The 56350-nt window shown below is 66.7% G+C and carries 50 protein-coding genes (1 of these 50 cut by a window edge); 30 read left to right on the plus strand and 20 right to left on the minus strand.

Annotated elements, in window-relative coordinates:
- Nucleotides 1-181: hypothetical protein (locus CYJ10_RS34470; protein ID WP_219621547.1), on the plus strand; the 181-nt coding region annotated here is incomplete at its 5' end.
- 189 nt (nucleotides 182-370) lie between these two features.
- On the opposite strand, the gene CYJ10_RS28585 is transcribed toward CYJ10_RS34470, so the two are convergent.
- Entirely contained in the window at nucleotides 371-2170 is a 1800-nt protein-coding gene (locus CYJ10_RS28585) for a methyl-accepting chemotaxis protein (RefSeq protein ID WP_101684813.1), read from the minus strand.
- Nucleotides 2171-2681: 511 nt separating this feature from the next.
- Between CYJ10_RS28585 and CYJ10_RS28590 the strand changes: the two genes are divergently transcribed.
- From CYJ10_RS28590 to CYJ10_RS28640, 11 genes are all read left to right on the plus strand, one after another.
- Nucleotides 2682-3500 (plus strand): helix-turn-helix transcriptional regulator, encoded by an 819-nt coding sequence (locus CYJ10_RS28590; RefSeq protein ID WP_101684814.1) that lies wholly within the window; start codon nucleotides 2682-2684, stop codon nucleotides 3498-3500.
- Nucleotides 3501-3770: 270 nt separating this feature from the next.
- Nucleotides 3771-4325: a DNA-binding response regulator gene (locus CYJ10_RS28595; RefSeq protein WP_257993581.1), complete on the plus strand. Its 555-nt coding sequence runs from the start codon at nucleotides 3771-3773 to the stop codon at nucleotides 4323-4325.
- A gap of 95 nt (nucleotides 4326-4420) precedes the next feature.
- The gene (locus tag CYJ10_RS28600) at nucleotides 4421-4684 is read left to right on the plus strand and encodes a hypothetical protein (protein ID WP_101684815.1); all 264 of its coding nucleotides are present in this window, start codon (nucleotides 4421-4423) and stop codon (nucleotides 4682-4684) included.
- 456 nt (nucleotides 4685-5140) lie between these two features.
- Nucleotides 5141-5800 (plus strand): phosphatase PAP2 family protein, encoded by a 660-nt coding sequence (locus CYJ10_RS28605; RefSeq protein WP_101684816.1) that lies wholly within the window; start codon nucleotides 5141-5143, stop codon nucleotides 5798-5800.
- A 105-nt stretch (nucleotides 5801-5905) separates the two neighbouring features.
- Nucleotides 5906-7309, plus strand: coding sequence for an undecaprenyl-phosphate glucose phosphotransferase (locus CYJ10_RS28610; protein ID WP_101684817.1), 1404 nt, complete (start codon nucleotides 5906-5908; stop codon nucleotides 7307-7309).
- 108 nt (nucleotides 7310-7417) lie between these two features.
- Complete coding sequence (locus CYJ10_RS28615; RefSeq protein ID WP_101684818.1) at nucleotides 7418-7669, plus strand: acyl carrier protein; 252 nt, start codon at nucleotides 7418-7420, stop codon at nucleotides 7667-7669.
- Nucleotides 7666-8865, plus strand: a complete 1200-nt coding sequence (locus CYJ10_RS28620) for an acyl-CoA dehydrogenase family protein (RefSeq protein ID WP_101684819.1) — start codon at nucleotides 7666-7668, stop codon at nucleotides 8863-8865. Before CYJ10_RS28615 ends, CYJ10_RS28620 begins: the two co-directional genes overlap by 4 nt.
- Nucleotides 8866-8875: 10 nt before the next feature.
- Nucleotides 8876-9847 carry an amino acid--[acyl-carrier-protein] ligase gene (locus CYJ10_RS28625; RefSeq protein ID WP_101684820.1) on the plus strand — a complete coding sequence of 324 codons (972 nt, stop codon included), beginning with the start codon at nucleotides 8876-8878 and terminating at the stop codon, nucleotides 9845-9847.
- Entirely contained in the window at nucleotides 9848-10834 is a 987-nt protein-coding gene (locus CYJ10_RS28630; protein WP_101684821.1) for a DUF1839 family protein, read from the plus strand. It begins immediately after the preceding gene.
- A complete protein-coding gene (locus CYJ10_RS28635) occupies nucleotides 10831-13395 on the plus strand; it encodes a glycoside hydrolase family 2 protein (protein ID WP_101684822.1) in 2565 nt (854 codons plus the stop codon). The genes CYJ10_RS28630 and CYJ10_RS28635 overlap by 4 nt, the downstream gene beginning before the upstream one ends.
- Nucleotides 13396-13788: 393 nt before the next feature.
- Complete coding sequence (locus tag CYJ10_RS28640; RefSeq protein ID WP_101684823.1) at nucleotides 13789-14517, plus strand: Crp/Fnr family transcriptional regulator; 729 nt, start codon at nucleotides 13789-13791, stop codon at nucleotides 14515-14517.
- Nucleotides 14518-14606: 89 nt separating this feature from the next.
- On the opposite strand, the gene CYJ10_RS28645 is transcribed toward CYJ10_RS28640, so the two are convergent.
- Entirely contained in the window at nucleotides 14607-15677 is a 1071-nt protein-coding gene (locus CYJ10_RS28645) for a DUF1839 family protein (protein WP_101684824.1), read from the minus strand.
- 371 nt (nucleotides 15678-16048) lie between these two features.
- Here CYJ10_RS28645 and CYJ10_RS28650 point away from each other — a divergent pair, with 371 nt between their 5' ends.
- The 4 genes from CYJ10_RS28650 to CYJ10_RS28665 all read left to right on the plus strand — a co-directional run bounded on the left by CYJ10_RS28650 (nucleotide 16049) and on the right by CYJ10_RS28665 (nucleotide 23243).
- Nucleotides 16049-17560 carry a mannose-1-phosphate guanylyltransferase/mannose-6-phosphate isomerase gene (locus CYJ10_RS28650; RefSeq protein ID WP_180863095.1) on the plus strand — a complete coding sequence of 504 codons (1512 nt, stop codon included), beginning with the start codon at nucleotides 16049-16051 and terminating at the stop codon, nucleotides 17558-17560.
- Between the two features lie 59 nt (nucleotides 17561-17619).
- Entirely contained in the window at nucleotides 17620-20001 is a 2382-nt protein-coding gene (locus CYJ10_RS28655; RefSeq protein ID WP_101684908.1) for a polysaccharide biosynthesis tyrosine autokinase, read from the plus strand.
- Between the two features lie 92 nt (nucleotides 20002-20093).
- A complete protein-coding gene (locus CYJ10_RS28660; protein ID WP_101684825.1) occupies nucleotides 20094-21920 on the plus strand; it encodes a serine aminopeptidase domain-containing protein in 1827 nt (608 codons plus the stop codon).
- A gap of 132 nt (nucleotides 21921-22052) precedes the next feature.
- Nucleotides 22053-23243, plus strand: a complete 1191-nt coding sequence (locus tag CYJ10_RS28665) for a glycosyltransferase (RefSeq protein ID WP_101684826.1) — start codon at nucleotides 22053-22055, stop codon at nucleotides 23241-23243.
- 117 nt (nucleotides 23244-23360) lie between these two features.
- Here CYJ10_RS28665 and CYJ10_RS28670 read toward each other — a convergent pair whose 3' ends face one another.
- From CYJ10_RS28670 to CYJ10_RS28680, 3 genes are read right to left on the minus strand one after another with little or no spacing between them, the layout of a single operon-like run.
- Nucleotides 23361-25595, minus strand: coding sequence for a polysaccharide biosynthesis tyrosine autokinase (locus CYJ10_RS28670; protein ID WP_101684827.1), 2235 nt, complete (start codon nucleotides 25593-25595; stop codon nucleotides 23361-23363).
- Nucleotides 25592-26059, minus strand: coding sequence for a low molecular weight protein-tyrosine-phosphatase (locus CYJ10_RS28675; RefSeq protein ID WP_101684828.1), 468 nt, complete (start codon nucleotides 26057-26059; stop codon nucleotides 25592-25594). Before CYJ10_RS28675 ends, CYJ10_RS28670 begins: the two co-directional genes overlap by 4 nt.
- A gap of 11 nt (nucleotides 26060-26070) precedes the next feature.
- Complete coding sequence (locus tag CYJ10_RS28680; RefSeq protein ID WP_257993588.1) at nucleotides 26071-27186, minus strand: polysaccharide biosynthesis/export family protein; 1116 nt, start codon at nucleotides 27184-27186, stop codon at nucleotides 26071-26073.
- A 328-nt stretch (nucleotides 27187-27514) separates the two neighbouring features.
- Here CYJ10_RS28680 and CYJ10_RS28685 point away from each other — a divergent pair, with 328 nt between their 5' ends.
- Nucleotides 27515-28426 carry a glycosyltransferase family 2 protein gene (locus CYJ10_RS28685; RefSeq protein WP_101684829.1) on the plus strand — a complete coding sequence of 304 codons (912 nt, stop codon included), beginning with the start codon at nucleotides 27515-27517 and terminating at the stop codon, nucleotides 28424-28426.
- A 61-nt stretch (nucleotides 28427-28487) separates the two neighbouring features.
- Here CYJ10_RS28685 and CYJ10_RS28690 read toward each other — a convergent pair whose 3' ends face one another.
- Nucleotides 28488-29042, minus strand: a complete 555-nt coding sequence (locus CYJ10_RS28690) for a putative colanic acid biosynthesis acetyltransferase (protein WP_101684830.1) — start codon at nucleotides 29040-29042, stop codon at nucleotides 28488-28490.
- 158 nt (nucleotides 29043-29200) lie between these two features.
- On the opposite strand from CYJ10_RS28690, the gene CYJ10_RS28695 reads away from it, so the two are divergent.
- On the plus strand, nucleotides 29201-30022 hold the full coding sequence (locus CYJ10_RS28695) for a class I SAM-dependent methyltransferase (RefSeq protein ID WP_101684831.1): 822 nt from the start codon (nucleotides 29201-29203) through the stop codon (nucleotides 30020-30022).
- A 49-nt stretch (nucleotides 30023-30071) separates the two neighbouring features.
- On the opposite strand, the gene CYJ10_RS28700 is transcribed toward CYJ10_RS28695, so the two are convergent.
- Nucleotides 30072-31721 carry a hypothetical protein gene (locus CYJ10_RS28700; RefSeq protein WP_101684832.1) on the minus strand — a complete coding sequence of 550 codons (1650 nt, stop codon included), beginning with the start codon at nucleotides 31719-31721 and terminating at the stop codon, nucleotides 30072-30074.
- Nucleotides 31722-31723: 2 nt separating this feature from the next.
- On the minus strand, nucleotides 31724-33100 hold the full coding sequence (locus CYJ10_RS28705) for a lipopolysaccharide biosynthesis protein (protein ID WP_101684833.1): 1377 nt from the start codon (nucleotides 33098-33100) through the stop codon (nucleotides 31724-31726).
- A 319-nt stretch (nucleotides 33101-33419) separates the two neighbouring features.
- Between CYJ10_RS28705 and CYJ10_RS28710 the strand changes: the two genes are divergently transcribed.
- Nucleotides 33420-34556, plus strand: a complete 1137-nt coding sequence (locus tag CYJ10_RS28710) for a glycosyltransferase (protein ID WP_257993589.1) — start codon at nucleotides 33420-33422, stop codon at nucleotides 34554-34556.
- A 60-nt stretch (nucleotides 34557-34616) separates the two neighbouring features.
- Here the strand turns inward: CYJ10_RS28710 and CYJ10_RS28715 are convergent, their stop codons facing one another.
- From CYJ10_RS28715 to CYJ10_RS34995, 6 genes are all read right to left on the minus strand, one after another.
- Nucleotides 34617-35882 carry a glycosyltransferase WbuB gene (locus CYJ10_RS28715; RefSeq protein WP_101684835.1) on the minus strand — a complete coding sequence of 422 codons (1266 nt, stop codon included), beginning with the start codon at nucleotides 35880-35882 and terminating at the stop codon, nucleotides 34617-34619.
- Complete coding sequence (locus CYJ10_RS28720; protein WP_101684836.1) at nucleotides 35879-36904, minus strand: GDP-L-fucose synthase family protein; 1026 nt, start codon at nucleotides 36902-36904, stop codon at nucleotides 35879-35881. Before CYJ10_RS28720 ends, CYJ10_RS28715 begins: the two co-directional genes overlap by 4 nt.
- On the minus strand, nucleotides 36897-38087 hold the full coding sequence (gene gmd, locus CYJ10_RS28725; protein WP_101684910.1) for a GDP-mannose 4,6-dehydratase: 1191 nt from the start codon (nucleotides 38085-38087) through the stop codon (nucleotides 36897-36899). Before gmd ends, CYJ10_RS28720 begins: the two co-directional genes overlap by 8 nt.
- 348 nt (nucleotides 38088-38435) lie before the next feature.
- Nucleotides 38436-39374, minus strand: a complete 939-nt coding sequence (locus CYJ10_RS28730) for a helix-turn-helix transcriptional regulator (protein ID WP_101684837.1) — start codon at nucleotides 39372-39374, stop codon at nucleotides 38436-38438.
- Between the two features lie 835 nt (nucleotides 39375-40209).
- Nucleotides 40210-40515, minus strand: a complete 306-nt coding sequence (locus tag CYJ10_RS28735; RefSeq protein ID WP_101684838.1) for a YXWGXW repeat-containing protein — start codon at nucleotides 40513-40515, stop codon at nucleotides 40210-40212.
- A gap of 71 nt (nucleotides 40516-40586) precedes the next feature.
- Entirely contained in the window at nucleotides 40587-40712 is a 126-nt protein-coding gene (locus CYJ10_RS34995; RefSeq protein ID WP_029050781.1) for a hypothetical protein, read from the minus strand.
- A gap of 568 nt (nucleotides 40713-41280) precedes the next feature.
- On the opposite strand from CYJ10_RS34995, the gene CYJ10_RS34305 reads away from it, so the two are divergent.
- Nucleotides 41281-41421, plus strand: coding sequence for a hypothetical protein (locus CYJ10_RS34305; protein WP_180863096.1), 141 nt, complete (start codon nucleotides 41281-41283; stop codon nucleotides 41419-41421).
- 61 nt (nucleotides 41422-41482) lie between these two features.
- Entirely contained in the window at nucleotides 41483-41926 is a 444-nt protein-coding gene (gene cynS, locus CYJ10_RS28740; RefSeq protein ID WP_066737728.1) for a cyanase, read from the plus strand.
- 92 nt (nucleotides 41927-42018) lie between these two features.
- On the opposite strand, the gene CYJ10_RS34310 is transcribed toward cynS, so the two are convergent.
- Entirely contained in the window at nucleotides 42019-42183 is a 165-nt protein-coding gene (locus tag CYJ10_RS34310) for a hypothetical protein (RefSeq protein WP_180863097.1), read from the minus strand.
- A gap of 355 nt (nucleotides 42184-42538) precedes the next feature.
- Here CYJ10_RS34310 and CYJ10_RS28745 point away from each other — a divergent pair, with 355 nt between their 5' ends.
- A complete protein-coding gene (locus tag CYJ10_RS28745; protein ID WP_101684839.1) occupies nucleotides 42539-43294 on the plus strand; it encodes a phosphoribosyltransferase in 756 nt (251 codons plus the stop codon).
- On the opposite strand, the gene CYJ10_RS28750 is transcribed toward CYJ10_RS28745, so the two are convergent.
- The 4 genes from CYJ10_RS28750 to CYJ10_RS28765 all read right to left on the minus strand — a co-directional run bounded on the left by CYJ10_RS28750 (nucleotide 43269) and on the right by CYJ10_RS28765 (nucleotide 47004).
- Complete coding sequence (locus CYJ10_RS28750) at nucleotides 43269-43793, minus strand: LeuD/DmdB family oxidoreductase small subunit (protein ID WP_101684840.1); 525 nt, start codon at nucleotides 43791-43793, stop codon at nucleotides 43269-43271. The genes CYJ10_RS28745 and CYJ10_RS28750 overlap by 26 nt on opposite strands.
- Nucleotides 43790-45109 carry a 3-isopropylmalate dehydratase large subunit gene (locus tag CYJ10_RS28755; RefSeq protein ID WP_101684841.1) on the minus strand — a complete coding sequence of 440 codons (1320 nt, stop codon included), beginning with the start codon at nucleotides 45107-45109 and terminating at the stop codon, nucleotides 43790-43792. Before CYJ10_RS28755 ends, CYJ10_RS28750 begins: the two co-directional genes overlap by 4 nt.
- Nucleotides 45106-46122, minus strand: a complete 1017-nt coding sequence (locus tag CYJ10_RS28760) for a tripartite tricarboxylate transporter substrate binding protein (protein WP_101684842.1) — start codon at nucleotides 46120-46122, stop codon at nucleotides 45106-45108. Before CYJ10_RS28760 ends, CYJ10_RS28755 begins: the two co-directional genes overlap by 4 nt.
- A 99-nt stretch (nucleotides 46123-46221) precedes the next feature.
- A complete protein-coding gene (locus CYJ10_RS28765; protein WP_101684843.1) occupies nucleotides 46222-47004 on the minus strand; it encodes a GntR family transcriptional regulator in 783 nt (260 codons plus the stop codon).
- Between the two features lie 674 nt (nucleotides 47005-47678).
- On the opposite strand from CYJ10_RS28765, the gene CYJ10_RS28770 reads away from it, so the two are divergent.
- From CYJ10_RS28770 to CYJ10_RS28805, 8 genes are all read left to right on the plus strand, one after another.
- A complete protein-coding gene (locus CYJ10_RS28770) occupies nucleotides 47679-49235 on the plus strand; it encodes a hypothetical protein (RefSeq protein WP_101684844.1) in 1557 nt (518 codons plus the stop codon).
- Nucleotides 49236-49410: 175 nt separating this feature from the next.
- The gene (locus CYJ10_RS28775) at nucleotides 49411-49872 is read left to right on the plus strand and encodes a hypothetical protein (RefSeq protein ID WP_101684845.1); all 462 of its coding nucleotides are present in this window, start codon (nucleotides 49411-49413) and stop codon (nucleotides 49870-49872) included.
- Complete coding sequence (locus tag CYJ10_RS28780; protein ID WP_101684846.1) at nucleotides 49869-50567, plus strand: C39 family peptidase; 699 nt, start codon at nucleotides 49869-49871, stop codon at nucleotides 50565-50567. The genes CYJ10_RS28775 and CYJ10_RS28780 overlap by 4 nt, the downstream gene beginning before the upstream one ends.
- A 13-nt stretch (nucleotides 50568-50580) precedes the next feature.
- On the plus strand, nucleotides 50581-51750 hold the full coding sequence (locus CYJ10_RS28785; protein WP_101684847.1) for a hypothetical protein: 1170 nt from the start codon (nucleotides 50581-50583) through the stop codon (nucleotides 51748-51750).
- 70 nt (nucleotides 51751-51820) lie between these two features.
- Nucleotides 51821-53257, plus strand: a complete 1437-nt coding sequence (locus tag CYJ10_RS28790) for an acetate kinase (RefSeq protein ID WP_101684848.1) — start codon at nucleotides 51821-51823, stop codon at nucleotides 53255-53257.
- Between the two features lie 165 nt (nucleotides 53258-53422).
- Complete coding sequence (locus CYJ10_RS28795; RefSeq protein WP_101684849.1) at nucleotides 53423-53935, plus strand: DUF1269 domain-containing protein; 513 nt, start codon at nucleotides 53423-53425, stop codon at nucleotides 53933-53935.
- A 319-nt stretch (nucleotides 53936-54254) separates the two neighbouring features.
- Nucleotides 54255-55397, plus strand: a complete 1143-nt coding sequence (locus CYJ10_RS28800) for an ABC transporter substrate-binding protein (protein ID WP_101684850.1) — start codon at nucleotides 54255-54257, stop codon at nucleotides 55395-55397.
- A gap of 61 nt (nucleotides 55398-55458) precedes the next feature.
- Nucleotides 55459-56238, plus strand: coding sequence for an SDR family oxidoreductase (locus CYJ10_RS28805; protein ID WP_101684851.1), 780 nt, complete (start codon nucleotides 55459-55461; stop codon nucleotides 56236-56238).
- A 40-nt stretch (nucleotides 56239-56278) separates the two neighbouring features.
- On the opposite strand, the gene CYJ10_RS28810 is transcribed toward CYJ10_RS28805, so the two are convergent.
- Nucleotides 56279-56350 carry the 3' portion of a LysR family transcriptional regulator gene (locus CYJ10_RS28810; RefSeq protein WP_101684911.1) on the minus strand. Its footprint extends 831 nt past the window's final position, so only the last 72 of its 903 coding nucleotides appear in the window; its start codon lies off the right edge, out of view — the gene reads right to left on this strand; the stop codon is at nucleotides 56279-56281.

Consider the following 56350-nt stretch of genomic DNA (forward strand, 5'->3'; position numbering starts at 1 on the left):
TTTGGCGTTCGACATGGTGTGCTCCGGAATGAAAGATGATTCAATAAGTTTGAGGTTTTATCGGGCGGCGCTGGCTTCGCTTCGTTCGTTTCGCTGCGTTGCTGCGCTGTCCATGTGCAGAACTATAGCGACCGCCACCTCGGAGAAAGTGGGCTATCGTCGTCATAGTTATTCAAAATAATTGAATCGAGAGGTTGGCGCCTGAACTGGCCTTTTTGCGGAAGGCAACGCGCACCCCGCCGCCCAGCATCGTGGACGGCTGCAAGTCCGAGCGTTCAATTTCAATAATGGAGGGGAAGTCCCTGGCGCGCGAGATGCCAGGGTGGCGCGGAGAGGCGCCCGGCCGTGAGCCGGGCTGCGGTGTCGGGTGTCAGTCGAGCCTGAACGTCCGCACGACTTCCGCCAGCGTGGCCGCCTGGCCCTGGAGTGCAGCCGCAGCGGCGGTGGATTGCTCTACCAGCGCGGCGTTCTGTTGCACCATCTGGTCAAGCTGGCCGACCGCCACGTTCACCTCCTGGATGCCGCGTGTCTGCTCCCGCGCCGCGCTGGTGATCTCGGAAATGATCTGCGTGACGCGGCTGACGTTGCCAACGATCTCGTGCATCGTCTCGCCGCTCAGGCGCACCTGGCCGGACCCGGCATTGACACTGCCCACCGTCGATTCGATCAGCGTCTTGATCTCCTTGGCGGCCTGCGAACTGCGCTGGGCCAGCGCGCGCACCTCTCCCGCCACCACGGCGAACCCGCGGCCCTGTTCGCCGGCACGCGCCGCTTCCACGGCAGCGTTCAGCGCCAGGATGTTGGTCTGGAAGGCAATGCCCTCGATCACGCCGATGATGTCCGAGACCTTCACGGCTGCGCGTTCGATGTCACCCATCGTGTCGATGGCCCCCGCGATGGCGCTGCCGCCGTGTGTGGCCACCTGCTGGGCCTGCGTGGCTGTATCGTCGGCCTGGCGCGCGGCGCTTTCCGACTGGCCCACCGTGGCCGTGATCTCCTCCATCGATGCGGCGGTCTGTTCCAGGCTGGCAGCGGCCGACTCGGTGCGGCGCGACAGATCCGCGTTGCCTTCCGCAATCTCGTTGGCGGCCACGTGTACCGATTCGCTTGCGTCGCGAATCTGGCGCATCACGTGTACGAGCTTGTCGGCAAAGGCGTTGAAGGCGCGGGCGATCTGCGCCACCTCGTCGGTGCCCTGCGCGGGCAGACGACGCGTGAGGTCGCCATCGCCGGAGCCGATCGCCACCATGGCGTCGCGAATGCCCGACAGCCGGCGGAACGAAACCGCCGTCACGCCGGCCACGATCAGCGCTGCCGCGCAGGCCACGATCACCAGCGAGATCATCGATGCAAGCAGCACCGATCGCATGCCGGCCGTGGCTTCGGCCTTGTCCAGCGCAATCACGGCAACCCAGTCGGTGCCGGCGATATCGCGGCCGCGCAGCAGCTTGCTGGTGCCGCTCACGCTGACGTCCAGCGGCGCGGTGGCCGATACCAGCGCGCCAAGCTTGTCGCCTTCCAGCGCGGGTATCAGATCGGCAATCGGCTTCAGCGTCAGCTTGTCGTCCTGATGGGCGACGATCTTGCCGTCGCGCGCCACCAGGATGCCGAAGCTGGCTGGGGTGGGATGGATCGACCGCACGTTGGCCACCACGGCGTCCATGGCCACGTCGCCGCCGATCACGGCCTTGACGCCGCCATCGCGGATCACCGGCACGGCAAACGTCACCACCAGCTTGCCGCTGCTGGCTGCTATATAAGGTGGCGTGACGATGGGCTTGCCCGCCGCCACGGCCTGCTTGTACCAGGGCCGGGCCGTGGGATCGTAGTCGGGCTTCAGTCCGGCTGCGTCAGAAAACCGGTGGCTCTTGTCCGGATAACCGACGTAAGTCTTGATAAAGCCGCCCGCGCGGGATACCAGCCGCAGCGCTGGGATGGGGTCGTCCTGGAGTGCGGCGTCCTGCAGTGAGGCGATCATCTGCGTGTGACTGGACACCCACTCCGCAATGGCGTCCACGTGGCCGGTTTGCACGGCGGCCAGGTTGTTGTCGATGGCCTCGTTGTTATAGGCACGGGCGACAAGCTGGTTGACGATGGCATTGGCTGCCAGCGCCACGATGACGATGGCCACGGATAGGGCCACGATTCGCGCGCGAAGCGAGGAAAGCATGTGTTGAACTCTTCTCTCAGGTTGGCCCAGGTCTGGGCGATTGAATTGCCATCGCATTGACGGCGCGCATCGGGCCGACTTTAGTGCGCCGCAGCATAGAGATTCTGGGGTCACTTTCCACGGCTGCGAACGATCGTTCGAGGTATGCGGGCTGCTTGCCATATCGATTGAGGTCAGTTGCCATACAACCAAGGGAATACCCGTTGCGCTGCAGCATCGGCTTGCAATCGCAAGGTGTGCTGCCTATGCTGAACACCAGAATTAGATTTAATTTGAATCTGAGTTCAGAAGCATCTAACGCGTTACATACGCACACGGGGCGGTCTGACATCCTCCGAGGGAGGGCCAGAAGCAGCAGGCAACAAGCCAGGGCGGGAAGCGCTGCGGAGGGTTCGGGAGGTGATGCAGATCGTATGGAAGTGCAGCCGCGTCACAAGCGGAGCGCCTCCAACAGCACGCCATGCGAATTTGCAAGGAATCGCAGCGGCGCGCCAAGAAGAAGTGAGCGGCCATGGCCACCATTCTGTTGCTCGAGCCACATCCATTGTTGCGTCTCGGATTGCGCCATCTGTTGGCTCAGGCGCATGTACCGGGCGATCTCGTCGATCTCGATCCCGCTGCCCTGCACGAACCCGATCCGTGGACACACCACGCCGATCTGCTCGTTTTTGGCCTGCCGGCCAACGCAGAGCAGGGCTGGCACACGCTGGCCGAACTGTGCAGTCGCCTGACGCCGCTGCGCGTGCTGGTGCTGGCCGACCAGCTGCCGGTGCCGCTGCCCGAGGCTGGCATGCCCGAAGCAGTGCGCGGCCTGCTGGCCAAGACCTGTTCGGCCGATGCGCTGGAAGCGGCTATCCGCCTGGTGCTAGCAGGCGGCGAGTGCTTTCCGTCCCAGCTGCCCACGACACGACACGCCGAGTCGGGCACGGCCGAAGCGCGCCACGACGCCGCGCCGATCGTGGTGCCGCTGCACAGCGTCCCGGCCCATCTGCCCGATGCCGTCGCGCACGGACAGGCAGCCCCGCTGGAAACGCCCGCGGCCGGCTCGCATCTGCTCCACATCACCGAGCGCCAGTACGAAGTGCTGGCCCTGCTGGCACGCGGCTATCCGATCAAGACCGTCAGCCGCCTGCTGAACATTTCGGTGGCCACCGCCAAGACTCACGCCTGCACGCTTTATCAGCGCCTGCACGTGCGCAACAAGGGCGAAGCGGTCTACGTGGCGCTGCAACGCGGCGCCACGCTCAACTGGCCGGGCCCCACGCCCGCCAGGCCCACGCACATCCCGATGTCGTCGTTGAACGCGCGGGAGACGTGTGAGGCCGCATAACCGAAGTCATCGGACGTTGCCCGACGGCGGCACGCGTCCGCCATCTGCCGGCCCGCCTCTCATCCAAAAGCATGAGGCGGCAGCCGGCCGTGGTTGCTAGCTTGTAAGTTCAGGTGCGGCGCCGGGGGGCTGCCGCGGAGATCAGCGGAATCTCCGGCACGGACTCCTCATCGCCATCATTTCCACAAGAATTCGATGCGCCCGACCGGGCGTGCCGCCGGGGCACCACACCCTGCGGACACACGCGCAAAAAGCGCGGATGGCATTCAGATGACGACCTATCTCATCGCCAGCAACGAAATGATGTGCAGGATCCTCGCTCGCCGGATGGAAGGGCAGGATATTCCGACGCCGGTGCACTGGCACGGACCCGAATGGCTGCTTGGCGGCGATCCCGTCTCGGTACGCATGCCGTCGATCGATAACCCCGATGCATCCGAACCCATACCGGAACATCCGGTGGACATGGCGCTGGTGGATTGCAGCGGCGTGCCGGGCGACCCGCGCAAGCTGCTCGACCGTGTGCGGGCGCGGCTGGCGCCACGGCGTTGGCTGGTGCTGTCCGATACCCTGGACGCCACGCTGATGGCCCATGCCGCGTTGCTCGGCGCCAACGGATGCCTGGCGGTGCCGGCGCCGGTGGAACTGGTGTGCGCGGCCGCCACGCTGGTGTGGGCGGGCGGGCAGTGCTTTCCACGCAGTGCGCTGTCATTGCTGAGATCGCTGCATCCGCACAGCGCATCGGTCGCGCCCTCGCCCTCGCCCGCATCGCACTTCATCCCTGCGGCGCGGGTAAGTCCGGATGGGACTACTGCCATCGGATGAAGGCATCCGCGCGTTGATACGACTATGCTGGGTTTGCCTACGGTAAGAAGCCGGCGCCTTGGAGAGGCCGGCCGCCGCGGGGAGCAGGGGGTCGTATGGAACACAGTCTGGATATTCTGATTGTCCACGGGTTCGCCGTGCGCGAAGGCCGGGGCAAGTGGGCATGCTGCTACGAGATACGGCTCGCCATCATTGGCGGGCCGTTGTTGTATCGGGGCGAACTGCATGGTCGGTGCTTTGCCACCGAAGACGCGGCCATCGTCGCCGCGCGCGAAATTGGCGAGCGCGAAGCAAACCGCCACCTGGATGCCGCCCGCGCGCTGTTCGTCGCGCTGACGCGCACGCCGCCGCCGACCTGACTCCCGTCCCACGCAGCGAAAAGCGATCCCGCCCGATTCGCCTCCGCTCGATCCGCCGGCCCAAAAAAAGAAGCCCGCCGACCGGGGGACCATGCGGGCTTTGAAATGGCCGCACACGTGGTGCGCGACCATTGCATTGAACATATCGAATCGCCGTGCGGGACAGTATCAACCAGAAGACGCATGCCACCCCGGCATCTCATCCTCGGGTTTGCGGGCCGCTCGAAGCGGCGGGCCCAGTGCTGGCGCGCCAGTGCGGACGGCGGCACCACGCGCCGGGTGCCGGCAACCGCGCGCAGCCCTCATGCTTCGGGATGGGCACCCGGGATGATCCATCGAATGATCTGGCGCGCGCAGCGGCCGCAGTGGTGCTACGCTGCCGCCACGTACCTTGCCGCTGCACCTTCGTCCGCAATCCTTGTCGTCCGCCATGACGCGGCTCCGCCGCAGACACCGATGAACCGCTGGGAACTGATCACCCAATTTGGCGAATCCGCCTTCCTGCTGCCCTGCGCGTGCTTTCTTTACGCGTGGATGCGCTGGCACGGCGCCACCGGCGTGGCGCGGCACTGGATGCTCGCGTTCACCGCCACCGCGCTCGTGGTGCTGGCGTCGAAGCTCGCCTTCATGGGCTGGGGCATCGGCAGTGCATCGCTCGATTTCACGGGGTTCTCCGGCCACGCGATGATGGCGGCGTCGATCCTGCCGGTGATCTGCTACATCGCCATGCCCGACTCGCGGCCCGGGCTGGGCCTGCTGGCCGCGCTGGGCGGCGTGCTGCTGGCGCTGGCGGTGGGCGTCTCGCGGCTGGCGCTGCATGCGCATTCGGTTTCCGAAGTGGTCAGCGGCCTGGCGCTTGGCTTTCTGGTCAGCCTGCCGATCGTCGTCCGCCACGGCGTGCCGCGCAGCCCCCGCACGATGCTGGCGATGTGCGTCTTGCTGGCCGCCCTGATGGCGTTGCCCACCGGCGGCCTGGCCGGCGCCAGCCACGTGATGGTGCAGGAGCTTGCCATGTTCCTTTCGGGGCGCGACCGCCCTTATCACCGGGGCGAATGGGCTGCGCTGCTGGGTACCCGCATGCACGCGGCAGGCGTGTTCCAGCATCCTCCCCGGTAGGCTTCCGGAGGCGCCCCGGACCTGTGTGCGCCGCCTAACAGACGCTGTCAACGCGCTGCGCAAACATGACCCGAAACAGCTTCCCGCAAGGGACATGGGGCGGTCATGGTGTCGAACTGGAATGTCGCTGCCGAGCGTAATTCGGCCCTCCACTATCTCTACAGACTCTGCGATGCGCTGCTGATTGCGGCAGCCGGCATCGGCATGGGCGCGATCTACTTTCCGGGCGGCATCCGGGAGGCGGCGCCCGTCAACGGCTTCCTGACCATGCTGTGCGCGCTGGGGGCCCTGGTCGTGTTTCCGGCGTTCGGCCTTTACGAATCGTGGCGTGGCCGCAGCCAGACCGTGCTGGCGCTGCGGGCCGGTGCCGCGTGGGCGACGGTGTTCCTGACGGGCCTGATGGGCGCCTTCCTGATCCACCAGATCGGCGCCGTCTCCCGTCTCTGGTCGATGGGCTGGTTCATCAGCACCATGGTGCTGCTGCTGCTGTCGCGCGCCATCATGTTCCGCATGCTTGCCAACGTGCGCGAGCAGGGCATCAACGCCAAGCGCGTGGTGATCTGCGGTTACGGGCCGCTCGGCCGCGAGATGTATCTGCGCGTGCAGGAGATTCGCGCGGCCGGCTACCGCGTAGTCGGCATCTACGATGAAACCAGCGAGACCATTCCCGCCGGCGTCGAGCCGCTGCGCACCATGGAAGAGGTCAGCGCGATGGTGCGCTGCCAGGGCGTGCGCGAGATCTGGCTCACGCTGCCGATGGCCGCCTGCCGCGACCTGTCCGACGTGGTTCGCCAGTTCCGCAACGAGCTGATCGATATCCGCTGGGTGCCGGATGTGGCGTCGGTGGAACTGCTGGGGCACCGGTTCAGCGATTTCATGGGCTTGCCGGTGATCGACCTCAACAGCCCGCCGGTGTCGGGCGTGACCGGACTCGTCAAGGCCAGCTTCGACCGCGCGTTCGCGCTGGCGGTGATCGTGGGCCTGAGCCCCTTGCTGCTGCTGATCGCGCTGATGGTCAAGCTGTCGTCGTCCGGGCCGGTGCTGTTTCACCAGCAGCGGCTCGGCATCGACGGGCGCCCGTTCAACGTCTACAAGTTCCGCACCATGCGCATGCACCAGGACCACGGCGTGACGCAGGCCACCCGAGACGACCCCCGCGTGACGCGGATCGGCGCCTTCCTGCGCCGCACCAGCCTGGACGAGCTGCCGCAGTTCTTCAACGTGCTGCGCGGCGAGATGTCGGTGGTGGGCCCGCGTCCGCACGCGATGGAGCACAACGAGATCTACAAGGAACTGATCGACCGCTACATGCTGCGCCATCGCGTGAAGCCCGGCATCACGGGCTGGGCCCAGATCAATGGCCTGCGCGGACAAACCGACACGATCGAGAAAATGCGCAAGCGCATCGAGTTCGACATCTATTACATCCAGCACTGGTCGTTCCAGCTCGACCTTCGGATCATCCTGCGTACGGCCCTGCACGGCTGGACAGGCGCGGCCGCCTATTGAGGGGGACGCCGCGCAACGGTGTCAGGTTGGTGCGACATCGCACCGAGCGAGACGCCCGAAACAACTGGAATGGAGCCCGTCAAGGCTTCCTTGAATCGGAGACACCGAATGAAAACAACTATCCGCAACATCCTGGGAGAAGTGGCTCGTCTGGACGTGCCGCTGGCCACGCTTGCCGACAACGATGACCTGTATGCAGCAGGCCTGTCGTCGCTGGCCACCGTACACGTGATGCTGGCGCTGGAAAATGCTTTCGACATCGAGATCCCGGATCAGATGCTGACGCGTCAGCTCTTCCGCAGCGTGGATTCTCTCGCTGCGGCGGTCGAAATCATTCGCCAGCAGCAGGAGGCAGCATGAGTACCGCCAAGGTAGCACTGGCCCATGCCAACCCGGTCGGCGGCAGCGCCATGGCCGGCGACGAGCTGATTGCGGCCGCCCGGGAGGCCGCCGCCGTGGCGCAGCGCTTTACCGATGCCGTAGACCAGGAGGCGCGCTTCCCGCACGAAGCCTTCGAGGTACTGCGCCAGAAGGGGCTGCTTGGCGCGATGGTGCCTGCCGTGCTGGGCGGCAGCGGGGCGCCGCTGGCCACCATTGCGGCCATTTGCCGGGTGCTGGGCGAAACGTGCGCGTCCACCGGCATGATCTACGCGATGCACCAGATCCAGGTGGCCTGCCTGCTCGAGCACGGCATGGGCAGCGCGTGGCACCAGCAGATGCTGGCGCGCGTGGCGGGCGAACAACTGCTGCTGGCATCGGCCACGTCCGAGGAAGCCATTGGCGGCGCATTGCGCAGCAGCGGCTGCGCGGTCAACGTGGAAGGCGACCGCTTTCATCTGCTGAAGATGGCGCCGACGATTTCCTATGGCGCGCACGCGGACGGCATCCTGATCACGGCCCGCCGCCACGCCGATGCATCGCCGTCGGACCAGGTACTGGTCTGCGCGCTGAAGGCCGATTACACGCTGCAGAGCCTGAATGCGTGGGACACCCTGGGAATGCGCGGCACCTGCAGCAACGGCTTCCGGCTGGAGGCCGCCGGCCAGGTGGATCAGGTGTTGCCCGTGCCGTTCGGCGAGATCGCGGACGCCACCATGACGCCGGTCTCGCACATTCTTTGGAGCGCGCTGTGGCTGGGTATCTCCAGCGATGCAGTGTCGCGTGCTAAGACGTTCTTCCAGGGCCAGGCGCGTGCGCGGCCGGGCCAGCTGCCGCCATCGGCGCCGCGTGTGGCCGAGGCCGTGAGCCTGCTGCAGATGATGGAAGCGCGCGTCGACATGGCACTGGAACGCCAGCGTGCCCGCCATGCCGGCGCTTCGGTCTCGGCCGCGTTTGCGCTGGCTGCGGACATGAACGGGCTGAAGACCGCCATGTCGACGATGGCGCTGGATGTCGTGCAGCAGTCGCTGCTGGTATGCGGCATGGCCGGCTACAAGCATGGCACGCCGTTCAGCCTGGGTCGCCATCTGCGCGACCTGTGGTCTGCGCCGTTGATGATCAACAACGATCGCATCCAGACCAATACGGCCAACCTGCTGCTGGCCGACCGTTCCTGAGGAGCCATCCATGGATGCACATGCACTGACCGACGCCGCCCCGGGAGGCGGCGCCGGAGAACTGACCCCTGCGCCGGCTGCGCCCACTTACCTCGAGCAGCTGCTGGCTGCCGGTCTGCTGATCGAAACCGGCGTCAAGGGGCTGTATGGCCGCAGCGTGCTGTTCGAGTCCATTGCCGACGGTCTGAACGTGGCCATCAGCCGGATTGGCGCCGACCAGCAGGCTGAAGTGCTGCGTTTTCCGCCCGCCATGGGGAAGCAGGATTTCGAGACCAGCGAATACCTGAAGAGTTTTCCGCAGCTGGCCGGCACGATCCACAGCTTCTGCGGCGACGACCGTGCGCATCGCCGGCTGCTGGCGCGCGTGGAGGACAAGGAAGACTGGAGCGACCAGCAGGCATTCACGGGCGTGGTGCTGACGCCGGCCGCCTGCTATCCGATCTATCCGGTTGTGGCCAAACGCGGCCCGCTGCCGCCGGACGGCAAGGTGGTGGACGTGCTGTCGTATTGCTACCGGCACGAGCCGTCCCTGGAGCCCACGCGCATGCAGTTGTTCCGGCAGCGTGAATACGTGTGCCTGGGATCGCCCGATCGCATCGTCGCGTTTCGCCAGCTGTGGATGGACCGCGGCCAGGCGCTGGCCAGGGCCCTGCAGCTGCCCGTGGAAGTGGACGTGGCGAACGACCCCTTCTTCGGCCGCGGCGGCAAGATCGTGGCCGACAGCCAGCGCGAACTGAAGCTGAAGTTCGAGTTGCTGATACCGGTGAACGACGGCGCGCCGCCTACCGCCTGCATGAGCTTCAACTACCACATGGACCATTTCGGGGCGCTCTGGCATATCGGCCTTGCCGATGGCGGTGTGGCCCACACGGGCTGCGTGGGTTTCGGCATCGAGCGGCTCACGCTGGCGCTGCTAAAGCATCACGGGCTGGACCCGGCAACGTGGCCGCAAGCGGTGCGCGAGACGCTGGGAGGCGTGTAAATGTTCGGCGACGGCAAGGCTGTACGCACGCGCGGTGGTGCGCATGCGCTGCACGGGGGCAATCCGGTGTGGTCGCATGCCAACCGCCATATCGACCTGTGGGTCGAACTGTTGCATGGATGGGATTTCGAGCCCATTGCCGCCTTGCCGTTCACCGTGACGCTTGATTTCGAGGGTGACCAGTTCACGTCGTCGAATATCCCGTCGATAGACCTGGAGCGCCTGTTCGGCATCGTCAAGGACGAGCTGTCGACCTATGGCCGGCTGGAATCGCATGTGGCCGCGCAGACCAACCGTGGCAACGCGGTGCTGCTGGAAGTGGACAGCTTCCAGCTGCCACAGGCGCCGGGCGTCTACCGGCGCCAGCACGCGCGCGCGTGCATCGCCATCGATGTGCTCGTGCCAGACGCCACCGCCGTGGGCTATTACCACCATGACGGCTATCACACCGCCAGCGGCGACGACTACCTGGCCATCTTTCGTATGCCTGCGCATGAAACGATGTGGGGTGTGGCCACGTTTCCGCAGGCTGAAGTCGTGCGGCGGCGCTTTCCGGGGCTGACCGACGACGTCCTGATGCGCGCATCGCTGGACCTGCTGCGCGGCCACCTGGCGCGCCGCCCGCGCGAGAATCCGATCCAGGCATTTCGTGCCGCGTTCCCGGCGCACCTGGAACAGCTGATGGCGCGTGGCGAGCCCAACTTCCAGATCTACGCCGCCAGCGTGTTGCGCCAGCTTGGGGCCAACTTCGAGCTGCTTGGCCGCTATGTGCGCTGGCTGGTCATGCAGGGTCAGACGTTGCCCGATTCGGTAGCGGAGGCGTGCTACACGATGGCGTCCGAGGCCATGGTGATGCAGTTCCGCCTGATGCGCGCGGTGATCAGCCGCAAGATTGATAGCTGCGAAGACTGCCTTGAGCAGCTTGAGCTGGCCTACCAGGGCACGGTGCCCGCGCTGGCGGCCCACTTCGGAGAGAAGGTGACATGACTGCACGCGATCCGGAACCGACACTCCTGCCCATCTTGCGGCCCGGTGTGGCCGTGGGCCGGGCGCGACTGGAAGGCGACTGGACCTTCCTCGAAACCTTTGCCAATGCGGCCGCGCATCCGGGCGAGCTGTCCGAGACCGGACACTGGCTGCCCGCGTCCGTGCCCGGTACGGTGGCCGGCGCGCTGCGCGCGGCGAAGCGCTGGGACGAAACATCGCCGCCGCCGCTGCATCAGCATGACTACTGGTACCGGCTGCAATTCTCGGGCAGCGGGCGCCGGCTGCTGCGCTTCAACGGCCTGGCGACGATTGCCGAGGTCTGGCTCAACGGCCAGCATGTGCTGACCACACGCCATATGTTCGCCGCGCACCAGGCGGAGGTGGAACTGGCCGGCGCCGACAACGTGCTCCATATCTGTTTTCGCGCGCTGCATCCGTGGCTGCGCACGCAGCGCGGACCGGTGCGCTGGAAGCCGCGCATGATCCAGCCGCCATCGCTGCGCACCGTGCGCACCACGCTGCTTGGGCACATGCCCGGCTGGTGCCCGCCGGTGCACGCGGTGGGGCCGTGGCGCGACATCGAACTGCTGGACCCGATCGGCACCGATCTCACGCATGGCGTACGCGCCGAACTGTCGAGCCGGATCGACGGCACCGACGGCGTCATCGACCTGCAATTGCACTTTCCGGGCGCCGCGCCCGCGCAAGGCGCGTTCTCGGCAATCGGACCCGACCAGGCCATCTGGCATGGCGATCTGCGTCGTACCGGCCCGCACACGCTGTCGGGCGCGCTGCGTATCCCCGATGCCCGGCGCTGGTGGCCGCATACCCACGGCGAACCCGCGCTGTATCGGGTGGACGCCAGCATGGGTGGCCAGGTCCTGGCCTGCGGCAACGTTGGATTCCGTACGATTACAGAAGACCGCGACGGCGATGCCGGCGCGTTTGGGCTGCGCGTCAACGGCGAGCGCGTGTTCTGCCGGGGCGCGTGCGTGTCCAGCCACGACCTGCCCGGCCTGGCCGATACCGACGAGGCCGTGGCGCGCTGGCTGCGGCTGGCGCGCGATGCCGGGGCCAACATGGTGCGCGTGAGCGGCGTCACCTGTTATCCGGGCGAAGCGTTCTATCGCCAGTGCGATGCGCTGGGGCTGCTGGTGTGGCAGGACTTCATGTTCGCCAACTTCGACTACGGCAACGACACCGGCGCCGCCTGGATGGATGACGCGCGGCGCGAAGTCTCGCAGTGGCTGGCGTCGTCCTGCGCCCACGCCAGCCTGGCCGTGCTGTGTGGCGGCAGCGAGGCCGAGCAGCAGGCCGCGATGATGGGCGTGCCGCGCGGCGCCTGGCGCCAGCCGCTGTTCGACACACTGATTCCCGCACTGGTGGCCGAGCATCGGCCCGATGTGATCTACGTGCGCAATTCGCCCAGCGAAGGGGCCTGGCCGTTCCAGCCCGATACCGGCGTATCGCACTACTACGGCGTGGGCGCCTACCAGCGGCCGCTCAGCGATGCGCGGCTGGCCAATGTCCGGTTCACGTCGGAATGCCTGGCGTTTGCCAACGTGCCGTGCGCGCGCACGCTGGCCGATGCCGGCCTGTCTCAGCCGTACCACGATCCGCGCTGGAAAGCGCGCGTGCCGCGGGATGCCGGTGCCGCCTGGGATTTCGAGGATATTCGCGACTTCTACCTGCGCGAGGTGTTCGACGTCGATCCGCCGCGCCTGCGCTATGAACGGCCGTCGCGCTACCTGGCGCTGTCGCGCGCCGTGGTGGCGGAAATCATGACCGAGGTATTCGGAGAGTGGCGCCGCACGGGTTCCACCTGCCAGGGTGGCCTGGTCTGGCAATTGCAGGACCTGTTGCCGGGCGCGGGATGGGGCATCGTCGATGCGTACGCGCGGCCCAAATCTGCGTGGCACGCACTGCGCCAGGTCTGGCAGCCGCTGCAGGTCATCCTGACGGATGAGGGGCTCAATGGGCTTCACATCCATGTGGTGAACGAGACGGCGGCGCCGCGCACGGTGCGGCTGACGCTGCGTTGCCTGCGCGACGGCGAGACCGTGGTCGTACAGGCCGACCAGACGCTGACGCTGGCGCCGCGTGAGTCGCGGCAGCTCGTGGCGGCGGCGTTGATCGATCACTTCTTCGACTTCACCTACGCCTATCGCTTCGGGCCGCCCGCGCACGACGTGGTGGTGGCCACGCTGCACGACGCGTCTCCGGAAGCGGGCGCGACCGAGGCAGGCAACGCGTTGCTCAGCCAGGCCGTGTACCTGCCCGACCGGCGGCCCGACGCGTTGCAGGACCCGGGCCTGCGCGCCAGCGTGGCGTGCGAGGACGGCGTCTGGTGGCTCACCGTAAGCACCCAGCGCTTTGCGCGGTGGGTCCATGTCGAGGATCACGCCTGGTTGCCGGAGACCGACTGGTTCCACCTCGGGCCCGGCGAATCGCGTCGCATCCGCCTGATGCACGATGCGGCCGCGCCGATGCATGCGGGGGCCATCCCTTCGGGTGAAGTGTCGGCGTTGAACGCGCCGCGTTCTGTCAGCTACGACGGCTGAACTCATCCTTCTCCACCTGCCCGCCAGGCCGCCTCTGGCGCGGCAGGACACATTTCCCTCCTTCTGCCGGCTGACTCACGGGTCTGCCGCGCCGCCGCCGCGACTCACCCGTTTTCCTACATCCAACCTACCAAAGCATGACGCCAGGACCTATCCGTCAGCCTACTGTCGGTTCTGTGCTTCATGGCACTTAATACAGTCAACAACGAAGAGAAAACCGAAGCAGCAGCGGCAACACGCTTCGGCAAGGATTCACGGGTGGCGGCCTCGGGGCCGCCGGGCATTCGCCAGCAAGCTAGCTGATAAAAGAGCGGAGCGGCGATGTCGGGTCACGCGTCTCGCAGGTACTGCGGCGTTCCGATGTCATTGCTCCTGGGTCATACGGAGGAAGAAATGATCACGCATCGGTCGGACCTGCATGTCAATCATCTGCTCAACGCACTGCCGCGTCATGAATGGGACGCGCTGTCGCGACACTTTGAACTCGTCCGCCTGCGTGCAGGGGAGCTGCTGACCGACTCCGGCCAGCGCATCGTCCACGTGTATTTCCCGACCACGTCCGTGGTGTCACTGCTGTCGCTGCTGGAAGACGGTGCCACGGTCGAGTTTGCCGCGGTCGGCAACGAGGGGTTGGTCGGTATCCCCGTGGTGACCGGCGGCGACACGATGCCGAGCCGCGTGGAAGTGCGCAGCCCCGGCTTTGCCTACCGCATTCCGGCCCGCGTGCTGCGTGGGGAACTGGCGCAGCTGCCGGCGCTGCAGCGCGTGACGCTGCTCTATGTGCAGGCCGTGCTGACGCAAATCGCGCAGACGGCAGCCTGCAACCGCCATCACTCGCTGAACAAGCAGCTTTGCCGCTGGCTGCTGCTGGCCATCGACCGCATGAACACCAACGAACTGGTGATCACGCAGCAGGTCATTGCCAACATGCTGGGCGTGCGGCGCGAAGGCGTGACGGAAGCAGCCGGCAAGCTGGAGGACCTGGGCCTGATCCACCACAGCCGCGGCCATATCACGGTGCTGGACCGCTGCGGCCTGGAGCATCATTCGTGCGAGTGCTACAAGCTCGTCAAGCGCGAATACGACCGCCTGCTGCCCGCCCTGACGCTGGCGCACGCCTGAGCGCATCCGCACCGATGCGGCACGCCCCGGACGCCATACGCCACCAGGCGGTGGCATCCGGGGCGATTGTCTTCATGGGTGGCCAGTTATCAGCCATGTGCCGGATCGATGCTCCCGAACGACGCCAGCAGGCCCGTGATGACGGTGCCGTAGGCCGATTCCAGGTTGTCCATGCACTCGGTGCAGGCATCGGCCCGGCGCCGTGCCATCGCCCGGGCCAGGCGGAACTGCAGCACCTTGCACTCCGCCGCGATGGCGCCAGCCGCTTCGCGGACGTCGGGCGACACCGTGTGGCCGTGCTCGCCCAGCCAGTTCAGGCCGTGCTGGAGCATCTCGAAGTTCGCCCCCAGCTGGCGCGGCAGATTGAAGCCGTAGTGATGGAAGTACGCATCGCCGCGCGCCAGGATGGTGTCCACCTGCGCAGGAAATTCGGTACGCCAGCGCGCGATGGGGCTCTCGTCCGGACGCCGGCCCAGATGCCGGCGCAGCAGCTGCGCCACGGCATTGGCCATGTCGCGCCCGCGCAGCGGGTCGCGTACGCGCTTGGCGCATTCGGCATACGGGAAGAGGATGTTGCCGTTGCCGCTCAGTTCGGGCGTGAGCCGCATCAGCCCACGATAGTCGTCGCCCTCGGCCCTGTAGCGGCCCGTGCTGTGATAGTAGGACAGCGTCTGCGCTGCGGTGTCGATCCCGTCGATCGCGATGGTGGTCTTCACGTGGTTCATCCGATAGGCCGTGGCGCGCGTATCGGGCAGATAGAAGCTGTCCATCTCCACCAGCATGGCGTGGCCGCGCCGCACCTGCTCGGCAATGTGCGCTTCCAGCGTGTCGTAGATGGCGCTTTCCTGCACCACCGTTCCATACAGCAGTTCGAGGTCGGCCTGCGGATACTTGAAGAAGGTGAAGTGATCGCCCTCGTAGTCCTGCGCCACGGTGAACGGCAGCGCGGCGCGCGGATCGAGGTGCCAGCCATACAGCAGTTCGATCCACAGATCCATGTAGCAGTTGGTCTCCTGCCAGACCGATGCCTCGCCATGCAGCAGACGCGGCGGGGCCACCACGGGGCGTGCCGCCTGTTGCGCGTTGGCGGCCGGCACATGGGGGGCCTCGGCCAGGGTATCTGCCGTGCAAGCCAGGGCGTTCGCAGTGCTTTGCTCCATCTCCCGTCCTCCGTGTTCGGATGGCAGCCGGCGTGGCGCCGGCCGGCCAGGCGCGTGCATGGCCAATGCCATTGGACCGGTTCCGGCGCGGCGTTTCGGTACGTTGTCCAACAAAGCCGGCGCTGCGCAGTGGCGCGCGCGGTGTGGCTAGCAGCGTGCCCAACAGCGTGTGCGGAATCGAACAGAGTCCTGCCAGCGCAGATTCCTACACTGAGCCCATCCTCTCTGGCCAGGGTACGTGTCCGTGCGTCTGCCACGCCTGCCAAGCACCGCCTGGGAGCCGGAGCCTCGCCGACACGCAGGAAACAGCAGGAGGCATGATGAGAATTCCGAACCGAGGGAAAGGCCTTCCCTCTGCCGCAGTCACGGACATGATCGATCACACGGGCCATGGCGCCGCTGCCGCGCAGACGCGGCAGGCGCTGATCCAGCCTGTGATTCTGGCGGGCGGATCGGGCACGCGCCTCTGGCCGCTGTCGCGCGAGCAGCATCCCAAGCAGTTGCTGAACCTGGTGGCCGAGAACACGCTGCTGGAAGCCACCGCACGCCGGCTCGAAGGGCTGGCCGTGCTGGCCGGCCGCAACGTCGGCATCGAGGCGCCGCAGATCGTGGTGTGCGGCGAAGAGCATCGCTTCATGATCGACGCGATGATGAAACGCTGCGGCAAGCCCGCGCAGATCCTGGCCGAGCCATGCGGACGCAACACGGCGCCCGCGCTGACGATGGCCGCGCTGCATGCGATGGCCAATGCGGGCGAATCCGGCGACGCGGTGCTGGTGGCCACGCCAGCTGATCATGCCGTGACAGATCCGGAAGCATTCCGCGCCGCGCTGGCCGTTGCCGTGCGGCAGGCCGACCGCGGCGCCATTGTCACGCTGGGCGTGCGGCCCAGCGCCCCGGAAACCGGGTTTGGCTATATCCGGACAGGGAGTATTTCGCAGGAAGGCGCGCTGCCGCTGGAACGCTTCGTCGAAAAGCCCCACCTGGAACTGGCGCAAGCCTACGTGGAATCGGGCGACTACTGGTGGAACAGCGGCGTCTATGTCGTGCGCGCGTCGGTCTGGATGCGTGCGCTGGGCCAGTTGCAGCCCGACATGGCGCGCCAGTGCCGTGCCGCCTACGAAGCCGCCGAGCGCGCGGCCAAGGGCAATGCGCTGTGCCTGTGCAAGGAAGCATTCGAGGCCTGCCCGTCCGACTCCATCGACTACGCGGTCATGGAGAAGATCGAGACGCTGGCCGACGTGCCGGCGATGCTGGTGCCGATGGATCCGGGCTGGTCCGATGTCGGTTCCTGGGCCGCCATCTGGGACATCGCCAAGAAGGACGCAGCCGGCAACGTGGCGCGCGGCCGCGTGCTGTTCGATGGCGCGACGTCGTGCCTGGCGCATTCCGAGGGCCGCCTGATTGCGTGCGTGGGCGTGCAGGACGTGGTCGTGGTGGAAACCGCCGACGCCGTGCTGGTGGTCGACAAGGCCCATGTGCAGGACGTAAAGAACGTGGTGCAGCGCCTGCGGGCCGAGCACGGCAGCGAGGTGGTGAACCACCGCAAGGTGCAGCGGCCCTGGGGTTGCTACGACTCGATCGACCATGGCGACCGCTTCCAGGTCAAGCGCATCGTGGTCGATCCCGGTGCCAGCCTGTCGCTGCAGATGCATTACCACCGCGCCGAGCATTGGGTCGTGGTACGCGGCACGGCGCGCGTGACCTGCGGCGAGACGGTCAGCATCCTTTCGGAAAACCAGTCGACGTATATCCCCATCGGAACGCAGCACCGGCTGGAAAATCCGGGCAAGACGCCGCTGGAGATCATCGAGGTGCAGTCGGGTTCTTATCTGGGCGAGGACGATATCGTCAGGTTCGATGACAACTACGGGCGCAAGTAGTCAGGCGCGCCCGCACGGGTGAAGTAGCAATCGAAGGCAAGGGGGACGTCGTGAGCAAGATGTCATTTGCGGGTGGAGTAGGGACGGCCGACGCGGCCATGCCTGCGGTGGGCAACGGCAGCGCGCGGCGGGCCATGGTCGATCACGCGGGCTGGATCCTGGGCGCGGGTCTGGTGGGCGCGGTCGTGGCATGGTTGTTCGCGGTGTCGCAGCCGCCGGTGTACAGCGCCAGCGCACTCGTTCAGGTCCTGCAGCCGCGCGAGCCCGCCGGCGCGGCGCGCAACACCCTGCCGGGCATGTCCGCCCCGGCGGTGCCGCTCGACGCCGGCATGCTGCGCAGCCGCACCGTGGTGGCACCCGTCGTCGAACGGCTGCACCTGGACATCACGGCGCAGCCAGTGCGTGCGCCGCTGATCGGTGGCATCGTCGCGTTCTTCGCCACGCCCGGCCGGGCCGTGGCACCGTGGCCGGCCAGCCTCGGCTACGCATGGAGCGGCGAGCAGATCACGGTGGACAAGCTCGCCGTGCCGGATCGCCTGCTCAACGTGCCGCTGACGCTCGAAGTGCTGCCCGACAACGGCTACCGCCTCTACGACCGCGACACCGAACTGCTGACCGGTACGGTGGGCCAGGTGGCGGATGGCAATGGCGTGGCCGTGCGGGTGGCCAGCCTGGACGCCCGCCCGGGCACGCGGTTCGTGCTGACGCGCCGTGACCTGGTGCAGACCATCGACGACGTGTCCAACGCGCTGCGCATCGACATGCATCCGGGTGACGCCAGCACCGTCAGCATCTCGTGGCGGACCACCGACCGCACGGCCGCCGCCGCGCTGGTCAACGGCATTACCGAATCGTTCATCGGCAATCAGGCGTCACAGCGGCGCGACGATACGGCCATGACGCTGGCCTTTCTGACCAGCGAGATCCCGCGCGTGAAAGCCGAGCTGGAACGGGCCGAGTCCGCGCTGACGCGCTACCGCTCGAAGTCCGGCACCATGGCGCCGACGCAGGACGCCCAGTCGTATCTGACGGGCAGCATCGACTACCAGCGGCAGATCGCGCAGCTCAAGCTGGAACGCACCAAGACGCTGCAGCGCTTTACCGAAGAGGCCAACGAGGTCAAGACGATCGACAACCAGATCCAGCAGCTGATACGCGAACGCAAGGACATGGAGTCGCGCTACCAGAACCTGTCGTCGACGGAACGCGAATCGGTGGGCCTGACGCGCGACGTGAAGGTAGCCGAAGACATGTACATGACGCTGCGCCAGAAGGCCGAACAGTTGTCGCTGGTGCAGCTGGATCGCAGCGGCCTGGTGCGTGTGCTCGACAGCGCGCTGGTGCCGGTACGGCCGGTGGGGCTGGGGCCCTGGCCGGCCACCACTGCCGGTGCGCTGATGGGGCTGTGCCTGGCAATGGCCTGCGTGACGGTGCGCCAGCGCATCCGTCCCACGCTCGAAAACGTCAACGACGCCGAAGAGCGGCTCGGGCTGCCGATGCTGGGCGATATCGTGTTCAGCCCGGAACAGGTGGAACTCGAAAGGCTCGTGGATGCCCGTTCGCGCTCGGCGTGGTCCCACGTGCAGGTTGCCGGGTTGCTGGAAAAACAGCCTGGCCAGGCACTGGCGACGACCGACGAGCTGGCGGAGCATGCGGACGACGACCTCGATGGCGCCGAACGGCTGCTGCGGCTGGGCCTGCACGACCAGTTCCTGCTGGCCCGCAACGCGCCGCATTCGATGGCTGTGGAGGGTCTGCGCAGTGTCCGAGCCGCGCTGCATTTCTCGTTGCGCGGCGCGCCCGACAAGGTGGTGGCGGTGACCAGCCCGGCTGCGGGCGCCGGCAAGACGTTTGCGTCGGTCAATCTGGCCGTGCTGTTTGCCGAAGCGGGGCAGCGCGTGTTGCTGATCGATGCCGATCTGCGGCGGGGCAAGGTGGCCAGCTGGTTCGACCTGCAGGCCGACATCGGTCTTGCCGAGGTACTGGCCGGCCGTCTGCCGCTGTCCGAAGCCGTGCAGCGCACCGTGGTCAACGGGCTGTCGGTGTTGCCGGCCGGCGCGCCGCCGAACAACCCGTCGGAACTGCTCATGCATCCGGCCATGACTACCTGTCTGCAGATGTGCCGCGATCGCTTCGACCTGATCATCGTCGACACGTCACCGGTGCTGGCGGTGGCCGACGCCACCTTCGTGGCCGATCTGGCGGGCTCCACGCTGCTGGTGTTGCGTGCCGACACGACGCTGCCCGACCAGGTTTCCGAAACCATGAAGCGGCTCGCACGGGCCGATACGCGGATGCTGGGAGGCATCCTCAATGGCGTGAAGCCGAAGCGCAGCAACCAGGGCGAATACAGCAACATGAATCCGTACCTGGGCATGCCTGTGCTGCTGCCCGCCCAGCGACAACGCGAGGAAGCGCGCGCGATCGAACATAACGCCTAGGACGCGGATTCGAGAACTAGAAAAAGTGCCGCCCATTCGCCAGGCGATTGGGCGGTCGGCCGAGAATCGTCCCGGCCGACAAGGGAGGGGCCATGAAAAGAATAGTCTTTGAAGGCTGCACAGGGTGGCTGCATGGGTCCGGCCGCCGTACGGGCGTGGTGCTCTGCGCGCCGCCGGGACATGAAGGGATGTGGTCGTACCGGGGCCTGCGGCATTTGGCCGACGACCTGGCCGCTGCGGACATCCCGACGCTGCGGTTCGACTACCACGGCACCGGCGACGCCATCGGCAACGGTGACGAGCCGGCGTGCCAGGCGCGCTGGATCGCCAATATCCTGGCTGCGGTGGCGGAACTGCGAACACGAACTGGCGTGAGCCAGGTGGCGTTGTGCGGGCTGCGGTTGGGCGCCAGCCTGGCAGCGCTGGCCGCCGAAGAGATGACGCGGCGTGGCGAGCCGCCGGCGGCACTGGTGTTGCTGGCGCCGGTGGTCAACGGCCGCGCTTTCCTGCGCGAGATGCGTGCGCTGCATGTGAACTGGCTCAACAGCGTCGTACCCGACCTGCGCCCGCGCCCCGCGCCGGAAGGGGCGCTGGACGTGCTGTCGGGCCGCTTCGGCGCCGATTTCGTGCAGGGCATCGAGACCCTGCGCCTGGACCGCCAGTCCGGCTGCCCCGCGTCGCACGTGCTGTTGTTCGACCAATGGCCCGGCACCGTGTCGGCGGTGCCAGGGCTGGCCGTGCACTACGAGGCCGCGGGCGCGCGCGTGGATACTCGGGAGTTCGAGGGCTATGCCGATATGATGCGGTCCGCCGAATATTCGACCGTGCCCGAATCGGCCTGGCGGCAGGTGACGGGGTGGCTTGCGGCGCTGCCGGTGACGGAGGGCGAGCGTCAGAACGACAAGGCGCGCCCGCGCGTGCAGGACGGCCACGGCAATGCGCAGCTGGACGTGGACGGCGCGCTGGAGCAACCCATCTGGCTCGACGGCGGTAGCCAGTTTGGCGTGCTGAGTCTGCCGGCCGACGGTGCCCGGGCACGCGTGGCCGTGATCTTTCCGAACACCGGCGGCAATCATCACATCGGCGATGGCCGGCTGTTCGTGGGGCTGTCGCGCAGGCTGGCACGGCAAGGCGTTGCCGCTCTGCGGCTGGACCTCCCGGCACTTGGTGACAGCCCGCGCGCCCACCGCACGATGAATATCCCCGAGATCTACTCGGTGGCATCGCGCGCGCAGATGCATGCCGCCGTGAACTGGATGGCGTCGCGTGGCTTCGAGCGGGTTGTGCTGGCCGGTGTCTGCTCGGGTGCGTTCCTGAGCCTGCACGCCGCGCTGGCCAATGACAAGGTCTGCGGCCTGGTGCTGGCCAATCTGGTGAAGTACCAATGGACCGATGCGGACGATGACACCCATGGCAAGACCGACCAGCCGCTGCGCCTGTTCTGGCACGCCGCGCTCAAGCCGGGCAACTGGCAACGCCTGGCGCGTGGCGATATACACCCCGGGCGGCTGCTGAAGACCGTGGCGCGCCGCATCGGTGCGCTGTCGATGTACCACGCCGGGCGTCTGGCCGCGCGGCTGCACGGCGGCACATCCGAAGCGGGCGAGCTGACGACCAGCGGGCGCAGTCCCGCCCGGCAGTTCATGGCGAAGCTGCATCAGCGCGGTGTGCGCACCGAACTGCTGTATGGCGTCACCGATGTCGGTCTGGAGGAAACGGCCCAGTGCCTGGGCCGCAATCTCGAAGGGCTGGCCGGCCTGTCGCAGGTGTCGGTCAAGACCATTGAGTGCTTCGACCATTCACTGTTCCTGCAGGAAAGCCGTGACAACTTCTGCGAACACGTGGTGCGGCACGTCGAAGCCCAGTACGCCGCCCTGGAGCGCGCCAGCCAGCCGGAGCCGGTACTGCAGGGCGCGTGACCGGCCACCGTGGCGCACCGCACGGACGATGGGCCGGGCGATGCGCACACTATGGGCAACCGTCCAGGCGGGCCGGCGGCATGCGGCCGCGCGTGGACGCCATGCCTTTCCACACCGAATGGATCGTCTCCCATGAAGCTGCTTCATGTCATCCCGTCGATGGACCCTGCGGGCGGAGGGCCCAGCGAGGGCGTCCGCCAGCTCAACGGCCCGCTGGCCGCGTTTGGCGTGCGAGCCGACGTATGCTGCTGCGACGTTCCCGATGCTCCGTTCCTGCGCAACACGCCATACCGTGTGTTTGCGCATGGCCCGTCGACGTTGCGATATGGCCTCAACCTGCGGATGCTGAGCTGGCTGCGGCAGCACGCCGAAGACTATGATGCTGTGATCGTCGAGGGGATCTGGCAGTTCCACAGCGTGGCCACCTGGCTGGCGCTGCGCGGCAAGCCCGTGCCCTATTTCGTGTACACGCACGGCATGCTCGACCCCTGGTTCAAACGGCGCTATCCGCTCAAGCACCTGAAGAAGATGGCCTACTGGCTGCTCGGCGATTACTGGGTGCTGCGCCATGCCCGCGCCGTGTTGTTCACCTGCGCCGAGGAGATGAGGCTGGCACGGCAATCGTTCCGGCTCTATCGCTGCCGCGAGGAAGTGTCGTCGTATGGCACGGCCACGCCGCCGGCGGCGCGCGACGAACTGGCGGAGCGCTTTCTTTCCCGCTTCCCGGCGCTGCGTGGCAAGCGGTTGCTGCTGTTCATCGGCCGCGTCCACGAGAAAAAAGGCTGCGACGTGCTGATGGAGGCCTTTGCCGAGGTCTGCGACCGCGATCCGTCCCTGCACCTGGTACTGGCCGGCCCTTGCGACGACGCCATGCGGGCATCGCTGGGCAAACTGGCTGCTGCCATCGGCATCGCGGATCGTGTGACGTGGACGGGCATGCTCGCCGGCGACGACAAATGGGGCAGCTTCCACGCCGCCGAAGCGTTCTGCCTGGCTTCGCACCAGGAGAACTTTGGCGTGGCGGTGGCCGAATCGCTGGGCTGCGGTGTGCCGGTGCTGATCTCCAACAAGGTGAATATCTGGCGCGAGATCGTCGAGGACGGCGCGGGCTTTGCCGGCGACGACACGCCGTCGGCCATGGCCGATGTGCTGGACCGCTGGCTGTCCCTGGACGACGCGTCGCGTGCGCAAATGCGCGTGGCGGCGCAGGCCTGCTTTGACAGGCGCTTCCAGAGCCGCGCCGTGGCGGAGCGGCTGGTCAGGCTGATCAGCGCGGAGACCGGTCTGCCGACCGTGGACGCGCCGCATCTGAGCACGCCCTGAGCACACCCTGAGCCGCGGATCCGCGTGCCCTGGCTCACCGGATCCCCAGGCCCCATCGACGCGACAGGATAGAAAAAAGGCCCCCGGGGGCCTTTCTCATGATGAACGGGATGCCAATCAGGCGCGCTTGGCCTTGGTGTTGGCGTTGCCGGTGCCGTACTGCGTCAGGTAGCGGTACTTGCCGTAGCGATAGTGCGGACGGTACCAGCGGCCCTCGACGTCCAGCCCGTTGAAGAGCACGCCCTTCACTTCGCCACCGGCCTGGGCGATCGTGCGCAGCGATGCCTGCAATTCGCCGGCAGTGGTGCTGTCGGCGCGCGCCACCAGGAATACTGCGCCGGCCTTGGCGGCCAGCACGCCGGCGTCGGCGGCGGCCAGCACCGGTGGGGTATCGATCAGCACCAGGTCATAGCGCGACTGGATGGATTCGAGCAGCGCGTCCATCGCCGGGGCCTGGAGCAGGTCGGCCGCCTGCGGCGCCTGGGCGCCGGTGGCGATGAAATCCAGCCCCGGCAGAACATCGCGCTGGATCGCCTCATGCATCGGTGTGCCGGTCAGCAGTTCGGTCATGCCCGGCGAGCGCGGCCGCTCGAAGACGCGGTTCAGGCCGCCGCGCCGCAGGTCGGCGTCGATCAGCAGTACCTTGCGGCCCGCCGTGGCCGCGATGGCCGCGAAGTTGGCGCTGAGGAAGGACTTGCCGACACCCGGTGCCGGGCCGGAAATCACCACGACGTGACTGCGACTGTTGGCCAGCGCGAACTGCAGCGCAGTACGGAAGCCGCGCATGGCTTCGATGGCGGGGTCATCCGGATGGCGCATGGCCAGCACGCCGTCGGCGGCCTTGACAGTGCTGAACGGGATGGTTGCGTAGACCGTCATGCCGGTATGGCGCTCGACGTCTTCGGCCTCGGCCAGGCCACCGTTCATCATGCGGCGCAGTACCACGGCCATGGCACCGGCCAGCATGCCCATGACCAGCGATACCACCGCGATCATCATGCGGTTCGGCCGCACGGGCTTGAGCGGTACGTCGGCCGGGTCCACCAGCCGTGCCGTGCCGACCTTGCTCGCGCGCACCAGGCGTAGCTGCTGGGCGTCGTTAAGCAGCGCCTGGTACATCTCGGTGCTGACCTTCACGTCGCGCATGAGCCGCAGCACGTTCTGTTCGACTTCGGGCAGCCGCTGGATCTTGCCGGTGACGCCGGCAAGCTGGTTCGTCAGGCCGGCAATCTGGCTGTCGAGGATTTCCACGCTCGGATGGTTGGGCGTGTAGCGCGTGGCCAGTTCCTGGCGCTTCTGGCGCAGTTCTTGCAGGCGCGTCTGGATCTGCACCGACTGGGACAGGTAGAGCTTCGATTCCTCGCTCAGGTCCACGGTGCCGCGCTGGTTGCGCATCGTGTTGTAGCGCGTTTCAGAGTCCTCGACCTGCTTCTTCAGTTGCGGCAGCTGCTTGTCCAGGAACGCCAGCGACTTCTCGGCTTCCGCCGCCTTGCGGCGCGTGTTCTGGTCCACGTACTCGGTGCCGATCTCGTTGAGGATGGCGGCGGCGCGCTCGGCGGACGTGTCTTCCAGCGCAATGCCGATCACGCCGCTTTGCTTGCCGCGTTCGCCGATGATGAGCTTTTCCTGCAGGTCCGTGATGGCGGCTGAGCGTGGCACATGGGTCACCACATACTGGGTGCCAGGGTGGCCATCGAGCTCGGTGACGTGAATATGTACCGGGCCGGAAGCGGTATTGACCGTCAGCGGCGTGCCTACCGTGCCGGTGCCCGTGGCGCCGTCGCTGGCAAAGGTCAGGCGGAAACGGCGGTCACCCAGTGCGGTCAGGATGATCTTGCGCCCGTCCAGCTTGGCAGGCACCTGCAGGTCGTCGACCTTGATCGATTCGCCGCCCCAGGCGAAGCCGCCCCAGCCGAACAGGCCCGGAGTGGACAGCTCGCCCCGGTAGCCGGCGATGGCGGCGCCAACCACCGGGAAGTAGCGCGGCGTGGCGATGATATCGAGCCGCAGGTTGTCCACGGCTTTGCCAACCACCATGCGCGAGCGCAGCAGTTCGATTTCGGCGGTGGCGGCCGGCTTGACGTCGAACACGGGCGAGATGGCCGCTGCGATCTTGGTGGCCGCGTTGCTGCTCTGGTTCGTTTCCTCGATCTGCACCAGCGTGTCGGACCGGTACACCGGCTTGCTCAGCAGCGCATACGTCACGCCCGTGAGGATCACCGCGGCGGACACCAGGATGAACGTCCAGCGGAAGCGCACCAGCACATCCAGGTAGGCACTGAAGTCGATCGAAGTGTCGGGCCCGTCCCAGGTATCGGCCGCATTGGCGTGCGATGACTTGTCGGTGTTCATATCGTTTCTCCGCGTGAATCGATGGCAACCGCGCGAACGTGCGTGGACCACGAATCCACGCCCAGCTTGATCAGCCCCAGAGCAATGACGAACATGCTCTGCGAGCCGCCGATGGGGTCGGGAACGTCGGTCTGCTCGTGCTCGCAGAGCCGGTATGTCTTGCCTAGTGCGCCAGGGAAGTGCGTTTCCAGCCAGGTGCGCTGCTCGCTATCCATGACCAGTACCAGGTCGGCGGCGGCAATCTGCTGGAAGTCGATGGCGCGCGCGCGATGGGCGGCAAGGTCGCAGCCTTCGGTCGACAACAGCCGTACGGCGCGTGGGTCGGCACCGGCGCCCACGGGGGGCGCCAGACCGGCCGATTCGACACGGCATTCAGGCAGCGCCTGGCGCAGGAGACCGGCCGCCATCGGGCTGCGGCAGATATTGCCGAGGCAAACTACCAGGATGTTGTGGATCGTGGTCATCTGTCCGGGGGTTATGGTTTGATGAAGCCGGCCGTGCCCGTGATCGGCTGGATCAGCAGGCTCATGACGCGGCTCCAGCGCACCACGTTGCGTGCGTCGACATAGATGACGTCCTTGGGTTCGAGCTCGAAGCCTTCCGCCACGGCCAGGGCCACGGGCGATGTGCCGTCGAGGTGGTACACCGTGGGCGTGCCCGATGCGGCGCGGCGGATGACATAGATCTGCTCGGCGTTGGCTGTGCCGGGGTTGACGCCGCCGGCATCGCCCAGCGCCTCGTTCAGCGACATGCGGCCGTTGCGCATCAGCAGCGACATTGGCTTTAGCACTTCGCCGGTGACAAAGACCTTGCTGTCCTCGCGCTGCTCGACGCGGATGATGTCGCCGGACGCCAGCAGGATATGCGCCGGGTCGACACCCTTGGCCAGCAGCGCCGGGATGTTCACGTACCAGCTGCGCTCGCCCCGCGTGACGCGGATGCGGCTGTTGTCGCCGGTCAGGTTCAGCACGCCACCCGCGCGGTTGAGCGCTTCGACCAGCGTCATCGGTGCGTCGTCGATGGCTTGCATGCCCGGGGTCTTGACCTCGCCGTCAACGTAGATCCGCTGGCTGCGGAAGCCCAGCACGCGCACGGTCATCTGCGGTTCGCGCACCACGCGGGACAGCGCGCGCGCCATTTCGTCGCGCACCTGGTTGGCGGTCTTGCCCGCTACCTTCATCACGCCGGCATACGGAAACTGGATGTCCCCGTGGGGGCTCACCACGTAACCGGGCATGTTGGAGCCGCCGGTCTGCGCCGGCATCTCGAAGCCCGCGGCAATGCTGTACGTCTGCGTAGGGAACACGAGTTCGGGGTGGTCCCAGACCACCACCGAGAGAATGTCACCCGGACCGATGCGGTAGGGTCCGGCCTTGCCGAACAGCTCTTCCACGCCCAGGTTGGTGGGCTGTGCCTTGTCGCGCAACTGGCGGACCAGTTCGGGCGTGATCGGCGTCACTTCGGGCGGCTTGGCGTTGGGGTCGGACGTGTCCAGCGGCTTGTCGGCGCTGAACGTCATGCCCGGCGATACGGCACATCCGGCGAGCACAGCCAGGCTGCATGCCAGACCAAGGCGCGCCACCTGCCGCATGGCGTAGGTCAAGGCAGATCTGGTCAATCCTTTCACGGCATTCTCCATGGCTGGGATGCGGTGGTCGCGCATTTTCACGACGCACGGCATCCCGGATGCGGCCATGTTGAAACGCCGAGCGCATGCGTTCGGTACGTTCTCACACATTGCCCGAATATTCGCTCAAGGCGACTTGCGATGCGCCGCGTGCGACAGGCCCAGAGACCGGGCAGTGTGGCCGAACGTACGGAGCCCCGGCTGGCGGGGCCGGTACGCTGCCCCCAGGTTCGTGTGCGCCGGGCATCCCTGCTCGCGCGCCGAAAATGCGGTCTTGCAACGCGAGGCGCCGATGGCATCCATATCCGTACTGATCCTTACCAAGAATGAAGCGCATGACATCGCTGGCTGCCTGGCATCGGTGGCGGCGTTGTCGACCGACGTGCACGTGCTGGACTCGGGCAGCACCGACGACACTTGTGCGATCGCCGCATCGCTTGGGGCCACCGTGACCGTGCGGGCCTTCGACAATTTTGCGGCGCAGCGCAATTTCGGCCTGCACGACCTGCCGTATCGCAATGACTGGGTGCTGATGCTCGACGCCGACGAGCGGATCGGCGCGGCGCTGATCGAGGAATTCCATGCGCTGGTGGCCGGTTGCGATGCCGACGTGGCTGCTGCGCGCATGGGGCGTCGGGACTTCTGGCTGGGCACGCACCTCAGGCACGCCACGATCTCGCCGTTCAACATCCGGCTCGTGCGCAGGTCCCGCGTGCATTTCGAGCGCGAGATCAACGAGGTGCTGGTGGTGGATGGTGCCGTGGCAGAACTGCGCCATCCGTTCGACCACTACCCGTTTTCCAAGGGGATGGTGCACTGGCTGAACAAGCACAACCTCTATTCGACGATGGAGGCGGAACTGATCGCCCAGCGCAAGGCCGGCAAGCCCGATATCGGCAAGGCGTTCTTCGCGCGCGATCCCAACGAACGGCGCATGCACCAGAAGCGCCTGTTCTACCGCGCGCCGGCGCGCCCGCTGATCAAGTTCCTGTACATGTTCATCTGGCGCCGGTCGTTCCTGGACGGTGTGGCGGGCTTGCACTACACGATGCTGCAGTGCATCTACGAGTACATGATCGTGCTCAAGACGCGCGAGCAGCTTGAGCGGATGTCGGAAGAGGCCGGTACGGGTGCCAGCGCCGCAAAGCCCAGCGTACCGCTGGCTGGCGCGGCCGTGAAGTCGAAGGCGCCGGGCCAGGCATAGCGGCGGCCATGGGACGGGCCACGGCCATGGTCGGCCGCGCCCGCAGCCTTGCATGGCGGGCTCAGGGTTGCGGGGTACGCTTGCCGATGGGTTTGGCGGGCGCGCCACCGTAGACGGTCCAGGCATCGCGCAGCGGACGGGTGACCACCGAACGCGGCGCCACCACGGCGCCGTCCGGCAGAGTGACGCCGGGAGACACGAACGCTTCCGCACAGATCCAGACATGGCGCCCCAGCGTAATCGGCGACGAGATCAGCTGGAAGGTGGGATTGTTGTAGTCGTGGGACCCGGTGCAGAGATGCGAGCCCTGCGACACGATGGAGAAGCTGTCGATCTCGATCGGGCTGATGTTGTACAGCGTCACGCCATCGGCCGCGGCGGTGTGGTCGGCCATCTTCAGGTTCCATGGCGCCCAGACCTTGACCGACGGATAGATGTGCACGTGGTGCCCGAGCTGCGCGCCGAACAGGCGCAGCAGGGTGGCGCGCCAGCGGTGCGCCGAGCGTGGGCTGGGCCGGAACAGCAGCAGCCACGTCCAGTTCCAGATCTGGCGGGTCACGCGGTTGCGCAGCGTGAAGGATGGGCCAGACAGGCGGTCGGTGCGATCCAGAATCATGGCTTTCGTCGAACGCCGGCGGGGCGCGGCGCGCTATGTGCTCGATGCGCTCATGGTGGGCGCGCGGCGGCCCGGCTTCAGTGCGACAACGCACGGATGCCCGAGTACGCGGGGTGCACGCTCCCTACACCGCGACAATACGCGGACTGGAGACACCCATGGTCGTCGAGACCCTACAAGATCACATCAACCGTAAGGCCTGGAACAGCTGGGGCGCTCGCCACTGGTTTGCAGAGGCGAGCGAGCCGACGGATCCGGGCGAGACGGCGGCGCTGGCGCGTATTGCCGACGAGGTGCGCGGCGCACCATTGCTGGATGTCGGTGTAGGCGGCGGGCGAACGGTGCCGATGCTGCGCGCGCTGAGCCAGGACTACGTGGCCATCGACTACACCCCGGACCTGGTGGATATCTGCCGGCGCAATCACCCGGGCGTGGCCGTGCACTGCATGGACGCGCGCGATCTGAGCGCGTTCGCGGACAACACCTTCGGCCTGGTGATGTTCAGCTTCAATGGTATCGATGCCGTCGACGCCGTGGGGCGCGCGGCCGTTCTGGCCGAATTTGCGCGCGTGCTGCGCCCGGGCGGGCTGCTGATGTTCTCCACGCACAATATTCACGGGCCCAGCTATCGGGAAAACCTGACGCGCTTCCTGCAGTTGCCCAAGTGGTCGCCCCACCCGCTGCGGCTGGCGTTCAACACGGCGCGCGTGGTCGTCAACCTGCCGCTGGCCACCATCAACTACCTGCGCAATTCACGCCTGAACCGCGAATACGATGGCTACGCCGTCAGGGTCTGCGCCGCGCACAAATTTGGCATCGTCATCGTCTATAGCGACATGGCGGCGCAGCGGCAAACGCTGGCCCAGGCCGGCTTGCAGACCGAAGCCGTGTTCGGCAATCTCGATGCCCACGTGCTGGACGAGCAGGAAGACGTCAGCCAGGTCTACTGGTTCCACTTCGTCGCCCGGAAGACCGCCTGAACAGGCCAGGCTGACGGGGCCACCGCCGGTGGCCTCCGCCGCCCGGCACCTAGCGGCGCATGCCGCGCCACGGCACGATGCGCACCACGGCGTACGAGAACCAGTACGCCATCGAATAGATCATCAGGGTTTCAAGCCAGCCGCGCATGATATAGCGCGACAGGCCGGCCATCGACTCCACGCCGGTGGCGGCGCTGGTCAGGAAGAACAGCCAGGCGAACAGCCGCACCGCGTTGAACGAGTTGAAGGCCGGAATCCAGGGCGGTGCAGATGGTCGCGTGTCGGGATTCGGCACGCGGGTGGTCTGCGTATCGGCAAGCGTGAAGATCGGGATGGCGGCCAGCGCCACCAGGAACGGATACAGCCAGCCGAACAGCGCGTAGCCACTGCCGAAGATCGATCCCGTACGGAAGCCGCGCAGCGCGTCGTAATCGCCCGTGGTGGTGAACAGCATCAGGTCGCCCCCGGACGACGTGCTGACCAGTTCCTTGTCCACCGGCAGGCCCAGTGTGTCGATCACAGGCCGGGGAAAGACGCTCAGCACGCTCTGCCATTCCAGGTTGCGCAGGTTCACCTTGGCGGATGCATCCTGGCGCAGGGCCAGGTCCAGGCTTTCGTCGGAGAACTTCAGGTTCGACAGCCGCGCCAGGAACAGGTTGTCGACGTAGTACTCGTCCCAGTCGTAGCTCTTGCTGTTGTCGAGCTGGCGGCGCTCCGCGATGGCACGGCTGTCCTGCATCGTGTTCATGGTGGCTTCCAGCAAGGCGGCGGCCGCAAGGTCGCGCCGCTCGTCGCGCACGATCACCATGCTGGTGGCCAGGTCGGCCACCGGGCCTTGCAGTATCAGCGCCACGCCGCCCAGCAGTATCAGGTTGCGCGCCCGTATCAGCCGGGTGGTGACGCTGCCGGTCACCACGCCGTACAGCCAGGCGATGCCGATCGAAGTGATGCCCAGCAGGAAGGCCGAGCGGCTGTTGCTGCCCATCGACACGAGCAGCAGGGCCGCGGTGTACGCGCCCAGCACCAGCTTCCACTGCAGCGACGTGCGTAACTGGCGTGCGCCGACCACCGGCCGTATCAGGATGCAGTAGGGCAGGTACACCAGGGGGAACATCGCCTGCATGAACTTGTTGTCGGCGCCCAGCAGTTCCTCGCGGGCCGAGCCGAGCACGAAGACCTGGTAGGCCATGGCCGCCAGCCCGATGCCGCCCAGGATCATGTACTGGGTGTTGCCGGGCACGCGGAAGTAGCCGAGCGGCGTCAGGACGCGCAGCGTCAGTGCCTTGCGAATGCTGGCCGTCAGGCGGCTATTGCGATAGATCACGTGCGCGCCAAGCACGAAGATCAGGCAGACCAGCGCGTGGATGTTGATCAGTTCCGCATGGTTCAGGTTGTGCGTGATGGGCTTCCATTCGAGCAGCGTGGCCACTGGTGGAAGCAGGAAGTACGACAGTGTGTAGCCGAGCACGATCAGGGTGGAGATCGGATAGTTGCGCAGCAGGTCGCGGCGCCCCATCGTCAACACGCCGAGATTGCCGCCGATCAGGATCAGCAGTGCGCAGACGATGTTCTGGGGCGAAAGAAAGCACAGCATCTGCACCACCACCAGCAGCGACCAGCCGGCCATCAGCCGCGTGCGGCGCCGCTGGAACGCGTGGGGCAGGCTGGCGCCTTGCAGGCGCCGGGCGGTGGACAGCATCGTCAGTCCTCCATGCACCGCGGCGTGGCCGTCGGCGCAATGACTGTCTGCGGGCTTTCCTGTCGCCGGTCGCGCAGGCCGGCGGCCAGCCAGAGCAGCACTACGGTTTCGGGAACGAGCAACAGCAGGGCGGCGCCGGTGGTGGGCGGTACCGCGTGCGGGAACAGCAGCCAGAGCGCCAGTGCCGCGCTGCTGGCGCAGGCGTAGACGACGGCGACGGCGACGTGGGTATTGGTCGCAATCAACAGCGCCGCCGGAATGAACCATGCGACGTTGAGCAGCGCATGCAGGCCGATCAGCGCCAGGTCGCCATGACTGACCTGCACCGCGCCGTGGCCCCAGAGGTCGACGAAGCGCGGGCCGGCCACGACCAGCAGGGCATAGACAAGCAGGCAGGCGGCCATGATCCAGATCGCGGCGGCGCGCGTGAAGGCACGTGCGCGCACCATGTCGTCCTGGCCGGCAAGCCGCGAGATCTCCGGCTTCAGCGCGTAGTTGGCCACCACGCCGCACTGGATGATCATGCGCATCAGCGTGCGCGCCATGGTGTAGGCCACCACGACCGACGGCCCCGCGAGTTGGTTCAGGACCTGGACGCCGCCCTGCAGCGTGATGGCCTGCGACAGCGGAAAGCTCGCATAGGCCAGCGAAGGCTTGAGCACGGCGCGGAACTCCGCCGCGGATGCGTGCCGGTAGCCAACCACCGGCAGCGGCGTGTAGCGGTTTGCGATCACGACCTGTACGACGGCCAGCACGCCCGCGCCCGCGCACATCGACGCGGCCAGCGTGACGGTGCCGCCTCCGCAAAGCAGCACGGCGATCGTGATCAGCACGTCGGCCAGGCGACGGTTGGCGATCAGGAACGCACCCAGCGGCGCGTGGTCCATCGCGCGGAACCAGCCATCGACGGGCCCCCCGATGAACTGGAAGCCCACGTACAGCGCCATGAACAGCGTGATCAGTCGCGCCTCGCCATTGCCGATGGTGTGCAGCTTGAGCAGGCTGACCCAGTCGATCCACGGCGTTACCGCAAGCGTGATCGCGAACACCGCCACGCCAAGGCCGAGGGCGAACAGGAAGGCGGTCTGCAGGATGACCCGCGCGGCCGACCAGTCGTGGGCGCCGGCACTGATCGTCGCGCGGTTGGCCGATGCCTGCGAGACGCCCAGGTCCAGCAGGATGAACAGCGACGGCACGCCGGTCAGCACCAGCCAGTCGCTGTACCCGGTCTTGCCCCAGCTTGCGACGAAGAACGGCACCAGCACCAGCTGGGCCAGGATCGTGATGAGCTGTGCGTAGCCATAGCTGAGCGCGTTCAGGCGAAAGCGCGAGAACAGTGACGGCTGCCGGGCGTTGGAAGATGAGGGCAGCGAAGACATGGTCTAAGGCGGCTCGCAGAATAGTGGGCGCGCGCCGGCCGGGAAGCCGATGCGCCGATACTGCAAGAGCCTATACGGCGGGTACCGGTGTGGATGTGGGCTAGCGCACCGTGCAACAACGGTGTGCGGCAACGCACGGAGATGACACGGGCACCGCGGCATCGTAGCAAGAACTTGCCCAAGGCGACGGCGCGCCAGGGATGTGCCCTGCGCGTCGCCAACCGGCACCCCGTATCGATGTGGAGACCCGACGATGAGGATTGCAGTGCTTGGCCATCCGCTTTATTTCGGCAGTCACAGCATGGACCGCTTTGCAGACATGGTGACACAAGGAATGGTGGCGCGAGGCCATGATGCAGTTCAGTGGCGCCCGGAACCGATGTTGCGCAGCCTGGCGATCGGATCGGGTTCCATGAAATGGCTCGGATATCTTGACCAGTACGTGCTGTTTCCGATGCTCGTGCGATGGCGCCTGCGCGGTAGCCGCGACGATACGCTCGTGGTGCTGGCCGACCAGTCCTTGTCGATGTGGTTGCCCTGGCTGCGCGGCTTTCCGCACGTCATCCACACGCACGATTTCACGGCGTTGAGGGCGCTGGAAGGCGAACTGCCCGCCATGCAGTTGTCCCGCGTGACACGCTTCTATCAGAAGATGATCCGGTCCGGGCTGGGGCTGGGCCGCAACTTCATCGCAGTGTCCCAGCAGACCGCCCGCGACCTGGCGCGCTTTCACGGGCCCGCGCCCTATCACTGCAGCGTGGTCTACAACGGCCTGAACTATCCCTATAGCCTGCTCGATGCGGACACCGCACTGCGACGCCTGCGCGCGGCGGGGCTCGACGCGCTGGCGCCCGGGGCGATCATGCATATCGGCAGCAACAGCTGGTACAAAAATCGCGAAGGCGTGCTGGCGCTGTACGGGGCGTACTGCCGGGCACTGCCGCCCGGCAGCACGCCGCGCCCGCTGTGGATGGTGGGGCAGGAGCCTACCGACGCGTTGCGTGATCAGGGCCGGCTGGCCGAAGCAACCGGCGGGCGCGTGCTCTGGCTGGCGGGGCTGGACACCGCGTGCGTGCATGCCGCGTATGCGCTGGCCGACGTGCTCGTGTTCCCGAGTCATGCGGAAGGGTTTGGCTGGCCCATCATCGAAGCCATGGCTTGCGGCACGCCGGTACTCACGGTGGACCGCGATCCGATGCGCGAAGTGGCGGGCGGTGCGGCGCAGCTGATTCCTCCGACAGACGAGGCGAATCTCGAAGCATGGGCCGAGCAGTGCGCGCCGGCGCTGCACGCGATGCTTGCCTGGTCACCCGAGACACGGGCCGAAGTCGTGCAGCGGGGCCTGCGGCATGCCGCACTGTTCTCGGCGGATCAGGTGATCGACCAGTACGAGCGCATCTACCGGATCGCACTGCACGGAGAGACCGCGCCGGGGCACGCGTCGCTGGGCGCCTGAGCGGGTGCCCAGGGTGGCTGGTCACCAAGGTGGCCAGCGTGGTGCGCCGGACCTGCGGACTCAACTGCCGACCGAAGCTTCCACGCCTTTGTCGGCGGCCGGGGCACGACCGCGCACAAGCGCGAGCATGGCCTGCTCCAGTCGGCCCAGTACCACGTCCTGATCGAGATTCTGCTCGGCCCAGGCGCGGCCGGCGCGACCCAGTGCCAGGCGCTCCGCAGGTGCGGCGGCCAGCGTGGCGATGGCTTCGGTAAACGCCGCGCCGTCGCCGGGAGGCACCACCCGTCCGCATTGCGACACCACCTCGGCCAGCGAGGAACCGGGCAGCGCCGTGGCAACGACCGGCCGGCCACTGGCCAGCATGCCCGTGAGCTTCGACGGCATGACCAGGTCAGCGGCCCCGGCATGCTGCGGCAGCAAATGGATGTCGGCGGCATCAAGCAGCGAAGCGAATCGCGCGGATGGTTGAAGGGGCAACAGGCTGACCTGCGGCAACTCGGCGCATGCCGATGCCAGCGCGGCCTGTCCGCTGCCTTCGCCGCAGAACACGAAATGCAATCCGGGATGGTCGCCCAGCCGGGTGGCTGCGTCGGTCAGCAGTTCCAGCCCCTGTTTGGCGCCCATGTTGCCGGAATACAGCGCCACCACGGCGTCCGGTGCGATGCCCAGTTCCTGGCGGAAGGCGCGGCCATCGGCCGCCGTCGTGTCATGAAGCGTGGCCCAGTTCGGCAGCAGCATCGTCTTTGCCGCTGGCACGCCTTTGGCGCGCGCCAGTGCCACCATCGCCGTGGAGATCGTCGACACGCGGTCGAAGCGCCGCAGCAAGGCACGCTCGAAACGCGTGGCCAGCGCGCGCAGCCAGGGTCGCTTCAGCAGGCCCAGGGCAAACGCGGCATCCACCTCGTAATCCTGCACGTGCAGCCACGTGCGGCTGCCGCACCAGCGCGAAAACAGCAGCGCGGCCGGCGCGCACATCAGCGGCGGCTCCACCACGAACACGACATCCGGTTTCCAGCCTCGCTGGGCCAGCAGGCTTGGCAGGCTGCCGATCGCGAAGCTGGCCAGGTGCAGCAGGCGCTTGAGGCCACCTGGCCGCGCCGGCACCCAGAGCGGCGCCCGCCACACGTCGACGGCGCCCATGCGCTCGCGCTGGTAGCGCCACGCGCTGTAGCCGGGCCCGATGCGCCAGGCCGGATAGTACGGCGGCGCCGCGATAACGCGTATCTCGTGTCCCTGGGCCGCCAGCCAATCCGCCTGTTCCGCCATGTACTTGCCGATGCCGGTCAGCTCCGGCGCATAGTTCAGCCCATACATGAGGATCTTCATGGCGTGGCGGTCTCCGGCATGGCCAACGTGTCGGGGTTAACGTGCGATGCCAGCGCGCCGTCTGCCTGCGCGCGGCGGAACGTGCGCGCCAGGCCGTCTTCGAGCCCGATCGTGGGGTGCCAGCCGGTGGCCACGATGGCCTGGCAGTCCAGCCGTTTGCGCGGCGTGCCATCGGGGCGGCTGCGGTCGAAGGCCAGGTTGCCCTGGTAGCCCACGACCCGCGCGATCGTAGCAGCCAGCGTGGCAATGCTGATCTCGTCGTCGCTGCCGACGTTGAGAAAGCCTGCGGGCGCGGCGGTCAGATAGGCTTCGGCCGGCAAAGCCATGACATGCAGGCAGGCCCGGGCCAGATCGTCGACATGCAGGAATTCGCGCAAGGCCTGCCCCGATCCCCAGACATCGACCGTCGGCGTGTTAGAGCGCGCGGCCTCGTTTAGGCGCCAGAACAGGCCAGGCACCACGTGGCTGTTCTCGGGGTGGTAGTTGTCGCCCGGGCCGTAGAGGTTGGTCGGCATCACGCACCGGTAATCGGTGCCGTACTGGCGGTTGTAGCTCTGGCACATCACGATGCCGGTGATCTTGGCGATCGCGTACGGCGTATTGGTGGGTTCCAGCGCGCCGGTCAGCAGCGCATCCTCGCGCATCGGCTGCGCGGCGTACTTGGGATAGATGCAGCTCGAACCCAGGAACAGCAGGTGCTTGACGCCGCTGCGCCAGGCGGCGTCGATGACGTTCGCGGCAATGGCCAGGTTCTGCTGGATGAATTCGGCGGGATAGGTGTCGTTGGCGTGGATGCCGCCCACGCGTGCCGCGGCGAGGTAGACTTCGTCGATGTGCTCGGATGCGAAGAACGCGCGCACGGCCTGCTGTTCGCACAGATCGAGTTCCGCATGGGTGCGCGTGACCAGCGTCACGTTGCCGGCGGCCTCCAGGGCGCGCACGATGGCGGAGCCGGCCATACCTCGATGCCCGGCGACGAAGACCCGGGGGCGACGGTCCTGTCGGGTACGGGCGTCACTCATGATGATGGAAGGCACGGAAGCCGGCCAGCCGTACCAGTGCGTCGCGGCGGGCCAGCGCGTAGTCGGCCTCCACCATCTCGCGCACCAGCGCGTCGAAGCCGATGCGCGGCTCCCAGCCCAGGCGCTCGCGTGCACGCGTCGCGTCGCCAAGCAGCGTTTCCACTTCGGTGGGACGGAAATAGCGCGGGTCCACGCGCACGATCACGTCGCCAACCTTGCAGGCGGGGCGTGTGCCATCGGCGCCGGGCTCTATTGCGGCCACCCTGCCCACTTCTTCGGTGCCCGTGCCGTGGAAGGCCACGGTGATGCCCAACCCGCGCGCGGCGAGTTCGACGAATTCGCGCACGCTGTGCTGTGCACCGCTGGCGATGACATAGTCCTCGGGCTGCTGCTGTTGCAGCATCAGCCATTGCATCTCGACGTAGTCGCGCGCGTGGCCCCAGTCGCGCAGTGCCGACAGGTTGCCCAGGTACAGCGTGTCCTGCAGACCCAGCGCGATGCGACAGATGGCGCGCGTGATCTTGCGCGTGACGAAGGTCTCGCCGCGAATCGGGCTCTCGTGGTTGAACAGGATGCCGTTGCAGGCGTACATGCCGTAGGCCTCGCGGTAGTTCACGGTAATCCAGTACGCGTAGAGTTTGGCCGCCGCGTAGGGGCTGCGCGGATAGAACGGCGTGGTTTCCTTCTGCGGGGTTTCCTGTACCAGGCCGTACAGTTCGGACGTCGACGCCTGGTAAAAGCGGGTGGTGTGCTCCATGCCAAGGATGCGCATGGCTTCGAGCAGCCGCAACGTGCCCAGTGCATCGGTATTGGCCGTGTACTCGGGTTCCTCGAAGGAAACCTGCACGTGGCTCTGGGCGGCCAGGTTGTAGACCTCGTCGGGGCGCGACTGCTGCATCACGCGCATCAGGCTGGCCGTGTCGGTCATGTCGCCATGATGCAGGAAAAGGCGGCGATGGGGGTTCTGCGGGTCCTGGTACAGATGGTCGATCCGCTCGGTATTGAATTGCGAACTGCGCCGCTTGATGCCATGGACTTCATAGCCCTTGGCCAACAGCAGCTCGGCAAGATAGGCGCCATCCTGGCCTGTGATGCCAGTGATCAGCGCGCGCCTGGGGTGCGGACGGGTCGGCAATTCCGGTTCGCCGAGCTCCGCGAGCGGCTGAAGGTCGTTGGCTCCCATATCTTCCATGCTCCTTGGCTTGTGATCGCAAAACACATGCGGCGGACAGCGCAGGTCCGTGTGCCGAATGTAGCGTCGCCCCCCTGGCGTCACTGTTGGCTATCCCACAGAGCGCCGCGGCGGGAGCGGTCTGTCATGGGCACGGGCACGCAGAAACGGGTACGCCAGGGCATGGGAGGAGACATGCCAGGAGACCTGCGAGGCGCGTACGAAGCGATACGGCGGCGGACAGGCGGAGTGACTGCAGGGCGGGCGTAGGCACGTTGGCCCGAAGCCGGAGAGGCGGGGGAAGGGAGGACGCGGCCCGTGGCGGTTGCGGACACAACCGGCCACGGGCGCAGAGAAGGCTCAGAGATTGGCCGTAGTGATGGCGGTGGCGGTGTACGTCGCGTCGTCGTGCCGCGAGCGCTGGACGCGTACCGTATGCTCGTCGCCGTTGACCCATTCCAGCGTGGCACCGCGCTGCAGGGCGGCATAGACGGCCTCGCCCTTGTTGCGCACCTTGAGTCGCTGGTAAAGCGTGCAGGCGTGGCTCTTCACCGTGGCCACGGAGATATTGAGCATGCGGCTGACCGTCTTGATCGGATAGCCGCGTGCCAGCAGCACCAGCACTTCGTACTGGCGTGGCGTGATCTTCAGCATTTCCGCTTCGTCGTAGCTCGGCTCTTCGTCGGCCATCGGCAAGCCGTTTGCGGTTGCGGCTGCGGTCGAGGCGATCGGCTGGCCAGGGCGCAGGCTGGTCAGGTCACGCACTGCCACGGCGGCACGCATGGCACTGGCGCAGGCGGTCGGCGATACCGCATCCTGCGGCGCGGTGGGCGACAGCGGCAGCGGGGCGGCGGATGCCAGAGACGTCGTTGCCGGCATGGCCGACCGCGAAGCCACCGGCGTGGCCACGGCGTCACCCGAGAACATCAGCCCCTGTACGCTGGAGATGGCCAGTCGGATGGCGGCCTCGATCACGGCCAGCGATGCCGATTTCGGCAGGCAGCCGCAGATGCCGCGTGCGGCGTCGGGCGAAGGCACATGCAACGGCAAGGTATCGGCCAGCACGAGGATGCGCTGCGGCGCCAGCCGGTCGCGGGCTTGTTCGAGCTGTTCCCAGCCTGCGGCCTGGTCGGCGGGCATGCCGAAGACCAGCAGGTCGGCGTTTCTGTGCGGGATCTCCAGTCGGTTGATGTCGGCTGGCGCCAGCGCCAGTACATGTCCGGATTCCTGGATGGTTTCGAGCATCTGCAGCAGCCCGAGCCGGAGCAGCGGATGCTCCTCGATCAGCAAGGCGTTCATTCTTCTTGACTCCCCGTTTATGGGTGAGATGCGGGACGCTTTGCGTGTGGGAACTACACCGCTGGACTGTGCGGGGCCACCGTGGATGGCACCGCGTACTTCAGCTGTAACCCCGTGCTTCCGTGTCAGTCGATGCCCGTTTGTTAGAAGGGCTTGTCCGCGCGACCAGAAGTATGACCCGTACCCGAACCCGAAAGTAAATCTCGCTCCTAAATCGAAACTTAAATTCATCTTATGGGCTGGTTGGAACGAATGCAAGCGTACGGGTTGTGGTTGATGTGGGGATGTAATGCGCCCCACCTCATAATCCATTGCCTGGATCGTGCATTTGGCTGGAGAAGTAATTGCAAAGCCATCCAGTGGGCCCTGTCACAGGGGTTTCATGGCTGATACAGCGGGCTTCTTGGTTGTTTCACACATGCAACCAATTTGAATGAAAATGGCGCTGCGAATATCAAAAGCTAACCCGCTTGGGGGGTGTGGCATTAACTGAATTGGTGTTTGGTGACGCATTGCTGAAACCGCTGAAAATATTCCGTATGTCAGTATTTTTAGCTGCGACCTTGGTGGGGAGTCTGGCGGACTAGTGCAAAAGGATGAAGCGCGGATCGTGCCTCGGCAGGAAAGAAAATCGCGTTGTACCGTTGCCGCCGCCCGGCTTGCAACCTACCGGGGGTGGATGGCCAAGTGCCAGAAAGTGTTGGGGGCCGAACCCCATGCCCGTGGGTCCGGCCCCCAACACTGTCTTGATGCCGCTGCGCCTGGCTACCGGGATCGCATGCTGCGTCGGCGGCCGGACACGAGCGTGCGCTGACTTACCTGGCGTTGCCGGACATCAGCGTCCCCAGTAGCCCGGGCGCTTGTACCAGCCGTGCGGGCCATGCACCCAGCGGTCGGGCACATAGCGCTGGCCGGGGCGCGCCGACTGCCAGTAGCCGCCACGCCACGCATACCCGTTGCTGGCGCGGTCATAGTGGCCCGGCACCCAGGCCTGGCCCGGGCGCGGTGCCGGCCGTACCTCGTGGCGCGGCGGCGGGGGCGGGTTGCCGTAGTAACCGTGCGCCTGCGCGGCAGGCGACAGCAGTCCAAAGACGCCACCCGTGGCAAGGACGGTGGCAGCAAGCAGGATCTGGCGTTTCATGTGGATCTCCTTGGGTGGGGCGTTGGCGCCGGAAATAAGGAACTGTGGGTCGGTCGTCTGGCGCTATTCGTTCAGTAGCGACCGCCACGGTAGTAGTCGTGGTGGTAGTGCGGGCCACGCGGCGGCACCACGATGCACGCCGACAGCAGGGCGCTGGTGGTGGTCAGCAGGATGGCTAGGGCGATTGCGCGTTTCATGAAAGGGACTCCGTATCCGGTTCGCGTTGAACACGGCTTCACTCTAGCGGCGCACTCTGCGCGAACGCGGTTGCACTTGTAAGGCTGTCTCACATGCCGACCCGCACTGCCGAAGGCTTCCGGCACCCTCTTGCGCTACCCGCCAAGCCTTGCTGTGCAAGGGTTGGCGGGAATGTGACGGGGACGCCAAAAAGATGTCTGACAGGTCAGCGGCAAATAATGTGGCGTTACATCGGAAATGAGTCCTGCAAAGATTCGGCGATGCCTGCGCCGACTTCCGCCGATGTCCGGGCACTGTCCGGGTGGCGCCTGCAGCCCTGCCGGGTGTTTGTCATCGCAATCGATGGGCGCCACGTTGTTCGCAGAAACGGGTACGCTTTGGGGCATACGGGGGTCAGTTGCCGGGTTCCCCGTGGCGGTGCGCGGACCGGGCCATCGGGGAGGCGGCGGGCTGTCGAACGCCCCACGATGCGTCATCGCACCCGCCAAACGCCCCCAATTCGCGTGCCGGAGCGATGGCACGAAGCTTGCGCCACTCAGTTTGTCGTATTCCCGGAGGGAGGACGTCATGCCGGTCATGTTCATCGTGCTGGTCCTGCAGGCGCTGGAAGGTCTGAGCCCGCTCACCGTGCCCCAGTTCGCACGGGCGAGGTTCGATGATGGCGCCACCGATGCCGTTGCGGTCATCGAGCGCACGCAGTCACCCTAGCCACGCACCGGCGCGATGGGTCTCCGGGAAGCACCATCCACACCAAACCGGAGAGACTGACATGAATCGCCAGGACGTGACCGACCTCATCATCGAAGCCAAGGTAACGCGCGGCATCTCGTGGGCCCAGGTGGCCGACCGCGTAGGCAAGAGCAAGGAATGGACAACCGCCGCCTGCCTGGGGCAGATGACCTTCGACGAGGCCGGGGCACGCGCGGTGATGGAGATCTTCGATCTGCCCGCCGAGGCCGAGCCGTGGCTGCGCACCGTTCCCTATAAAGGCTCGCTGCCGACGCAAGTACCCACTGACCCGCTGATCTACCGGTTCTACGAGCTGATCAGCGTGTACGGCACCACGTTCAAGGCGTTGATCAACGAGGAATTTGGCGACGGCATCATGAGCGCCATCGACTTCCGCATGGACCTGCAGCGCGAGGCCGATCCCAACGGGGACCGCGTGCGCATCGAGATGTCCGGGAAGTTCCTGCCGTACAAGACCTACTGAAGCTGGGGCGGGAGACGGGGCGACGGCCGCGCAGCGGCCGTCTTGTCCCCATTTCCCAATGGCTTCATTGCCGGCGCAAGGCCGGCCCTGACTTAGCCGAAGTATTCCTGGTAGTAGCGCGTGCACGTGCCCGTCTGGCGGAACGTGTAGGGCAGTTCGGCCATGGCGGCCGCTTCCAGCGAACCAAACGGGATGTCGAGATCGGCCTCGGGGTGTTCGGCCACGTCGTCAGGGCGGGAGATATGTTGCGAATTCACGATAACGCTCACTCAGTCTGGGGCAGGCCTGCCGGCCGCCGCGTTGCACGGGATTTGGTCGTCGGGCGGAATTTGTCGCCACGCAGCAATCCTACGGAACGATTGTGACCAGATCATCGGGTAAACGCTGAAAAGACTGTTTCAGTTCGAGGATCAATCGCGTCCGGCGATCGGCGCCATAGCGGCGCATACGCAACAAACGGCATGGTGGACCTGCCGCAACACAGGCACAGAAAATCCCCCGCGGCGGGCACGGCGCGGGTCTATAGTGGCTGTGGAACGCGCGCCGCAATCGGTTCGTCAGCGGTTCATAAGCGGTTCCTCACTTTCACGCCATCTGATGCGGGAGCCCGCCATGAGCCTGCCGCCCTGCTTTGCCGACCGCCGCGAGGCAGGCCAGTATCTTGGTCGCCGTCTGGTCGAACTTGGCTACGCGCGTCGCGCCGACGGCGATCCGCCGCTGGTGCTGGCGTTGCCGCGTGGCGGCGTGCCTGTGGCCCACGAGGTGGCGCTGGCGGTCGATGGCAAGCTGGACATCCTGCTGGTACGCAAGATTGGCGCGCCCGGCTATCCCGAGCTGGCGCTCGGCGCCGTGGTGGAAGGCGACGACAGCGGACATGGTCCGCATACGGTCATCAACGACGATCCCTGGGTGCAACGCGCAGTGGAATCGGGAGCCTTCGACGCCGAACGCGGACGGCAGCTTGGCGAAATCTGCCGGCGCCAGCAGCGCTATCGCCAGGGGCGCCCGGTAGTGGCCATGGCTGGCCGCTGCGTGATCGTGGTGGACGATGGCGTGGCCACAGGCGCCACGATGCGCGCCGCGCTGGATTCCGCACGCATGGCCCGCGCGGCCCGAATCGTGGCAGCCGTGCCGGTGGGATCGGCGCCGGGCCTCGACACGCTGCGCGAGGTGGCCGACGAGGTCGTATGCCTCAACACGCCCGTCAGCTTCGGCGCGGTCGGTGCGTTTTATCTCGACTTCACGCAGACATCTGACGACGAGGCCATGACGCTGCTGCGCGAGGCCCAGTGCGCGTCCACGCTACCGCACCCCGCGGCATGGCCGCGCGGCGATCGGCCGCTCAGGGACGGTCCGTTTGCCCGCTGAGGCGCGATTTCAGATGCGGCACCAGGCCGCCTGCATGCAGCAGGGCGCGCAGGAAGTCGGGCACCGGCTCGCATGCCACGCGAGAGCCGTCCTCCAGCCGTAGCTGGGCACCATCGAGATCGAACGTGGCGCGCGTGGCATCGACCAGCGTATCGGCCTGCCGGCACACCAGCACGGGCAGGCCGATATTGATCGCATTGCGGTAAAACAGGCCCGCAAACGACTGGGCCAGCACCGCGGCGACGCCAAGATGCCTGAGTGCCTGCGCGGCCTGCTCGCGCGACGATCCCATGCCGAAGTTGGTGCCTGCCACCACGATGTCGCCCGGCCGGACATGCGTCGGAAATTCCGCACGCAGGTTCTCCAGGCAATGACTGGCCAGTTCGTCGAGGCCGGACTTCATGTACGGGCCCGGCGCCATGGCGTCGGTATCCACATCGTTGCCGAAGCACCAGATGCGGCCTGCGGGAGGATGCGAAAAATCAGGGGCGGGAGTCATGCGAGCAGCGTACGGGGGTCGGTGATCTGGCCGGTGACGGCGGTGGCTGCCACGGTCAACGGCGACGCCAGCCACACCGCGCTGCCGGCATCGCCCATCCGTCCGGCGAAATTGCGCGCAGTCGACGCAATGGCCCGGCTGCCGGCCGGGAAGCGGCTGGCACCATATCCCGCGCAGGCATTGCATGCGTTGGGCAGCAGCTCGGCGCCGCTATCGAGCAGCACGTCCAGCGTACCTTCCTGCGCCGCCAGTTGCTGGTCGCGCGCCGATGCCGGCGCCACGCGCAGCGACATGCCAGCGGCCACCTTGCGTCCGCGCAGCACGCGCGCCGCCATGCGCAGGTCTTCGAGCTTGGCGCCGGTACATGCACCGATATAGGCGATATCGATGCGCTCTCCCGCAGCCTGTGTCACGGGCGCGCCGTTGGCCGGGCTGTGCGGCGCCGCCACGTACGGGACGAGCGCCGTGGCATCGTAGCGCTGTGCCAGCAGCACCGGCGCATCGGCATCGCTGCGCCACTGGCGCGGGTCGATGTCCGCCAGCGTTGCCGCGTCGACACCGGCCGCCGCCAGCCACGCCATCGTCGTGGCATCGGGCGCAATCAGGCCGGTCTGCGCACCCAGTTCGGTACACATGTTCGTGAGCGTCATGCGTTCCTGCATCGGCAGCGCAGTGATCGCGGACCCGGTGAATTCGATGGTTTCGTAGCGGCCGCCGGCCAGGCCCAGCGTGGCGCACAGGAACAGCATGATGTCCTTGGCGCAGACGCCGTCGGCCAGCTTGCCGTGCCAGTCCAGGCGGATGGTCTGCGGCACGCGCAGCCAGATTTCGCCCGTGGCCAGTACGCCGGCCATTTCCGTGGCGCCCACGCCGAACATGTACGCGCCAAAGGCGCCGCCCGTGGGGCTGTGGCTGTCGCCGCCGACGATGAAGCGGCCCGGCAGCACGAAGCCGCGCTCGGGCAGCACCAGATGGCAGATGCCCTGATTGTCGATGAGATTGGGGATGCCGGCTTCGCGCACCCAGTCGCGCGTAAAGCGCACGATGGCTTCGGCATCGGGGTCCGACGCGGGTACGTAGTGATCGGTGACCACGACATAGCGCGATGGGTCCCATACGCGTGCGCCCAGATCCCGCAGCAGCGGTGCCACGCGGCGCGGCCCGCTGGAGTCGTGCGACATCGCGAGGTCGACCTTGCACATCACGATGCTGCCCGGTGTGACATGCGTCGTGCCGGCCGCGCGCGCAACGAGCTTTTGCGCGAGCGTGGCTGGCAACTGCAAGGGGTCGACGGCGGTGCCGCTGGACAGGGTCATTCCGGCTGGGCTCCGGAGTACTTCACCACCGTGGCCCAGCGCTTGACGTCCTGCTTCACGAAGTTGGCGAACTCGGCAGGCGGCATGGCGCTGGGCTGGGCACCGTCGTTCTCCAGCCGCTTGCGCACGGCCGGCTGCTGCAGGCCATGGCGCGCCGCCTGATAGAGCGTCTGCGTGATCTCTGGCGGCAGGTTGGCCGGACCGAACAGCCCAAACCAGGCGCTCGATTCAAAGCCCTTTACCGTCGCGCCGATCGGCTGCACGCCGGGAAACTGCGGCAGCGGCGCGGGGCTGGTCACGCCCAGCACCTTGAGCTTGCCGGCCTTCACATGCTGCGCCACGTTGATGGTGCTGGCGAACATCAGGTCCACCTGGCCGGCCAGCAGATCGGTGATGGCCGGGGTAGTGCCCTTGTACGGAATATTGACGATGTACGTGCCCGTCATCATCTTGAACATGTCGCCAGCCAGATGCACAGACGAGCCCACCGAGCCAATGCCGAAATTGAGCTTGCCGGGTTCGGCGCGGGCCAGCTTGATCAGTTCGGGGATGTTGTTGGCGGGCAGCTTCGGCGTGGCCACCAGCACGCTGGGCACGTTGGCCACCAGCGTGATCGGCGTGAAGTCCGTGATCGGATCGAACGGCAGCTTCTTGTACAGCGTGGCGTTGATCGTATGGCTGGTGAAACTCATCAGCAGCGTGGTGCCGTCGGCCGGGCTCTTGGCCACCATGTCGGCGGCGATGTTGCCGCCGGCGCCGGGACGGTTCTCGACCACCACGGGCTGGTCAAGCGTTTGCGAGATTTCCTGGGCGATGGTGCGCGCCAGCGTGTCGGTGGTGCCGCCAGCGGGGGCCCCTACCAGAATGCGGATCGGCTTGCCGCCGGCGATGGCGGCGTGAGCGGCTGGCGCAGCCAGCATCGATGCCAGGGCCAGCAGCGCGAGCGCGCGGCGGCGGCCTGGTCGGATGGAGGTGCGGGCCGGATGATGCGCGCCCGGGCGAACGACTGGCATGACAAAGGCTCCTCGCAGTGTGATCTGGAGTGCGCAGTATGGCCCGAAATGCCTGGCCCGGAAAAGGCTTTGGGGCGCAGGGAAATCCCTGCGCCGCGATCAGTCGCGCAGGCCGGTGCGGGTTTCGTTTTCCACCCACACGTTCGCGCTGTCGCCGCCGCCCATGGGGGACAGCTCCATGCGGTACTCATAGCGGTCCGGGCGGTACTGGCCCATCAGCAGCTGCACCGGCCGGCCGGCCTTGTCCAGCACCACGCGGCGTACCGCCAGCAGCGCGCCACCCACGGGCACGTCGAGCAGCGGTGCCACCACGACATCGGCCAGGCGCGCGGTCAGTACCTGCGACGCGCGTCCCAGTTCGACACCGGCGGCCTCCAGCAGGCGCAGCATTGGCGTGGACTCCAGATCCTTGCGCGCCAGCGGACGGCCCAGATCGGCCGGCAGGTACGTGGTGATGTGCGACAGCGGGCGGCTCTTGTAGTGGCGCACGCGGACGATCTTGATGACGGGATCGCCCACCTGGATCTGCAGTGCCTCGGCCACTTCGGGCGTGGCGTGCACCTCGTCGATCGAGATGACCTTGACCGCCGTCTTCTCGCCCATGTCGATGATGGTGCCGAGCAGGCTCGTGACACGGTCCTCGGCGGCCTGCGGCTTGACCGGGTGCGGGTTCACGAAGGTGCCCAGGCCGCGATGCCGACGGACCAGGCCTTCCTGCACCAGGCGGTCGAACACGCGGCGCATCGTCACGCGCGATGCATGGAACTGCTTGGCAAGGTCGATCTCGCCAGGCAGCGGGCCCTGGCCGAAACGGCCTTCCACGATCTGCTGGCGGAGCACCACGTAAATCTGGTGATACAGGGGGACGACGGCTTCACTCATGGTTTGCCCTGGCGAATGCGCTAACAAGTGTTGACGCGACTAATGTACTGTAAATCAGACATAGAGCCTAGCATGAAACACCGCTGCGGCGCCCGGGCCACTGTGTTACGACACATTTAATGGCGGCGGTCGTCACGGCATCCAGGTTCCGCAAGAAACGCTGCCTGATCCATGCGATTCCCGCCGTGCCCTGGCGCTCGCGCGTTCGCATGCTGATCCATGGGAGGTCGCATGGATGACCGCTGGAAGAGCGCTACCCCGAGAGCGGCATACGGATCATCGCCGCGGCCTTGTTTCATGGCCGTTACGTCGCGTGGCCATGCGGGTTTGCGGGGAGGTGCGTGCTAACTCCTTGAATGCAGGCCCCTTTTTGGCGAAGTGTTGGCCGTTGGCCGACAACCGGCCGGAACCCGTGTCACAGCCCTGTGACATGTCGGCTGCCAAGCACAGGCCCGCGCGCGCCGCTGGCCTTAAATCCATCTGAAAAGTTCCCGGCCGATGGGCCGGCAGCCGTTGTATTTCAACGGAATTCCGCCGTGTGCCTGCGGGCTGGCACTGAATATGCGCAAGGGGAGGCTGGTCTGGCAACCGTGCCGGACCTGAACCTCCAGCCGATGTTCTCGAGAGCGCCGGCCGGAGGCTGAGCCGCAGTACAAACTTCCTGGGAGCTTCGTATGAAAAAGACTTTACTCGCGTCGGCGATTACCCTGGTTTTTGCAGGCACAGCTTGGGCGAATCCGACGAACAACAACACCACCGGAGGCGGGAACGATCAGACGGCCACGGCGACCTCCACGCAGTCTGGTCGAGGAAACAACGCCAACGAAAACTCCACTGCGACTCAGGACAACTCCGACCGTAGCACTACCACCAAGACGGCAACGCTGACGTCGACCCGGACGTCCACCAAGACGTCGACCTCCACCAACTCGCACAACCGCAACGACCAGGACATGGCCGGCTACGGTAACGCGGCGGCCGCCAATGGCAGCACCGCGACCGCCAACTTCACCAACTCGTTCAACAGCAGCAAGGCCCTGGCCATCAGCAAGCTGAATGGCACGGTGTCGGGCAACGCCATCTCCAACATCGGCAACTACGCTACCAATAGCGGCAACGCCAACGGTGCGACGGGCGGGGCTGGCGGCAAGGGCTATGGCGGCACGGGTCAAGGCGGCTCGGGCGGCAATGGCGGCAACGGCGGCAACAGCGGTAATGGCGGCAGCGGCGGCAGCGGCGGCTCGGCCACCAACGGCAGCGCCAGCGCAGGCTACGCCGTGAATGGCAGCGCTTCGGCTGGCGACGGCGGCAACGGCGGCAAGGCCATTGGCTGGGCTGGCGACGGCAGCGGTGGCAAGGGCTATGGCGGCGATGCACTGTCGGCAAGCCTGGGCGCCGGTGGCAAGGGTGGTTCGGCCCTGGGTGCTGGCGGCAGCGCAGGTGCCGGCTCGCGTGGCGGCTCGGGCGGTGACGGTGGCTGGGCCAAGGGCAGCGGCGGCTCCGGTCTGGGCGGCGGTCTGGGCGCAGGCTTGGGCGGCGGTCTGGGTGCTGGCGGCAGCAGCGGCGCATCGAACCAGTCGAATGACCGTGGCGCAGGCAATGCAGGTACCGGCACGGCAACGGCTGGCACTGGCGGCGCAGGCTCCGGCTCCGGCACCGGCACCGGTACTGGCACTGGCACGGGCACTGGCGCATCGGGCACGGGCACGGGCGGTGCAGGTGCAGCAGGCGGCGCCGCAACGGCGACGGCCGGCGGCGGTGCTGGCACGGGCACGGGCGGTGCTGGCGGCGCTGGCACGGCTACGGCAGGTGCAGCCACGGGCGGTGCAGGCTCCGGTACCGGCGGCAACGGCGGCGCGCAAAACAGCGTGGCCGGTGCTGGCGGCGCTGGCGGCGCGGCCACCAATGGCAGCGCTTCGAGCACGGCCTCCAATGGCAGCGCAACGGCCGGCAACGGTGCAGTGGGCGCGGCCTCGGGCACTGGTGGCGCCGGTGGCGCTGGCGGTGTGGGCAACGGTGGTACGGGCGGTACCGGCAACGGTGCGGTCGGTGGCGCTGGCGGCAACGGCGGCACCAACTATGTCGATGCTGGCACGTTCAACATGTCCAACGCGATGACCAGTGTCGGTCAATCCGCCGCGGGCATCATGATCGCCAACCAGAACAGCGGCATGGCATCGCTGGTGCAACAAAGCGTCAATGTGCAGGCCAACATGCAAGTTGGGAAGTAAGCCGTCCTGACGCGTGGTCTGTGCCGCTCCGCACGGAGCGGCACAGCCCGCCAGGATTGAATGACAGGACAGCGCGGCGCGGCGGTTTGCGCTTGCGCTGTCATGTCGGATGCCTGCAGGTCCGAGCCATGGTCCGGATGGGGACCATGTTCCGGAGCACGAGGGGAGACGCACCATGCGATCGCATCGCCCAGCTGTCGTGACACTCTCGACAGTCTTACTGGTCTGGCCGTTCATGCAGGCCAATGCAGGGCCGCCCAGCGCCGAGGCTTCCGCCGCGGCTGTCGCGGTCGCAAGCAGTGACACGGGCGCAGCCACGGCTGTGGCCGGCGCAGTGGCCAGTGTGTCGGCGGTAACGCCGGGCACCGGTCCGAAACTGAATATTTTCGGCACGGCCGCAGCAGCCGTGGCGACCGAGAAACTCGATGATGTGCGCGGTGGCGCCGAAGTGGTGGTCAACGACATGCGCCTGCATGGCACGGTTGGCGACAACGCGGCCATCAACACATTCTCCGGCAGCAATATCGTGTCGGAAGGATCGTTCTCGAACGCTGCGGGCTTGCCGACCGTGATTCAGAACACGGGCAACAACGTACTGATCCAGAACGCGACTATTCTCAACGTCCAGTTCAAATGATCATGCGCAGCCTGCTGTGTAAGGCCGCTTGCGCGGTGGCGGTGCTGGGCGGTGTTGTTGCCGCCCACGCCGACACGATTCGCGTACCGGGCGACCAGGGCAACTCGTACTACGTGCCGGTCACAAGCCTGCGCGAGGCGCGTTTCCGGACCACGATCCGCCAGCAGTACGACTTCAGTTGCGGCTCGGCGGCGGTGGCCACGCTGCTGACGTTCCAGTACAACGTCCCGACGACGGAGCAGACGGTCTTCGCCAACATGTACGTCAACGGCGATCAGGCCAAGATCCGCGCCGAAGGCTTTTCACTGCTCGACATGAAGCGGTTCCTGGAGTCGCGCGGCTTCCAGGCCGACGGCTACGAACTGCCACTGTCGAAGCTGGAGGAAGCGCAGATTCCGGCGATCGTACTGATCGTTGAAAACGGCTATCACCATTTCGTCGTCGTGAAGGGCGTCAAGGGCGACCGTGTCCTGATTGGCGATCCGGCACGCGGCACGCGCGCCCTGGAACGCGCGCACTTTGAACAGATCTGGGACAGCAGCCTGCTGTTCGTGATCCATAACCGCACCGAACAGGCGCGATTCAATCAGGCCACGGACTGGCGTGTGGCGCCGAGCGGCCCTTACTGGATGGGAGTACCGAGAGACAGTTTGTTCTTCACCGTCATGCCCAAGCATGGCGCCTCTGATTTCTGAGTTGAGGAACATCATGGCCCAGACAAGCAATTCCAACGCGCCCAGACGCACGGCCGGTCACGCTACCGCTGCCGTGCTGCTTGGCGCGGGCCTGGCCTGCGCAGGCAATGCGCACGCTGGCGCCGAGGCACTGGCCACGGAAAACACCGAAACCGCCGAGACCGCCGCCGTGGCGATCCCGACTGCGATCGACATGACCGCGCTGCCGGCCGCCACCGAACTGGCGGCATTGGCGGAGCGCGTGGCCGATCCGCCCTCGGTGGCCGAATTGCCAGGCGCGGCGAGCGTTCCGAAGGACATCGCCGCCAAGGCAGCATCCGTTTCAGAACCCGTTTCCGAACCCGTTGTGGTTGCAGCCGTCGCCGAAGCGCCTGCGCGAGTGGTTCCGGTCGACAGGGCCAGCGTGGCCCGGCATCACCCCCCTGAGGACCCGCTCGCAGTGGCCATGACACTGGCCGGGCGGGATCCCGGTGCGCCGGTGGCCGATGCGCGCAAGCAAATGGCCAAGTGGAAGCCGGTCGCGCAGGCGCGGCTTGAAGAATCTCGCGGCGGCTTCGATGCCGGGGGCTTGCAGGTGGGCTTCGGCATCGATCGCGCGGTGTTCGTCAACGGCGCACTGGCGGTGTCCACCAGCATCACCATTCCCGATATCAGCAGCATCACCGCGGCGCAGGCGGCCCAGTTGTCCCAGGCACTGGGGCAGGTCACCGTGGCCGTGACGGCGGCCAATAGCGCGGCCAGCGCAGCCGTGGCTGCCGCTCAGGCTGCCGCGGCCGCCGCGGCGCAAGCCGGACAGCCAGCCGTGGCCGCTGCCCAGGGCGCCGCCGCCAACGCCCAGGGGGCGGCAGGCGCCGCCAGCAGCACGGCCAGTGCCGCGGCCACCGGTGCCTCGGCCATGGCCACAGGCGCGGCGGGCGTGGCGCAGCAGGCCGTGGCCAACGCAACTGGCACGGTCGTCACCAACGGGCTGCTGACGGTGATCCAGAACGGGGCCGGCAATACGGCCAATCTCGGTGCGGTATCGAACATGCCCGGTACTGTGATTCAGAATAATCTCAACAACCAAAATATTCAGAGCCTGATGACGCTCAACGCAAGCGTGAACACCCTGGCCGCATTCCGTACACAAATGGCCAACACCGCGTTGAACAGCGTTCTCCAAAGGTCCGCCGCAATGAGGTAGTCACGTGTAGTCATGAACGAACAGGTGCGGGCCCTGCAGTATGCCCGCCGTCCCGGGGGAGGAAGACGTCATGAAGAAGCGTTCACTGCAGGGCATCGGCTATGCCGGATGCTCGATGCTGCTGCTTGGAGGCATGGCCCAGGCCCAGACACCGCCCGACGCGGGGCCACCGGCCGCCGCCAGGCTCGAAACCATGCAAAAAGAGCTGGCGGACCAGGCCAGACAGCTGGAGGAAATGAAGCGGGCGCTGGCCGAGCAGCAGGCCACGATCCGCGAACTGCGCAGCACCGTCGATAGCGAAACGCTGCAGCGCAAGCGCGGTGGGCAGGGCGCCGGCGTGACGGGCGGCAACATGGCGACCAACGCCGCCGCCGCGGGCGCGGCAGCCAGCGCCACGCAAATCAACAACACCGCCCAGCAGGGCGTGCAGGCCCAGCAGGCCCCGGAGGCAGCACCGCCCGACGCGCCGCCGCAGGGCCAGGCCGCCCAGCCCGGCGAATCGGCGGCCGGGATCGAGGAACCCGTGGGCAAGCCGCCTGAACGCGACACGCGCCCGCCGGAGATCGCGCCGATCTTCGACCAGCCCGGCGTGCTGACGCCGGCCGGCAAGATCATCGTGGAACCGAGCTTCCAGTACGGCTATTCGTCCAGCGACCGCGTGGCGCTGGTTGGCTATACCGTGATCCCCGCAATCCTGATCGGCCTGGTCGATGTGCGCCAGGTCAAGACGTCCACGTACATCGGCGCAATGGCCTTCCGCTACGGCATCACCAAGCGGCTCGAAATCGAAGCGAAGGTGCCGTACGTGCATTCGAGCAGCGACACCGTCAGCCGCGAGGTGTTCACCGGCACCGCCGTGGACAACGTGTTCAATTCCAGCGGCAGCGGGCTGGGCGACGTGGAAGCGACGCTGCGCTACCAGCTCAACTACGGCAACGAGAAGATGCCGTTCTTCATCGGCTGGCTGCGCTACAAGTCGAACACGGGCCGCGATCCGTTCGAGGTGGTGACCGACTGCGTGACCCGCTGCGTGAGTAACACCACGGGTACCGGGCTGCCGCTGGGCATGCCGACCGGCACGGGCTTCCAGGCACTCCAGCCGGGCGTGACGTGGCTGCTGCCGACCGATCCGGCGGTGTTCTTCGGCACCTTCAGCTACCTGCACAACTTCGCCCGCGACAACATCAGCCGCACGGTGCTGAACGGCGAGAAGGAATTCCTTGGCAAGATCTCGCCGGGGGACATCTTCCAGTTCAACTTCGGCATGGGCCTGTCGCTGAACGAGCATGCATCGTTCTCGATCGGCTACGATCAGAGCATCATCTGGCCGACCAAGCAGAACGGACAGACCGTACCGGGGTCGGTGCGCATTACGCAGGGCACGCTGCTGGTGGGCTACTCGTACCGCTTCAACAACCGCTACACGCTGAACCTGTCGGTGGGCGCCGGCCTCACGCGCGATACCCCCGACCTCACTGTGACCGTGCGCCTGCCGATCACATTCTGACCGCATGATGCAGCGCGAGGTGACGCCCGGAATTCTTGCGGCGCACCTCGTCCGGAAGTCAGCCGTTCGATACCTTGCGCAGTCCTTGCGGAGAGAGTAGAACGAACGAAACCGTCCCAGACGGATGACCCAAATACCGGGGCGGCCTGACAGAGGAGGCAAGTCATGCGCAAACGGATCTTCTGGTTGTTGCCCGACCTAGCAAGCGCCCGCCGTACCATGGACGACCTGCTGCTGGCCCGAATCGAAAACAGTCACATTCACTTCGTCGGCCGTGATGGCGCGGACATGACGGGCCTGCACGAAGCGAACCTGTTCCAGACCTCGGACATCGTGCACGCGGCCGAAATGGGCCTGATGGTGGGCGGTGGTGTCGGCATCGTGGCTGGCGTGGTGGTGGCGATGTTCCCGATCGTCAGCGATACGCCGCAATGGGGCCTGGTGGGCGTGCTGGCCGTGCTGGGCGCGGTGTTCGGTGCCTGGGCCTCCAGCATGATCGGCAGTTCGGCGCCCAACAGTCGGCTGCGCGGCTTCGAGAAGGACATCGAGGCCGGGCGGTTGCTGCTGATGGTGGACGTGCCCCGTGGCCGCGTGGAAGAAGTCGAGTCGCTGCTGCAGAAGGCCCACCCGGAAGCCCGTTTCGCGGGGCTCGACCCGGCAGTGCCGGCCTTCCCCTGATCCGTACGCGGCAACTCCGGGCGCCTGTCCCGGGCTGCCAAACTGGTTTGTTTCGCGCGCCCCAAGTGGCGCGCCCCGGCGCGTGTTCCCCCATGCGCCACGCTGCGGCCACACCGGACCGCCACCGGACCACTCAGGCCATGGTGTGATGCCGCAGCAACAGTTCCCCGTCCTCGATTGTTCCAGCGTTTGAACAATTACCCCCGTTGAGGTACTTTCCGCAATGCCGCCGTGGGGCGCGCATCGTGTCGATGCGTGCAGCCGCGCGGCGGGCAGCGGCACAAAACTATTCAAGCCAGCGCTTCAGGAGGGGTCAACAATGAGGAACGCACGATACATCGCGTGCGGCATGCTTGCCGTCACGCTCGGGTTTGTCACGTCCATGGCGGCATACGCGGAACCCGGTATCACCAAGTCAGCCATCCGTATCGGCCAGTCGGCCGGTGTCAGCGGGCCCGTGGCAGGGTCCGTCAAGGAACAGATCGCGGGTGCCCAGGTGTACCTGAACCACGTCAATGCCAATGGCGGCGTGGCAGGCCGGCGCATCGAGCTGCTGACCTACGACGATGGATTCGACGCCAAGCGCACGCCCGACAACGTGCGCAAGCTGATCGGCGAAGACAAGGTGTTCGCGCTGTTCATGGTGCGCGGCACGCCGCAGAACGAAAGCATCCTGCCGATCATCGGGGCCGAGAAGGTGCCGCTGATCGCGCCGCTGACGGGCGCCATCACGCTGCATCGCCCGGTGAACCGCTATGTGTTCAACGTGCGCGCCAAGTACCAGGACGAAGTGGCCCGCGCCATCAACCACCTGGCAACGTCCGGCATGAGCCGCATCGCCATTTTCTACGCCAACGACGGCTTTGGGCAGGACGTCTTTGAAGGCTTCAACACGGCGCTGCAGGCGCGTGGCGTGCAGCCTTCGGGCGCGGCGTCGTTCAACCGGCCCATGGGCGATATCAGCCAGGGCGTGGCCAGCGTCAACAAGGCCAACCCGCAGGCCGTGATGGTGATTGGCTCCGGCTCCGAAGCCGCCCGGATCATCCGCGAAATGAAGAAGGCTGGTAGCCAGGCGCAGTTCGTCACGCTGTCCAACAACGCGGCGGATTCGTTCATCAAGGAGCTTGGCGACGATGGCAAAGGCTTGATCATCACCCAGGTGGTGCCGGGCATGAATTCGAGCCAGATGAGCATTGCCAGCGAATACCGCAGCCTGGCCAAGGCCCAGAAGCTGGAGCCCAGCAACGCGGGCATGGAGGGCTTCATGTCGGCCAAGGTGCTGGTGGAAGGACTGCGCCGCGCGGGCCCCGAGCCCACGCGCGAGAAGCTGGTAGTCGCGCTGGAAGGCCTGCGCGACTACGATCTGGGCGGCATTCTGATCAGCTACAGCCCAGCACGTCACACGGGGTCGTCGTTCGTGGAAATGTCGATCGTCTCGTCGACCGGCAAGCTGATCCGCTGAAGCCATGCGGTGAAGGCCCTGGCCGCCAGCGCGGCCCGATGGCTGCGGTATAGTTGCCGCCATGGCAACCTCTACCGCAGCTCATCCTTTCTCGCTGGCCGGACGCGTGGCCCTCGTCACGGGCGGCGCGCAGGGCCTTGGCCTGGCGATGGCCAGCGCACTGGCCGATGCCGGCGCGCATGTGCTGGTCTGCGCGCGCAACGCGCAGCGCGTCGCCGATGCCGTATCGCAACTGCAGGCGCAGGGCGCCACGGCCGAGGGGCTCGCGCTGGACATCACCGACGACGCGGCCGTCGCGCAGGCGTTCGATGACATCAAGGCGCGCCATGGCCGGCTCGACATCCTGGTCAACAATGCCGGCACGCGCAATCGCAACAGCATGGCCCATCTGGATGCCGATGACCTGCGGGCGATGCTCGACACCAACCTGGTGGCGCCCTACGCGCTGTGCCGGCATGCCGCGCGGCTGATGCAGCAGGGGCAGTACGGCCGCATCGTCAATGTGTCGTCAATTGCCGGGCAGGTGGCGCGTGCCAACGACGTGCTGTATCCCGCCACCAAGGGCGGGCTCGACGCGCTGACGCGTGCCATGTCCGCAGACCTGGGCCGGCACGGCATCACCGTCAATGCTGTGGCGCCGGGCTACTTTGCCACCGAACCGAACCAGGCCATGGTGGACGATGAAACCGTGGCCGATTGGCTGCGCAATCGCACGTCGCTGGGCCGCTGGGGCCAGCCTGCGGAGGTAGCGGGTGCCGTGGTCTTCCTGGCCTCGCCTGCGGCGTCCTACGTCACCGGCCAGGTGCTGGCCGTCGACGGCGGCTACCTCGGTCACTTCTGACTGACCGCTGACCGGGCGATCCGCCCGTCTCTTCAACGACTCACAGCCGCTTGCCCGCGCCATAGTGCGCGTGCAGGCAGTCGATCATGGCTGCGGCGGCGGCCGAATCGCT

Source organism: Cupriavidus pauculus (assembly GCF_002858765.1).
GTDB classification, from domain to species: domain Bacteria; phylum Pseudomonadota; class Gammaproteobacteria; order Burkholderiales; family Burkholderiaceae; genus Cupriavidus; species Cupriavidus pauculus_B.

Excerpts from the sequence above, each read along its gene's own strand:
- CYJ10_RS28585 (WP_101684813.1), bottom strand. The coding sequence starts at position 2,170 with ATGCTTTCCTCGCTTCGCGCGCGAATCGTGGCCCTATCCGTGGCCATC.
- CYJ10_RS28590 (WP_101684814.1), top strand. The coding sequence starts at position 2,682 with ATGGCCACCATTCTGTTGCTCGAGCCACATCCATTGTTGCGTCTCGGA.
- CYJ10_RS28595 (WP_257993581.1), top strand. The coding sequence starts at position 3,771 with ATGACGACCTATCTCATCGCCAGCAACGAAATGATGTGCAGGATCCTC.
- CYJ10_RS28600 (WP_101684815.1), top strand. The coding sequence starts at position 4,421 with ATGGAACACAGTCTGGATATTCTGATTGTCCACGGGTTCGCCGTGCGC.
- CYJ10_RS28605 (WP_101684816.1), top strand. The coding sequence starts at position 5,141 with ATGAACCGCTGGGAACTGATCACCCAATTTGGCGAATCCGCCTTCCTG.
- CYJ10_RS28610 (WP_101684817.1), top strand. The coding sequence starts at position 5,906 with ATGGTGTCGAACTGGAATGTCGCTGCCGAGCGTAATTCGGCCCTCCAC.
- CYJ10_RS28615 (WP_101684818.1), top strand. The coding sequence starts at position 7,418 with ATGAAAACAACTATCCGCAACATCCTGGGAGAAGTGGCTCGTCTGGAC.
- CYJ10_RS28620 (WP_101684819.1), top strand. The coding sequence starts at position 7,666 with ATGAGTACCGCCAAGGTAGCACTGGCCCATGCCAACCCGGTCGGCGGC.
- CYJ10_RS28625 (WP_101684820.1), top strand. The coding sequence starts at position 8,876 with ATGGATGCACATGCACTGACCGACGCCGCCCCGGGAGGCGGCGCCGGA.
- CYJ10_RS28630 (WP_101684821.1), top strand. The coding sequence starts at position 9,848 with ATGTTCGGCGACGGCAAGGCTGTACGCACGCGCGGTGGTGCGCATGCG.
- CYJ10_RS28635 (WP_101684822.1), top strand. The coding sequence starts at position 10,831 with ATGACTGCACGCGATCCGGAACCGACACTCCTGCCCATCTTGCGGCCC.
- CYJ10_RS28640 (WP_101684823.1), top strand. The coding sequence starts at position 13,789 with ATGATCACGCATCGGTCGGACCTGCATGTCAATCATCTGCTCAACGCA.
- CYJ10_RS28645 (WP_101684824.1), bottom strand. The coding sequence starts at position 15,677 with ATGGAGCAAAGCACTGCGAACGCCCTGGCTTGCACGGCAGATACCCTG.
- CYJ10_RS28650 (WP_180863095.1), top strand. The coding sequence starts at position 16,049 with ATGATCGATCACACGGGCCATGGCGCCGCTGCCGCGCAGACGCGGCAG.
- CYJ10_RS28655 (WP_101684908.1), top strand. The coding sequence starts at position 17,620 with ATGTCATTTGCGGGTGGAGTAGGGACGGCCGACGCGGCCATGCCTGCG.
- CYJ10_RS28660 (WP_101684825.1), top strand. The coding sequence starts at position 20,094 with ATGAAAAGAATAGTCTTTGAAGGCTGCACAGGGTGGCTGCATGGGTCC.
- CYJ10_RS28665 (WP_101684826.1), top strand. The coding sequence starts at position 22,053 with ATGAAGCTGCTTCATGTCATCCCGTCGATGGACCCTGCGGGCGGAGGG.
- CYJ10_RS28670 (WP_101684827.1), bottom strand. The coding sequence starts at position 25,595 with ATGAACACCGACAAGTCATCGCACGCCAATGCGGCCGATACCTGGGAC.
- CYJ10_RS28675 (WP_101684828.1), bottom strand. The coding sequence starts at position 26,059 with ATGACCACGATCCACAACATCCTGGTAGTTTGCCTCGGCAATATCTGC.
- CYJ10_RS28680 (WP_257993588.1), bottom strand. The coding sequence starts at position 27,186 with ATGCGGCAGGTGGCGCGCCTTGGTCTGGCATGCAGCCTGGCTGTGCTC.
- CYJ10_RS28685 (WP_101684829.1), top strand. The coding sequence starts at position 27,515 with ATGGCATCCATATCCGTACTGATCCTTACCAAGAATGAAGCGCATGAC.
- CYJ10_RS28690 (WP_101684830.1), bottom strand. The coding sequence starts at position 29,042 with ATGATTCTGGATCGCACCGACCGCCTGTCTGGCCCATCCTTCACGCTG.
- CYJ10_RS28695 (WP_101684831.1), top strand. The coding sequence starts at position 29,201 with ATGGTCGTCGAGACCCTACAAGATCACATCAACCGTAAGGCCTGGAAC.
- CYJ10_RS28700 (WP_101684832.1), bottom strand. The coding sequence starts at position 31,721 with ATGCTGTCCACCGCCCGGCGCCTGCAAGGCGCCAGCCTGCCCCACGCG.
- CYJ10_RS28705 (WP_101684833.1), bottom strand. The coding sequence starts at position 33,100 with ATGTCTTCGCTGCCCTCATCTTCCAACGCCCGGCAGCCGTCACTGTTC.
- CYJ10_RS28710 (WP_257993589.1), top strand. The coding sequence starts at position 33,420 with ATGGTGACACAAGGAATGGTGGCGCGAGGCCATGATGCAGTTCAGTGG.
- CYJ10_RS28715 (WP_101684835.1), bottom strand. The coding sequence starts at position 35,882 with ATGAAGATCCTCATGTATGGGCTGAACTATGCGCCGGAGCTGACCGGC.
- CYJ10_RS28720 (WP_101684836.1), bottom strand. The coding sequence starts at position 36,904 with ATGAGTGACGCCCGTACCCGACAGGACCGTCGCCCCCGGGTCTTCGTC.
- gmd (WP_101684910.1), bottom strand. The coding sequence starts at position 38,087 with ATGGGAGCCAACGACCTTCAGCCGCTCGCGGAGCTCGGCGAACCGGAA.
- CYJ10_RS28730 (WP_101684837.1), bottom strand. The coding sequence starts at position 39,374 with ATGAACGCCTTGCTGATCGAGGAGCATCCGCTGCTCCGGCTCGGGCTG.
- CYJ10_RS28735 (WP_101684838.1), bottom strand. The coding sequence starts at position 40,515 with ATGAAACGCCAGATCCTGCTTGCTGCCACCGTCCTTGCCACGGGTGGC.
- CYJ10_RS34995 (WP_029050781.1), bottom strand. The coding sequence starts at position 40,712 with ATGAAACGCGCAATCGCCCTAGCCATCCTGCTGACCACCACCAGCGCC.
- CYJ10_RS34305 (WP_180863096.1), top strand. The coding sequence starts at position 41,281 with ATGCCGGTCATGTTCATCGTGCTGGTCCTGCAGGCGCTGGAAGGTCTG.
- cynS (WP_066737728.1), top strand. The coding sequence starts at position 41,483 with ATGAATCGCCAGGACGTGACCGACCTCATCATCGAAGCCAAGGTAACG.
- CYJ10_RS28745 (WP_101684839.1), top strand. The coding sequence starts at position 42,539 with ATGAGCCTGCCGCCCTGCTTTGCCGACCGCCGCGAGGCAGGCCAGTAT.
- CYJ10_RS28750 (WP_101684840.1), bottom strand. The coding sequence starts at position 43,793 with ATGACTCCCGCCCCTGATTTTTCGCATCCTCCCGCAGGCCGCATCTGG.
- CYJ10_RS28755 (WP_101684841.1), bottom strand. The coding sequence starts at position 45,109 with ATGACCCTGTCCAGCGGCACCGCCGTCGACCCCTTGCAGTTGCCAGCC.
- CYJ10_RS28760 (WP_101684842.1), bottom strand. The coding sequence starts at position 46,122 with ATGCCAGTCGTTCGCCCGGGCGCGCATCATCCGGCCCGCACCTCCATC.
- CYJ10_RS28765 (WP_101684843.1), bottom strand. The coding sequence starts at position 47,004 with ATGAGTGAAGCCGTCGTCCCCCTGTATCACCAGATTTACGTGGTGCTC.
- CYJ10_RS28770 (WP_101684844.1), top strand. The coding sequence starts at position 47,679 with ATGAAAAAGACTTTACTCGCGTCGGCGATTACCCTGGTTTTTGCAGGC.
- CYJ10_RS28775 (WP_101684845.1), top strand. The coding sequence starts at position 49,411 with ATGCGATCGCATCGCCCAGCTGTCGTGACACTCTCGACAGTCTTACTG.
- CYJ10_RS28780 (WP_101684846.1), top strand. The coding sequence starts at position 49,869 with ATGATCATGCGCAGCCTGCTGTGTAAGGCCGCTTGCGCGGTGGCGGTG.
- CYJ10_RS28785 (WP_101684847.1), top strand. The coding sequence starts at position 50,581 with ATGGCCCAGACAAGCAATTCCAACGCGCCCAGACGCACGGCCGGTCAC.
- CYJ10_RS28790 (WP_101684848.1), top strand. The coding sequence starts at position 51,821 with ATGAAGAAGCGTTCACTGCAGGGCATCGGCTATGCCGGATGCTCGATG.
- CYJ10_RS28795 (WP_101684849.1), top strand. The coding sequence starts at position 53,423 with ATGCGCAAACGGATCTTCTGGTTGTTGCCCGACCTAGCAAGCGCCCGC.
- CYJ10_RS28800 (WP_101684850.1), top strand. The coding sequence starts at position 54,255 with ATGAGGAACGCACGATACATCGCGTGCGGCATGCTTGCCGTCACGCTC.
- CYJ10_RS28805 (WP_101684851.1), top strand. The coding sequence starts at position 55,459 with ATGGCAACCTCTACCGCAGCTCATCCTTTCTCGCTGGCCGGACGCGTG.